Consider the following 57,487-nt stretch of genomic DNA (forward strand, 5'->3'; position numbering starts at 1 on the left):
TCGCCGAGGCCGGCGCGCGGCTGGCCCGCGAGACCGCCGACGAGTTCGCGACGCCGGACCGCCCGCGCTTCGTGCTCGGCTCCGTCGGCCCCGGCACGAAGCTCCCGACGCTCGGCCACGCGCCGTTCACCACCCTGCGGGACGCCTACCGCGAGGAGGTCCGGGGACTGCTGGCCGGCGGCGCCGACGCGGTGATCGTGGAGACCACCCAGGACATCCTGCAGACGAAGGCGTCGATCATCGGCGCGAAGCGGGCGATGGCCGCCGAGGGCCGGCACGTCCCGATCATCGCTTCGATCACCGTCGAAACGACCGGCACGATGCTGCTCGGCACCGAGGTCGGCGCGGCGCTGGCCGCGCTGGAGCCGCTCGGCATCGACGTCATCGGGCTCAACTGCGCCACCGGCCCGGCCGAGATGAGCGAGCACCTGCGGCAGCTGGCCAAGCACGCCCGGGTACCGCTGTCGGTGATGCCGAACGCCGGCCTGCCGGAGCTGGGCCCCGACGGCGCGGTCTACCCGCTCGGCCCGGAAGCGCTGGTCGAGGCGCTGACCGGGTTCGTGCGCGAGTTCGGCGTCGGCCTGGTCGGCGGGTGCTGCGGAACCACCGGCGAGCACATCCGGCAGCTCGCCGCGGCCGTGGCGGACACCGCTCCGGTCCCGCGGCGGCCGCGCCCGGAGCCCGGCGTGTCGTCGCTGTACCAGGCGGTGCCGTTCAGGCAGGACGCCAGCGTGCTGATGATCGGCGAGCGGACCAACGCCAACGGCTCGAAGGCCTTCCGCACCGCGATGCTCGAGGGCCGCTGGGACGACTGCGTCGAGATCGCCCGCGAGCAGACCCGCGACGGCGCCCACCTGCTCGACCTGTGCGTCGACTACGTCGGCCGCGACGGCACCGCCGACATGGCCGAGCTGGCCGGGCGGCTGGCCACGGCGTCGACCCTGCCGATCATGCTCGACTCCACCGAGGTCCCCGTGCTGCGCGCGGGCCTGCAGCGGCTCGGCGGCCGGTGCGCGGTCAACTCCGTCAACTACGAAGACGGTGACGGCCCGGAATCCCGGTTCACCCAGGTCATGGACCTGGTCAGCGAGTACGGTGCCGCGGTCGTCGCGCTGACCATCGACGAGGAAGGCCAGGCGCGCACCGCGCAGAAGAAAGCCGACATCGCGTCCCGGCTGATCGCGGACATCACCGGGAAGTGGGGGGTGCGGACGTCCGACATCATCATCGACGCGCTGACCTTCACCATCGCCACCGGCCAGGAGGAGTCGCGCCGCGACGGCATCGAGACGATCGAGGCCATCCGCGAGATCAAACGCCGCCACCCCGAAGTCCAGACCACGCTCGGCCTGTCCAACATCTCGTTCGGCCTCAACCCGGCCGCGCGGCAGGTGCTGAACTCGGTGTTCCTGCACGAGTGCGTCCAAGCCGGGCTGGACACCGCGATCGTGCACGCGTCGAAGATCCTGCCGATGGCCCGCATCCCCGACGACCGGCGTGCGGTGGCCCTGGACCTCGTGTACGACCGCCGCCGTCCCGGTTACGACCCGCTGCAGGAGCTGATGGGCCTGTTCGAGGGCGTGAGCGCGGCGTCGTCCAAGGCGTCCCGCGCCGAGGAGCTGGCCGCCCTGCCGCTGTTCGAACGGCTGGAGCGCCGGATCGTCGACGGCGAGCGCAACGGGCTGACGGACGACCTCGACGCGGCCCTCGACCAGCGGCCCGCCCTGCAGATCATCAACGACACGCTGCTGTCCGGCATGAAGACCGTCGGCGAGCTGTTCGGGTCGGGCCAGATGCAGCTGCCGTTCGTGCTCCAGTCCGCCGAGGTGATGAAGGCCGCCGTCGCCCACCTCGAACCGCACCTGGAGTCCGACGACGACACCGGCAAGGGCCGCATCGTGCTGGCCACCGTGCGCGGCGACGTCCACGACATCGGCAAGAACCTCGTCGACATCATCCTGTCCAACAACGGCTACGAAGTCGTGAACCTCGGCATCAAGCAGCCGATCACGACCATTCTCGACGCGGCCGAGGAACACGGCGCCGACGCGATCGGGATGTCCGGGCTGCTGGTGAAGTCCACGGTGATCATGAAGGAGAACCTCCAGGAGATGAACTCCCGGGGCGTCTCGGCACGCTGGCCGGTGCTGCTCGGCGGCGCCGCGCTGACCCGGTCCTATGTGGAGAACGACCTGACCGAGCTGTACCTCGGCGACGTCCGCTACGCGCGGGACGCGTTCGAAGGCCTGCGCCTGATGGACGCGATCATGGCGGCCAAGCGCGGGGAGTCGCCGCTGGTGGACGCGGACGCGGAGAAAAAGCGTCGGGAGCGCAAGGAACGCCGTGAACGCTCGCTGCGGATCGCCGAGGCGCGCAAAGCCCGCACGGCCTCGGCGGAAGCGCTCGAAGGGCCGCCACCAGCGCGGTCGGACGTGGCCACCGACGTGCCGCTGCCGGCCCCGCCGTTCTGGGGCTCGCGGGTGGTCAAGGGCGTGCCGCTCGCCGACTACGCCGCGATGCTCGACGAGCGCGCGACCTTCATGGGCCAGTGGGGCCTCAAGGGCGCCCGCGGCGGGGCGGGACCGACCTACGAGGAACTCGTCGAATCGGAAGGCCGGCCGCGGCTGCGGTACTGGCTCGACCGGCTGACCGCCGACGGTGTCCTGGCCCACGCGGCCGTCGTCTACGGCTACTTCCCGTGCGTCGCCGAGGGCGACGACCTGGTCGTGCTCACCGAGCCGTCGCCCGGCGCGCCGGAGCGCGTGCGCTTCACCTTCCCGCGCCAGCGGCGCGACCGGCGCCTCTGCCTGGCCGACTTCTACCGCCCCCGGGAAGCCGGGGAAGCCGACGTCGTGCCGTTCACGATCGTCACCATGGGACAGCCCATCGCCGACTACGCCAACGAGCTGTTCGCGGCCGACGCGTATCGCGACTACCTGGAGGTCCACGGCCTCGGCGTCCAGCTGGCCGAGGCGCTCGCCGAGTACTGGCACTGCCGCATCCGGCAGGAACTGACCTTCCCCGGCGGTGTGGCGGTCGCCTCAGAGGACCCGGACGACGTCGAAGACTTCTTCAAGCTCGGCTACCGTGGGGCTCGGTTCTCCCTGGGCTACGGCGCCTGCCCCGATCTCGAGGACCGGGCGAAGATCGTCGCGCTGCTCGAGCCGGGGCGGATCGGCGTCAAGCTGTCCGAGGAGTACCAGCTGCACCCCGAGCAGTCGACCGACGCGATCGTCTGCCACCACCCGGAAGCCAAGTACTTCAACACCTGAGGAGACTCCACTGTGTCGAATGCCGTCTCCGCGGGAAAGAGTGCGTCGACGGTGGACGGATTGACCGCCGTGCTGTGGGACATGGACGGCACGCTCGTCGATTCCGAGAAGCTGTGGGACATCGCGCTGTACGAGACGGCGGAATGGCTCGGCGGCAAGCTTTCCGAGGAACAGCGGATGACGCTCGTCGGGTCCAACATGGACGACACGTCGGCCTACCTGCTGGAGGTCACCGGCCGTCCCGTGACGCCCGAGGCGATCGCTTCGACCGGCGAGGAGATCCGCCGTCGCACGGCCGGGCTGTTCGACGACGAGCTGCCGTGGCGCCCCGGCGCCCGCGAAGCGCTGACGGCGGTGCGTGAAGCGGGCCTCCGTTCGGCGCTGGTCACCTCCACCGAGCGCGACCTGACCGAGCTCGCGCTGAACACGATCGGCCGGGACTTCTTCGACATCACCGTGTGCGGTGACGAGGTCGAGGGCCTCAACAAGCCGCACCCGCGCCCGTACCTCAAGGCGGCCGAGCTGCTGGGCGTTTCGCCCGAGCGGTGCGTCGCGGTCGAAGACTCGCCGCCGGGCACCGCGTCCGCGGTCGCCGCGGGCTGCACGGTCCTGGTGATCCCCAACGACGTCCCGGTCGACGCGGGGGAGCGGCGCGTGTTCCGCGACTCGCTGGTCGGCATCGACGTGCCGGCGCTGGCGGCCCTGCTCGGCTGAGCACCACCATGTCGCTTTTCCGCTAGCCCCGGGCCGGACCGGTCCGCGATGCTGACGGAGTGCATGAGGACTTCGAACGGTGCGTGCGGGCCGTGCAGGCGAAGGACGCCCGGTTCGACGGGTGGTTCTACACGGCGGTCCTGACGACGAAGATCTACTGCCGGCCCAGCTGCCCGGTGGTGCCGCCCAAGCCACGGAACATGTCGTTCTACCCGAGCGCCGCGGCCGCCCAGCAGGCCGGGTTCCGCGCCTGCAAGCGCTGCCGCCCGGACGCCAGCCCCGGCTCGCCGCTGTGGAACGAGCGCGCCGACCTGGTGGCGCGGGCGATGCGGCTGATCGCCGACGGCGTCGTCGACACCGAAGGCGTCCGCGGTCTGGCCGCCCGGCTCGGCTACAGCGTCCGGCAGGTCGAGCGGCAGGTGTTCGCCGAACTCGGGGCCGGCCCGCTGGCGCTCGCGCGGGCCCAGCGCGCGCAGACCGCGCGCACGCTGATCGAGACGACCGCCCTGCCGATGACCGAGCTGGCCCTGGCCGCCGGCTTCGGCAGCATCCGGACGTTCAACGACACCGTCCGCGAGGTGTTCGCCCTCTCGCCGACCGAACTGCGGCAGCGCGCGAAGGGCACGCCGTCGGCCGCGGCCGGGGCGCTCGTGCTGCGGCTGCCCTACCGGAAACCGCTGTGCCCGGACAACCTCTTCGGGCACCTGGTGGCGACCGGCGTGCCGGGCGTGGAGGAGTGGCGGGACGGCGCCTACCGCCGGACGCTGCGGCTGCCGCACGGCCACGGCGTCGTCGCGCTGCGGCCGGAAGACGGCCACATCGCCTGCCGCCTCACCCTGGCCGACCTCCGCGACCTGCCCGCCGCCACCAGCCGGTGCCGCCGCCTGCTCGACCTCGACGCCGACCCGGTCGCCGTCGACGACCAGCTCGCCACCGACCCCCTGCTCGCGCCGCTGGTCACGGCCGCACCCGGCCGCCGGGTCCCGCGCACGGTCGACGGCGCCGAGTTCGCCGTGCGGGCCGTGCTGGGCCAGCAGGTCTCGACCGCGGCGGCGCGGACCCACGCCGCCCGGCTCGTCGTCGCACACGGCGAACCGGTCGACGACCCCGGCGGCGGCCTGACCCACCTGTTCCCCTCGCCCGAGGCGCTGGCTTCCCTCGATCCCGAGACCCTGGCCATGCCGCGCAGCCGCCGCCGCACCCTGCTCGGGCTGGTGTCGGCGTTGGCGGACGGCTTGGACCTCGGCGCGGGCAGTGACTGGGACGCGACCCGCGCCGCCTTGACCGCGTTGCCCGGCTTCGGGCCGTGGACGGTCGAGAGCATCGCGATGCGCGCGCTCGGCGACCCGGACGCGTTCCTCCCCACCGATCTCGGCATCAAGTACGCGGCGACGGAAGTTCTGGGCCTCGGCGGTCAGGCCGCCATCGTCGCCCGGTCCGCCGCGTGGCGCCCCTGGCGCGCCTACGCCACCCAGCACCTGTGGGCCACCGGAGACCACGCGATCAACCGGATGCCCGCGGCGTGAACCCGACAGGAGAACCCATGCGCACCCACGCCGTCGTCGACAGCCCGTGCGGCCCGTTGACCCTGGTCGCCGAGGGCGACGCGCTCTGCGGCCTCTACATGGTCGACCAGCGCCACCGCCCGGCCGAGCCGACCTTCGGCCCGCCCCACCCCGGCGCGGACATCTTCGTCCGCGCCGAGACCGAGCTGAAGGAGTACTTCGCCGGCCATCGTGAACGGTTCGAGCTGCCCCTGGCGTTCGTGGGGACGCCGTTCCAGCAGCTGGTCTGGGCCGAACTGCGCAAGATCCCCTACGGCACGACGATCTCGTACGGGCAGCTGGCCGACCGGCTCGGCAAACCCGCGGCGTCGCGGGCGGTGGGCCTGGCCAACGGCAAGAACCCGATCGGCATCATCGTGCCGTGCCACCGGGTGGTCGGCGCGAACGGTTCGCTGACCGGCTACGGCGGCGGCCTCGAGCGCAAGCGCTACCTGCTCGACTTCGAGCAGGGCGCGCTCTTCTGATCCCAGCCCGTGGGAGCCGGCGTCCACGGCAGTGTGAGATGGGCAGCACCCGCGGCGGGGCGGGGCGGCGCCGCGGGGGCCGGGATGGAAGGATTCCGGACCGTGAAGACCTTCGATGAGCTGTTCGCGGAGCTTGCCGAGCGCGCGCGTACCCGTCCGGACGGGTCCGGCACCGTCGTCGCCCTCGACGCCGGGGTACACGCCCAGGGCAAGAAGGTGCTGGAGGAAGCCGGCGAGGTGTGGATCGCCGCCGAGCACGAGTCCGACGAGCGCCTCGCCGAGGAGATCTCCCAGCTGCTGTACCGGGTGCAGGTGCTGATGCTCGGCCGCGGCCTGTCGACCGAGGACGTCTACCGCTACCTGTGACGGGGTCACGCGACGAACACTGCCCGCCGATCGAGGAGAAGAGCGAAATGCTGCGTGTTGCCGTGCCGAACAAGGGAGCCCTCGCCGCCGCGGCGACGGAGATGCTCGGCGAGGCGGGCTACCGCAAGCGGCATGAGCAGCGCGACCTGACGGTGCTCGACCCGGTGAACGAGGTCGAGTTCTTCTTCCTGCGGCCCAAGGACATCGCCATCTACGTCGGCTCCGGCGAGCTCGACCTCGGCATCACCGGCCGCGACCTCGCGCTCGACTCCGGCGCTCAGGTCGAGGAGGTCCAGGCGCTCGGCTTCGGCGGCTCGACGTTCCGCTACGCCGCCCCGGCGGGCCGCGACTGGAAGCCGGCGGACCTGCACGGCAAGCGGCTCGCCACGTCGTACCCGCGGCTGGTCCGCGACGACCTCGCCCGCCACGGCGTCGAGGCCGAGGTGATCCGCCTCGACGGCGCGGTGGAGATCTCGATCCAGCTCGGCGTCGCGGACGCGATCGCCGACGTCGTCGAGTCCGGCCGGTCGCTGCGCCAGCACAACTTGGTGGCGTTCGGCGACCCCATCTGCGTTTCGGAAGCGGTGCTGCTGCAGCGGCGCGGTACGCCGGAAAGCAAAGCGAAGTCGCAGCTGGCCGCGCGCCTGCGCGGGGTCGTGTTCGCGCAGCAGTACATGATGCTGGACTACGACTGCCCGCGGACGCTGCTCGAGCGCGCAATGGCCATCACGCCGGGCCTGGAGTCGCCGACGGTGGCGCCGCTCGCCCACGAAGACTGGGTCGCGGTGCGCGCCATGGTGCCGCGCAAGGAAGTCAACCGCATCATGGACGAGCTGGCCGAGGTCGGCACCAAGGCGATCCTGGCGTCGGACATCCGCTCCTGCCGGCTCTGACCGCCCGCCCCCGTCGTGAGTGGTAATTCGGGTTAGAACCCGAATTACCACTCACGACCGCGCGAGCGGCAACCGCACGGTGAAGACCGTCCGCCCCGGCTCCGAAGACACCGACACCGTGCCGTCGTGCGCCGTGACCAGCGAGTGGACCACCGAGAGCCCGAGCCCGGTGCCGCCGTGGCCGCGGGTGCGGGAGTCGTCGACGCGGAAGAACCGGTCGAAGATCCGCTCCTGAACGGACGGCGCGATGCCGGGACCGGTGTCGCTGATCCGGACGACGGCTTCGGCGCCCTCGACCGTCACGGCGACGTGCACCGCGGTCCCCGGCGGGGTGTGCACGGCGGCGTTGGCCAGCAGGTTGTCGAGCACCTGCCGCAGCCGGACCGGGTCGGCGTCCACCGGCGCCGGCACCGACGAAGTGGTCAGCGGGTGGCCGGGCCGCCCGACGGAGAACGCGTCCGCCGCGTCCTCCGCCAGCTCGGCCAGGTCGACGCGCTCGGGCCGCAACGGCGTTTCGGCGGCCCGCGCGTCGAGCCGGGCCAGCAGCAGGAGATCGTCGACGAGCACGGTCATCCGGGCCGTCTCCTCGCGGATCTTCGCCAGGTGCGCCTCGCGCTCCGCCGGCTCGTTCGCCGCGGCGTAGCGGAAGAGGTCGGCGTACCCGCGGATCGACGTCAGCGGCGTCCGCAGCTCGTGCGAGGCGTCCGCGACGAACCGGCGCAGCCGCTCGTTGGCCTCGGTCTTCGCGGCGAGGGAAGTGTCGATGTGCGCCAGCATCACGTTGAACGCCGTCCGCAGCTCGTCGACTTCGGCGCCGCCACCGGTGCCCGCCGCACGCGCCGGCAGGGCGGGGTTCGCGGCGAGGTCGTGCGACGCGATGTCGTGCGCGGTACCCGCCATGTCGGCCAGCGGGCGCAGGCCGCGGCGCAGCACGAACCTGCCCACGACCACCAGCACGGCCAGCGCCAGCGTGAACGCGCCGACCTCGACCCAGATCAGCTGCTGGACCGTGCCGTCGAGGTCCTTCTGCGGCGCCGCGCTCACCAGCACCGAATCGGTGTCGACCGGGCAGGCACGCACCCGGTAGGGCTCGCCGCCGCGCAGGTACACGGTGCGGGTGAGGTCGCCGTGCAGCCCTTCCGCGGCGATCTTCGCCAGCTGCTGGGCGTCCTGGGGCGGCTTGCCACCGGAGTCGGGGGTGGCGACGCCGTCCCGCACGGTGTACAGCACCGAGTACCAGGAGTAGACCGACTCCGGCGAGCCGTGCGTCTCGCGCAGCAGCGGCACCTGCGTGTCCTGGCTCTTGGACAGCTGCTCGTCGAGCCGCCGGTCGAGGTAGCCGTGCATGATCCCGACCGTCGTGACGCCGACGGCGGCGAACACCACCAGCGCGAGCGCGCCGAGGCCGAGGGTGATCCGGGTGCCCAGCCTGGTGCGCTGCCAGGCCCCGTACCACCGGCGGAGGGTGCCCGTCACCGGTGGACCTGCCGCACGACGTAACCGACACCGCGCACGGTGTGGATCAGCGGCTCGCCGTCCCCCGTGTCGACCTTGCGGCGCAGGTGCGAAATGACCAGTTCGACCACATTGGACCGGCCGCCGAAGTCGTATTCCCAGACGTGGTCGAGGATCTGCGCCTTGGTCAGCACCGACGGCGACCGGCGCATGAGGTAGCGCAGCAGCTCGTACTCGGTCGGCGTCAGCTCGGCCGGCTGGTCGCCGCGGCGGACCTCGCGGGTGTCCTCGTCCAGGGTCAGGTCGCCGACGCGCAGCACCGCCCCGCGCGCCTCGGGCTGGTGCGCGACACCGGTGCTGCGCCGCAGCACCGCCCGCAGCCGCGCCATCAGCTCCTCGACCGAAAACGGCTTCACGAGGTAGTCGTCGCCCCCGCGGGTGAGCCCGGCGATCCGGTCGGCCGTCGCGTCCTTGGCCGTGAGGAACACCACGGGCACCGCGGTGCCGTTCTCGCGCAGGCGGTCGAGCACGGTGAAGCCGTCCAGATCCGGCAGCATCAAGTCGAGCACCACGATGTCCGGCCCGAACTCCGCGGCGCGGCTCAGCGCGGCCTGACCGGTCCCGGCCGTGACCGCCTGCCAGCCCTCGTACCGGGCAACGGTGGCGACGAGGTCGGCGATGTGCGGCTCGTCGTCGACGACGAGCAGGCGCACGGGAGCGGGAGTCTGCACCGCCTCATCTTCTCCCCGGCCGGGGCACCGGGGCGAGGCGACGGGCAGGCCGACAGGGATCCGACAGCGATCCGACAGCCGGCACCTTGACTCTCCACAGGTTGCGCGGCGAGGCTGGCCTTCGTGAACCGAACCGAGGGGGAATCCGTGTGACCAGCATGACGCAGACCGCCGAGGCCGCGCGCCCGGCGATCCGCCCCCGGATCGCCGCGAAATCCGGCCTCTTCCTCTTCCTCGGCGCCAACGTGGCCGCCGTCACCGTCCTGTTCGTGCAGGCCGGATTGTCGCAGAACGTGCTGATCACCATCGGCAGGCTCGCCGGGCTGTACGGCGCGCTGGCGATGGCGTTCCAGCTGCTGCTGGTGGCCCGGCTGCCCTGGCTGGACCGCCGGCTCGGGATGGACCGGCTGACCACGTGGCACCGCTGGACCGGCTTCACGATCCTGTGGACCCTGCTGGCGCACCTCGTGTTCATCACCATGGGCTACGCGGAGGTCTCCAGCAAGGGGGTCGTCGACGAACTGGTCGACATGGCGAACACCCTCGAAGGGATCCTGCGGTCGCTGGTGGCCTTCGCCGTGATCCTCGTCGTCGGCGCCGCTTCGGCGAAGTTCGCCCGCAAGCGGCTCGCCTACGAGACGTGGCACTTCATCCACCTCTACACCTACGCCGCGATCGTGCTGGCGTTCACCCACCAGATCGCGCTTGGTCAGTCGTTCGCCGGCTCGGAGCAGGCGAAGGCGTACTGGTGGACGCTCTGGCTCGGCGCCGGTGCCGCCGTGCTCGCCGGGCGCGTCGTGCTGCCGCTGTGGCGGAACCTGCGCCACCAGTTGCGCGTCACGGCCGTGGTTTCCGAATCCCCGGACGTCGTTTCGGTGTACATGAGCGGCAAGCACCTGGACAAGATGCCGGCCAAGGCGGGGCAGTTCTTCCTGTGGCGGTTCCTCACCAAGGACCGCTGGTGGCAGGCCAACCCCTTCTCGCTGTCGGCCGCGCCCGACGGCCGCTCCCTGCGGCTGACCGCGAAGGCCCTCGGCGATTCCAGCGCCGGGCTGCGCAATCTGCGCGTCGGGACACGCGTGTTCGCCGAAGGCCCGTACGGCGCCTTCACGACCATCCACCAGCAGCGGCCCAACGCGCTGCTCGTGGCGGGCGGCGTCGGGATCACGCCGATCCGCGCGCTGCTGGAGGACATCGACGGCCACGTCGTCGTGCTGTACCGGGTCCGCAACCAGGCCGACGCGGTGCTGCTGCCGGAACTGAACGAGCTGGCCAAGGCCCGCGGCGCCGTCGTGAGTCTCCTCACCGGGCCGGATCAGGCGGTCGGGCCGCGTGGCGTGATGCTCGGGCCGGCGAACCTGCACATGATGGTGCCGGACGTGCACGAGCGGGACGTGTTCGTCTGCGGGCCGCCGGGGATGACCTCGGCCGTGCTGCGCACCCTGCGCGAACTGCGCGTCCCGAACGCCCAGGTCCACGCCGAACGCTTCAGCCTCGCGGCCTAAGGGGACCTTGTGAAGAAGACCATCTTCGTCGTCGCGCTGTCGATCGCCGGGTTCATCGCGGTCTGGCGGTTCGAGCCGGGGCCGGTGCAGAACACCGCCGCCATCGCCCAGCCGCCGCCGAGTGTCACCGCACCGTCCACATCGGCCTCCTCGGGCGCACCGCAGGCGCCGGAATCGTCCACACCGCCCCCCTCGTCCAGCGCGTCCGCTTCGGACGCGGTGGTGACCACGCAGGGCAGCGCGGAGTCCAGCCGGTACGGCGTCGTGCAGGTGCAGGTGACCTTCACCGGCAACCGGTTCACCGCCATCACGTTGCTGCAGGCCCCGAACGTGGGGCGTGCGCTCACCGCGTTGCCGCGGCTGCAGGACGAGGCGATGCAAGCGCAGAGCGCCGACATCGACACGGTGACCGGCGCGACCGAGACGAGCGAGTCGTACAAGACGTCGCTGCAGGCCGCGATCGACGCGAAGGGCAAGCGGTGACCACCCGCGTCGAACAGGTGATGGGCCTGCCGATCTCCCTCGACCTGCGTGACGAAGGCGACTTCGCCGAGGTCGTCGACGACGTCTTCACGTGGTTCCGCGACGTCGACGCCCGGTTCAGCCCGTTCAAGGAAGACAGCGAGGTCAGCCGGTACGACCGCGGCGAGCTGACGGCCGCCGAACTGAGCGAAGACCTGCTGGAGGTGCTGGAGCTCTGCGCGTACTACGAGCAGCTCTCCGGCGGCGCGTTCCGCGCGCGGCTGCCCGGCCGCGGCCTCGACCCGTGCGCGGTCGTCAAGGGCTGGGCGGTGCAGCGCGCCGCCGACATGCTGAAGGCCGAGGGCGCGGCCACGTTCTGCCTCAACGCCGGCGGCGACGTCGTCACCGCCGGCGAGCCGGAGCCGGGGCGCCCGTGGCGGGTCGGGGTGCGCCACCCCGAGCAGCCCCTAGCCGTGTGCGCGGTGCTGGAGTCGCGCAACGGCGCGATCGCGACGTCGGCGGCGTACGAGCGGGGCTCGCACATCCTCGACGGCCGCTCCGGCACCCCGGCGACCGGGCTGCTGAGCGTCACCGTCGTGGCCGGGGACCTGGTGACCGCCGACGCGCTGGCCACCGCGGCGTTCGCGATGGGCACGGAAGGCATCACCTGGGCGGCCGACCGGCCGGACTGCGAGATCCTCATCGTCGACGACAGCCGTCGCGTGCACCGGACGGCGGGGCTGGCGCTGGCTTCCTGAAATCGGTTCGCTCCGTAGCCGGGGCTCGGCCAGACTCGGCAGCACCCGACTTCGAGGAGTGCCATGCCGTCGTCCGTGCTGAACGTTTCCGTCGACTGCGCCGACCCGTACACGCTCTGCCGGTTCTGGAGCCAGGTCACCGGGAAGCCGATCCCCGAAGAGGACCAGCCGGGGAACGACGAGTGCGGCATCGAACTCGAAGGCGGGATCGACATGCTGTTCCTGCGCGTTCCCGAACCGAAGACGGTGAAGAACCGCCTCCACGTCTGCCTGCAGCCGGATGGCCCGCGCGACGACGAGGTCGAACGGATCCTGCGCCTGGGCGCGACCCTCGTCGACGATCGCCGCAACCCCGACGGCACCGGCTGGGCCGTGCTGGGCGACCCCGAGGGCAACGAATTCTGTGTGCTGCGCAGCGCGGCCGAGCGCGCGGCGACGTCGTGACGGACTCCTTCGCCGTCAACAAGGCCAACTGGGACGAGCGCGCAGTCCTGCACGCGGCGTCGCCGGACTACGAGTTCGCGGCCTACGCGTCGGACCCCGCCCATCTGAGCGGCGTCGTGCGCTTCGACCGGCCACGCCTGGGCGACCTCGCCGGGCTGCGCGCGGTCCACCTGCAGTGCCACCTCGGGACGGACACGGTCTCGCTGTCCCGCCTGGGCGCTTCCGTGACGGGCTTGGACTTCTCGGGCCCGGCGCTGGCGCACGCGCGGCGGCTCGCGGCCACGGCGGGCGCCGACATCGACTTCCACGAAGCGAACGTCCACGACGCCGTCGAGGTGCTGGGCGCCGGGCAGTTCGACCTGGTCTACACCGGGATCGGGGCGTTGTGCTGGCTGCCGTCCGCCGCGCGCTGGGCCTCGGTGGTCGCCGGCCTGCTGCGCCCGGGTGGACGGCTGTTCGTCCGCGAAGGGCATCCGATGCTGGGGACACTGGACGAGAACGATCCGGCGTCCCCGAGGTACCCGTACTTCGAGCACGCCGAGCCGCTGGTCTTCGATGAGCCCGCGACGTACGTCGAAGTCGAGCGGCCGCTGGAGAACAGCGTCAGCCACTCGTGGAACCACTCGCTGGGCGAGATCATCACGGCCCTGCTGGACCACGGCCTGACCCTGACCGGCTTCACCGAGCACGACAGTGTCCCGTGGAACGCGCTGCCCGGGCAGATGGTGGGCGACGAGGCGACGGGCGAGTGGCGGTTGCGGGACACGCCGTCGCGGCTCGCGGCGAGCTACACGCTCCAGGCGGTCAAGCACGGCTGCGGTGCCGTTCATTAATTAGGGTGCAGCCATGCCCTTGATCGCGGTCGCCACGCTCGGCGGGACCATTTCGATGGCGCCGGCGTCCGGCGAAGGCGGTGCCGTCCCCCGGTTCGGCGCGGCCGAACTGCTCGGTGGCCTCGGCGACCTGCCGATGGACGTCCTGGCGGAGACACTGGCCGGGATCGGCAGCGCGTCGCTGGACTTCGCGACGCTCCTGCAGTGCCGCGAATGGGGCCTGCGGCAGGACGCCGACGGTTTCGTCGTCGTGCAGGGCACGGACACCCTCGAGGAGACGGCGTACTTCCTGGACCTGTGCTGGCCGTCGGACGTCCCGGTGGTGCTCACCGGGGCGATGCGCAACGCCGGCCTGTTCAGCCCGGACGGTCCGGCGAACCTGCGGAACGCGCTGACCGTCGCGGCCGATCCGCGCAGCCGCGGCCGCGGCGTGCTGGTCACGCTCAACGACGACGTCCACGCGGCGCGCTGGGTGCGGAAGGCGCATTCGAGCCACCTGGAGGCGTTCTCGTCGGCGCCGGCGGGGCCGCTGGGCATGGTCGTCGAGCACGCGGTGCACTACTTCCACCCGTCGCCGCCGCGGCTGCCGGTGCTCACGGGCGAGCACTTCGGCGACCTGGTCCCGGTGGTGGAAGCCGGTCTCGACGACTCGGGCACGGTGCTCTCGTCCGTGGCCGCGCAGCCGGACGTGCGCGGTGTGGTGATCGCGGCCGCGGGTGTGGGGCACGTTTCGTCCGGCACGGCGGACGTGATCGCGCGGCTGGTGCCGTCGTTGCCGGTGGTCGTCGCTTCGCGGACGGGGGCGGGCCCGACGCTGCGGTCGACGTACGGCTTCCACGGCTCGGAGTCCAGCCTGATCGCGATGGGGGCGACGATGGCGGGCTGGTTGGACCCGCGCAAGTCCCGGATCCTGCTGCACACGCTGCTGGCGAGCGGCGCGGACCGCGCTGAGATCGAGCGCCAGTTCCGCCTGCGCGGCGACCTCGACTGAAGTCCGTGAATGGGCCTTCACGGACTTGCGCTGGTCAGTCCAGGACCGGGCCGCCCAGCGGGTCGAGGTGGTACGGGCGCATCGCGCGGCCGGCGTCGCGGTAGACGTGCACCGAGATCGCCGGGTCCGGCCCGTCGTTGCGGACCTCGTGCACGTACCCCGGCCCGAACACCCGCGACTGCCCCGCCGCCAGTGCGTGCAGCTCGGTGACCGCACGGCCGCCCGGCGCCCGGCGCGCCACGGCCTCCGTCAGGTGGCCGCCGACCACGGTGAACGCGCCGCTGGCGAACGCGTGGTCGTGCAGGTCGGTGCGCTGGCCGGGCAGCCAGCCCATCAGCCACACCTCCTGCTGCTCGTCCTTCGACACCAGCGCCGCGAAGCGCTCGTCGGGGTCGTACCGCAGCAGGTGGCGCCAGCGGTCGCGGTCGGCGGCGACCTCGAGCGCGACGCGCACCGGGTGGCGCAGCGCGGGGTTTTCGGGACGCAGCAGAGTGTTGTCCGGGACGGCGAACATGAGGGTCCTCACGGGAAGAAAAGGGTGTCGAGCTGGGCCGGGGCTGGGTTCACCGACAACAGCGACACGCGCGCACGGCGGAGCGGAGGCCCGGAAGGCCCCACGACTCGGACATGGCGTGCGCGAACATGGCGACCAGAGTTCCAGCCGCTCCCCGCCCGGTCAAGCCGCTCCCACCATCCGGGCGGTCGGTCAGGACCATTCGTGTTTCTGCGACCGCCCCAGCAGCTCGGCCCCGGCCTGCCGGGGGTCGACGCCCTCGTGGCAGACGCGGTGCATGGCGTCGGTGATCGGCATGTCGACACCGACGCTCTGGGCCAGCGCCCGGATCGACGAACACGACATGACGCCCTCGGCGACCTGCCCGCCGGCCGCGGCCTGCGCCTGTTCGAGGGTCTCGCCGCGGCCGAGGCGCTCCCCGAAGGTGCGGTTGCGCGAAAGCGGCGACGAGCACGTCGCGACCAGGTCGCCGACGCCGGCGAGCCCGGCGAACGTGAGCGGGTCGGCACCCAGCTTCGCGCCGAGCCGGGCCATCTCGGCCAGCCCGCGGGTGATGAGCGTCGCCATCGTGTTGGTGCCGAGGCCGAGGCCCGCGGCCATCCCGGTGCTGAGCGCGATCACGTTCTTGCACGCGCCGCCGAGCTCGCAGCCGACGACGTCGGTGTTCGTGTACGGCCGGAAGTAGGAGTTGGCGCAGGCGCGCTGGATCGCGACCGCGCGCTCGTGGTCGGCGCAGGCCAGCACGGAGGCGGACGGCTGGCCGGCGGCGATCTCCTTGGCCAGGTTCGGCCCGGTGACCACGACGACGTCGGTGGCGGCGATCCCGACGATCTCGGCGACCACCTCGCTCATCCGCTTGAGCGTGCCGAGCTCGACACCCTTGGCCAGGCTGACCAGGATCGCTTCGGGCGGCAGCAGGGCGCGCCACGACGTCAGGTTGGCCCGCAGGCTCTGGCTGGGCACGGCCAGCACCACGGCTTCGGCGCCGGCCAGGGCCCGCGCCGGGTCGCTGGTGGCGGTGATGTTCTCCGGCAGGTCCACGCCGGGCAGGTAGGCGTGGTTGGTGTGCCGTTCCCGGATGTCCTCGGCTACCTGCTCGCGGCGCGCCCACAGCGTGACATCCCGGCCGGCGTCGCCGAGCACCTTGGCGAAGGCGGTGCCCCACGAACCGGCCCCGAGCACGGTGACCCGCTGCACGTCGGCGCGCATCAGGCGGGATCCTCCGGCTTGGCCGCCGGCGGTTCCTCGTGCCGGATTTCGGCGAGGAGCCGGGTCACGTCGTCCATCATGATCTTGGTGACCTCGCGCAGCTTCGACGCGCTGCGGGTGTTGCCGTCGCGGTAGGCGGACAGGTCGAGCGGATCGCCGACGGAATGGGTCACGGTCTTGCGCGGCAACGGCGTGAACTTCTTCGTGTAGCCGTTGAAGATCTGGCTGGTGCCCCAGCGCGCGATCGGGATGACGGGGACGTCGTTCTGCAGCGCGAGCCGGGCAGCGCCGGTGAAGGACTCCTTCGGCCAGCCGGCCGGGTCCTTGGTGATCGTGCCTTCGGGGTAGATGACGACGACCTTCCCCTGGGCGAGGGCATCGTGCGCGGCCTTGAGACTGTCCCCCGCGGCGACCGAGCCGCGCGAGACGGGGATCTGCCCGGCCCCGACGAAGATCTTCCCGAAGAACGGCGTCCGGGTCAGGCTCTCCTTGCCGAGAAAGCGGGGAACGCGCTTCTGCCGGTGCACGAACACGGCGTCCACGACGGGATCGAGGTGCGAGATGTGGTTCATGACGAGCAGCGCGGGCCCCTGCCGGGGAACTTTCCCGGCCCCGACGTAGACCCGCCGGGCGAGGGCGGTGAGCGGGTAGAACATTACGGCGGCGAGCCCCACCCAGAAGCCGCCCTTCTCACGCCGGGCCACGATCTCCTCCTCCACACTGCACGTCCGGCGTTGATCCTGCCGCGCCGGGCTCGGTGCAGTCCAGGGAGGGTCGGTTCGGCCTGGCCAGGGGGCATTTCGGGACGGCGGTGAGGCCTCGCCGGGCAGGTGGCCCACCGGCCCGCTCGTCCACGCCGGGCCGCGGTGGTGGTCGTCAGGGCGGAGTCGAGCATCGCGAATAAGTCCTCGGGGACGTCGGAGGCCTCGAACGAGTCATTCGCCACCTCCGGATTCCCTTGCCGCCGCCAGCCTGTTCCGAAGCGCGTGGCGGCGGCCGGCAGCGCCCTCGCACTTCGCCGGAACCCAGCGCGATCCGGCGGGAGCTCGCTGCCCCCGCCCCACACAGCCCGCCCTCCCAGGGGGACCACCATCCCACCGGAACCGACGGTATCGACCCCACCCGGCAAAACCCCGCCCCGAACCCCCACCGCCCCGGCTTGTCCACAACACCCGTCGCCTGTGGACAACCCACCCGTCCCACCGACGGCCGCCCCGGCTTTCGGGTAAAGATGGACACGTGGACGTGGATCTGGTCGTGCCGATGAAACACCCCCGCGACGGCAAGTCGCGGCTGCGTGGTGCCGTCGAGGCGGATCGCCACCCCGGGCTGGTCCTGGCGCTCGCCGCCGACACGCTCGCCGCCGTCGTGTCGGCCGGGCGGGTGCGGCGGGTGCTGCTCGTCGCCGCCGATCCCGCGGCCGTTGCCGAACTGGGTCAGCTCGGTATCGAGATCGTCGCCGAACCCGCCGAAAGGAACCTCAACGCCGCCTTCCGCCATGGCGAGGCCCTGCTGAAGGCCGACGATCCGGCCGCCGTCGTGGGCGCGCTCCAAGCCGACCTCCCTGCCCTCCGCGCCGGCGATCTCACGGCCGCGCTCACCGAGGCCGCCGGGAGGAGGGCCTTCGTCGCCGATCGGCAAGGCACCGGAACCACCCTGCTGCTGGCCGCCGCCGGCGAGCCCCTCGACCCCCGGTTCGGTCCCGGCTCGGCCCGGAACCACGCCGGTTCCGGGGCGATCCCCCTGCACCAGGCCCTGGTTTCGCTGCGCAGTGACGTCGACACCCCGGACGATCTTGCCCACGTGCGCGCCATGGGTGTCGGGAAACACACCGCCGCCCACCTCGGCGAACCGTGCGCGGTACCGCGCTGAGGTGTTCATCCGACCTTCACCGAGGCCTGCGCAATTCCGCGGGACGTAGTGAAGAATGGGGGCTGTGAGCACAGACGACGGCGGCACACCCGCACCGCGGAGGCGACGGAACCCGGCGAACGAATCCTCGGAGTCGGCGAAGAAGACGACCTCCCGGGCGAGCGCGGCGAAACCGGCCGCGGCCAAGCCGGCCACCGGCAAGAAGGTCCCGTCGAAGTCCACCGCGCGCGACACCGCGGCCCGTGCCACCGCCGGCAAGGCGAGAGTTCGCAAGACCACCGCCGCCGCGGCCACCCCGGCGACGACGCGGCGCCGCAGCTCCGCGCAGGGCAACCCGCGCGGCGCCGAAGAGTTCCGCTCCGTCCCGTCGGCGCCCCCTGCGGTCACCGCCGCGCCGACGGCCGTCGAGACGCTGCCGGACGACCGGTACTTCAACCGCGAGCTGTCGTGGCAGGACTTCAACGCCCGCGTGCTCGCGCTGGCCGAGGACGAGTCGCAGCCGCTGCTGGAGCGGGCGAAGTTCCTCGCGATCTTCGCGTCCAACCTGGACGAGTTCTACATGGTCCGCGTCGCCGGCCTGAAGCGCCGCGACGAGACCGGCCTGCTGGTGCGCAGCGCGGACGGGCTCACCCCGCGCGAGCAGCTGGACTACATCTCCAAGCGCAACCAGGACCTGGTCGAGCAGCAGACCGGCGCGTTCGAGAAGCACTTGCGCCCGCAGCTGGCCGAGCACGACATCCTGATCGTCGGCTGGGACGACCTGTCCGGCGCCGACCAGCTCCGGCTGTCCAGCTACTTCTCCGAACAGATCTTCCCGGTGCTGACGCCGCTGGCGGTCGACCCGGCGCACCCGTTCCCCTACATCTCCGGCCTTTCGCTCAACCTGGCCGTCACGGTCCGCGACCCGGAGGGCGGCACCGAGCGCTTCGCCCGGGTGAAGGTGCCGAGCAACGTGCCGCGGCTGATGCGCGTCGAGACCGAGCGCACGAGCCGGACGGCGACGTTCCTGCCGCTCGAAGAGCTCATCTCGGCTCACCTCGGCGAGCTGTTCACCGGGATGGACGTCACCGAGCACCACGTCTTCCGCGTCACCCGCAACGCCGACTTCGAGGTCGACGAGGACCGCGACGAGGACCTGCTGCAGGCCCTCGAGCGCGAACTGGCGCAGCGCCGGTTCGGCCCGCCGGTGCGCCTCGAGGTCGCGCAGGACATGAGCGAGCACATGCTCGAGCTGCTGCTGCGGGAGCTGGACGTCGACCCGGCCGATGTCGTCGAGGTGCCCGGCCTGCTCGACCTGACCTGCCTGCACCAGCTGTCCGGTGTGGACCGCAAGGAGCTCAAGGACCGGCCGTTCGTCCCGGCGACGCACCCGGCGTTCGGCGAGCGCGAGACGCCGAAGAGCGTCTTCGCGACGCTGCGCGAGGGTGACGTGCTGGTGCACCACCCGTACGACTCGTTCTCGACCAGCGTGCAGCGGTTCATCGAGCAGGCGGCAGCCGACTCGAAGGTCCTCGCGATCAAGCAGACGCTGTACCGGACCTCGGGCGACTCCCCGATCGTCGACGCGCTGATCGACGCCGCGGAGGCGGGCAAGCAGGTCGTCGCGCTGGTGGAGATCAAGGCGCGGTTCGACGAGCAGGCCAACATCACCTGGGCGCGGACGCTGGAGCGCGCGGGCGTGCACGTCGTGTACGGGCTGGTCGGGCTGAAGACGCACTGCAAGGTGTCGATGATCGTGCGCCAGGAGGGCTCGACGATCCGGCGCTACTGCCACATCGGCACGGGGAACTACAACCCGAAGACCGCGCGGCTCTACGAGGACATCGGCCTGTTCACCGCCGACCCGAGCATCGGCGCGGACGTCACGGACCTGTTCAACGTGCTGACCGGCTACTCGCGCCAGGACACCTACCGGACGATCCTGACGTCGCCGCACGGGATCCGGCGCGGCATCGTGCGCGCGATCGGCGAGGAGATCGAGCTGGCCCGGGCCGGGCAGCAGGCCGGGATCCGGATCAAGTGCAACTCGCTGGTCGACGAGCAGATCATCGACGCGCTCTACCACGCGTCGCAGGCCGGGGTGCCGGTCGAGATCGTCGTGCGCGGCATCTGCACGCTGAAGCCGGGTGTCGAGGGGTTGTCGGAAAACATCCACGTCCGGTCGATCCTGGGCCGGTTCCTGGAGCACTCGCGCGTCTTCCACTTCCGCGCCGGCGGCACGCACTGGATCGGCAGCGCGGACATGATGCACCGGAACCTGGACCGGCGGATCGAGGCGCTGGTGCGGGTGAAGGACCCGAAGCTGACCGCGCAGCTCGACAACATCTTCGACTCCGCGCTCGACCCGGCGACGCGGTGCTGGGTGCTGACCGAGAGCGGCGAGTGGACGCCGTTCCCGGCGGACGGCTCGCGGGTGCGTGACCACCAGCTCGAGCTGGCGAAGCTGCACGGGGCCGCCGGATGACCCAGGAGGTACGGGCGGCCGGCGCGGTGCTCTGGCGCCTCGCCGGGCGGGTGACGGAAGTCGCCCTGGTGCATCGCCCGCGGTACGGCGACTGGTCGTTGCCGAAGGGGAAGCTCGATCCGGGCGAGACGATCGCCGAGGCCGCGGTGCGGGAGGTGCGCGAGGAAACCGGGTTCACCGCGATCCTGGGCCGCTACCTGGCGCGGACGGCGTACCCGGTGCCGTCGCGGACCGGCTCCGGGACGGTGCCGAAGACGGTCGACTACTTCGCCGCGGAAGCGGTGTCCGGCGAGTTCGCGGCGAACGACGAGGTCGACGAGCTGCGCTGGCTGGAACCGGCGGCGGCGGAGAAGGTGCTGACGCGGCCGGAGGACGTGCGAGTGCTGCGCGCGTTCTGCGAGCTGCCGGTCGGCCTGACGACGGTGTTGCTGGTGCGGCACGCGAAAGCGGGCAAGCGCGACGACTGGTCCGGCGACGACGACCTCCGTCCGTTGTCGGAGGCGGGACAACGCCAGGCGGCGGCGCTGCGGCGGGTGCTGGCGTTGTTCGGGCCGGACCGGGTGCTGGCGGCGCCGCGCCTGCGGTGCGTGCAGACGGTGCACGGGGTCGCGGAGGACTTCGCGGCCGAGGTCCGGCACGAGCCGTTGTTCTCGGAAGAGGGCTACTGGCCGGACCCGGTGCTGGGCGTGGCCCGGCTGCTGGCCGTGGCCGGCGACGGCGGAACCCCGGTGGTGTGCAGCCAGGGCGGGGTGATCCCGGACCTGGTGAGCGCACTGGCGGACCGCGACGGCGTGGAGCTCCCGGCCGCGCGCGGCCGGGCGGTGCCGAGCAAGAAAGGCTCGTTCTGGGTGCTGTCGTTCCGGCCGCCGACGGCCGAGGAAGCCCCGCTGCTCCTGGCGGCCGACTACCACCCGAGCGCGCTCCCGGCCCCCTCGCCCAGCCGCTCCTGACCGCGCGGCCGAACGTCACCGGCACAAGACAGCGGCGTGACAGTCGATCTTGGTGTACTTGGTTCGGGTCCCGCTGGGCTGCGCCGGGCTAGGGGTACGGCGCATCCCGGGCCGGGTGCCTGTCCGACGGCACCGTGGCCAGCAGGGCTTGGATCTCCGCGACGCGGGGATCGCCGAGGCGCTGGCTGACGGTCAGCGCCTCGGCCCAGTGGCCGCGCGCCTCGTGCGCCCGGCCGGTGCGGTGCTTGAGGCGGCCGAGCGTGATCCGGACGTCGATGGTGCCGTAGTCGGCGTTCAATTCCTTCAGTTCGGCGAGGGCGTCGAGGCCGGCTTTCTCCGCTTCGCCGTGCCGGCCGGCTCCTTCGAGGGCCTCGGCGACGTTTCCGAGCGCCAGTGCCGCGTGGTAGCGGTCGCCGAGTTCGGCGAAGGCTTCGTGAGCCGCTTGGGCGGCTTCGGCGGCGTGGTCGTAGTCGCGCAGCCCGATGCGGCTGGCGCTGACGTTGAGGAGCGCGTGCGGCACGAACGTGCGCTGGCCGTGGTCGCGGGCGAGGTGGACGGCTTGGAGGGCGTGGCGTTCGGCTTCGGCGTATTCGGCCCGGACGTAGTAGGCGCCCGCGAGGTTCGACAGGATCGCCACGGTCAGCGCGGTTCCCTCGCCGCTCTCGGACGCGGCGCGCGCTTCCTCCAGTGCTTCGAGCGCTTTGTCGGGCTGGAGGGTGCGCAGGTACGCCGAGCCGAGGTTGTTGGCGCTGTACTGGAGCCCGGTGCTGTCGCCGGCGTCGCGGGTGGCGGCGACGGCCGTGCGCGCGGTGGTGATCCAGTCGTCGCGGTCGTGGCGTTCGGCGAAGAACCCGCGCAGCAGCCACGCGAGTTTCCAGGCGTGCGCGGTCCAGCCGTGGCCGGCGGCGATGCCGACGAGCGCGGTGAGGGCCTGGCGTTCGGTGTTGTACCAGGCGATCGTCTGCTCGTGCTGTGCGAAGCGGACGGCGGGCAGCGGTGCGGGATCGAGCGTGATGTCCTCGGTGAGCAGGTCGGGACGGACGAGTTTGTTCGCTTCGGCGACGCTGGCGAGGTACCAGTCGAGGAGCCGGCGCAGCGCGGCCGCACGCTCGGCCGCCGTCGTTTCGGTCTCGACGAGTTCGCCGGCGTAGACGCGCAGGAGGTCGTGGAACTGGTAGCGGTCGGTGCCGGGCTGGTTGAGCAGGTGGGCGGCGGCGAGCTGGTCGGCGAGTTCACGGGCCTCGCGCAGGTCGGCGCCGGCGAGCGCGGCGGCCGAGGCCAGGCTGAAACCGTGGCCGGGGTGCAGGCCGAGCAGCCGGAAGAAGCGGGCCGCGGCCGGGCGCAGTGCCTTGTACGACCAGGAGAAAGCGGCGCGGAGGTCGGTGCCGGCGTCCTCGGGATCGCGGAGGGTGTCGAGCCGCAGCCGCTGGTCGCGCAGTTCTTCGACGATTCCGGCGAGCGAAACGCCGGAGAACCGGGAAGCGCGTTCCCCGGCCAGCGCCAGCGCCAGCGGCAAGCGGCCGCAGAGCTGGACGAGTTCGGCGACGGCGCCGGGCTCGGCGGCGACGCGCTGTGACCCGACACTGCCGGCGAGCAGCGCGGTCGCGTCGCGGTCGTCGAAGGAGCGCAAGGCGATGCGGCGCGCGCCGTCGCGGGCGACCAGGCCGCGCAGCTGGTTGCGGCTGGTCACCACGACCAGGTTGCCGGGCCCGGGCAGGAGCGGCCGGACCTGGTCGGCGTCGCGGGCGTTGTCGAGCAGCATGAGGGTGCGGCTGCCGGCCAGCCTGCTGCGCAGCAGCGCCGACCGTTCCTCCACTGTGGAAGGAAGGGTCTCGGGCGGGACGCCGAGGGCGCGGAGGAAGCCGGCCAGCGCGGCGCCGGGCGTGACCGGGGTGTCCGCGGAGTGGCCGCGCAGGTCGAGGAACAGCTGGCCACCGGGGAAGCGGTCGCGGACGCGGTGGGACCAGTGCACGGCCAGCGACGTCTTCCCGACCCCGGCGGTGCCTTCGATGACGACGATGCCGGAAGCGCCGCCGGGCGGCAGCCGGTCGAGTTCGGCCAGTTCGGGACCGCGGCCGGTGAAGCCGGCGACGTCGAAGGGCAGCTGCCGGGGAACGGTGTGCGCGGCCGGTTCGGCGTCGGCGGCGAGCAGTTCGGCGTGCAGGCGGCGCAGGTCCTCGCCCGGTTCGACGCCCAGTTCGTCGGCCAGCAACGCCCGCAGCCCGGCGTAGCGGGCCAGCGCCTCGGCGCGGCGCCCGGCGCGGGCGAGGGCGCGCACCAGCCGTTCCCACAACGACTCCCGCAGCGGGTGCTGGGTGACGAGGTCGGTCAGTTCGGCGACGAGCCGCGCGTCGGGGACGAGCCCGGCGTCGAGGTCGATGCGTTGTTCCACGGCGAAGAGGTAGCGCTCGGTCAGCAGCGGTCCCCATTCGGCGGCCAGCGCGGGAGATCCGACGCCTTCGAGGGGCACCCCGCCCCAGCCGGCGATCGCGGTGGTGAGCAGTTCCCGGCGCTGCGCGGGTTCCGTCGCGGCGGCGGCCTGGTCGAGGGTCTGGAGGAAGCGCAGGGCGTCCACCCGGGACGGGTCGACGACCAGCCGGTACCCGTCCGGTTCCGTGACGACGGTTTCTTCGCCGCAGAGCCGGCGCAGGCGCATGACGTAGGTTTGCAGGCTGCCCCGGATGTGCGCGGGCGGAGTTTCTCCCCAGACGCCCCGCGCGAGGGCATCGATCGACACCAGACGGCCGGCGGACAGCGCGAGCGTGGCGAGCAGCGCCCGCTGCCGGGAACTGGTCAGCACGACCGGCGAACCGTCGACGAGCACCTGGAACGGGCCGAGCAGCCGGATGTCGATGGTGGTCGCCCCCAGGTTCGCCTCGCGCACCGCCGGCCCCGCCGGACGCGGGCCCCGAGGAACGCAGCGTGGCACCACTCGGCCGGGCGCTCAAGCAACTTTGCGAAATTGGACGGAACCGGTCCCGGGGGCAGGGTTGGGCCGAGCGGGTGACGCGCGGTGTCCGTTCGGGGAACCGCTGCTGGCAGCGGGTGATCTTTGGCCGCGCCGCTTCCGTGCCGCTTCCGTGCCGGGCGAGTCGGTTGGCGTGCCTGGAGAGTCGTTCACGTGCCCGGAGGGTCGGCTCGCGTACGTGATCACTGGCCCGGGCGGTCGGTTCGCTTGACCTGAGACGAGGTTTGCTCGCGAGGCAGTCGTGCGCGCGGGCACCCACCCCGCTCGATCCGCGTTCGGCGCCCGGGGGCTACACGAGCCGGCTCCCGCGATTCGCCGGCCGACCGGGTGGGCGAGCCGGCCGCCCTGGCGCGTGGATCGCTTCCGTCGCGCCGGCACGGACATGCGGCAGGGCCCCGCGCCCGTCGCGCGGAGCCCTGCCGGAAAAGCCGCTCGCCCAACAGGGGGTCACCCCCTGGGGGTCCCCCGGATTTCACGTTACCGCAGGGGTCCGACAGTTTTGGGCGGTCGGTGGTGGGTCAGCGGCGGGTCAGTCCTTCTTCGCCGCGGCCGGGGTGCGCCGGGCCGGTGCCTTGGCGGCGGTGGTCTTCCGCGCCGTGGCCGGCTTCGCCGCCGTGGTCGCCTTCGCCGCCGTAGCCGGCTTCGCAGCCGGAGTCTTCGCGGCCGTGGTCGTCTTCGCAGCAGTGGTCGTCTTCGCAGCAGTGGTCGTCTTCGCGGCCGTCGCCTTGGCCGCCGTCGTCCTTGCCGTGGTCGTCTTCGCCGCCGTTGCCCTGGGGGCGGCCTTCGCCCGCGTGGTCGCCGGCTTCGCCGCCGCCGCCTTCGGGGCCGCCTTGGCCGCCGTCGTCCTCGTGGTCGCGGGCTTCGCCGCCGCGGGCTTCGCCGCCGCCGGCTTCGCCGCGGTGGCGCGGGTCCGCGTGGTCGTGGCGGGCTTGGCCGCGGGCGTGCGGGACGTCGTGGCTCGCGCCGTCGTGGCCGCCGCGGTGCGGGTGCTCGTGGTCGCGCGCTTGACCGGGGTGGCCTTCGGGAGCTTCTTCGCGCCCGAAATGACCTCCTTGAAGGTGGTTCCGGCGCGGAACGCGGGGACGTTGGTCTTCTTGACCTTCACGGCCTCACCGGTGCGCGGGTTCCGGGCCGTCCGGGCGGCGCGGGCGCGCTTCTCGAACACGCCGAAGCCGGTGATGTTGACCTTTTCGCCCTTGTTGACCGTCCGGATGATGATGTCGACCAGACCGTCGACCGCCTCGGCAGCGGCCTTCTTGTCGCCCAGGCGCTCCGTCAGCGCCTCGATCAGCTGGGCCTTGTTGGCCATGTCCAGTCCTCCAAGAAGGAACTATTCGTCCACGGCCGCGTCGGCCGACTAGCGACACGGTATTACCAAGGCAGCACAAATTCCAAACGGCACGCGGAACTTTCCCTTGTCCGGGGAGGGGTTCCGCCTCGCGAAGAGCCCGGTGAACGGGGCCTGCGGAGAGCCGTTCGATGTCGGGTCGAAGCCGGCCGGGGAGGGGCGAGGTCCCTTGCCGCACAAGGGATCCCGCCCCCCCGACCGGGCTAGCCGGCGGCCACCGGCGTCGTCGTGGGCTTCCAGGAGGGGCGGCTCGTCTCGAAGCTGTCGATCTCACCGGCATGGCGCAACGTGAGAGCGATGTCGTCGAGACCTTCCAGCAGCCGCCAGCGGACGTAGTCGTCGATCTGGAAGGGTGCGGTGAAGTCCTTGGCCCGCACGGTCTTGGTCTCGAGGTCCACCGTGACCTCGGTGCCGGGCTCGTTCTCGAGCAGCTTCCAGAGCAGTTCGACGTCGTGCTGCTCGCACTGCGCGGCCACCAGGCCGCCCTTGCCGGAGTTGCCGCGGAAGATGTCGGCGAACCGGGCGGAGATGACGGCCTTGAAGCCGTAGTCCATCAGCGCCCAGACGGCGTGCTCGCGGGAGGAACCGGTTCCGAAGTCCGGCCCCGCGACGAGCACGCTGCCGCGGGAGAACGGCTCCTGGTTGAGGATGAAGTCCTCGTTGCCGCGCCAGGCGGCGAACAGGCCGTCTTCGAACCCCGTCCGGGTCACCCGCTTGAGGTAGACCGCCGGGATGATCTGGTCGGTGTCCACGTTGGACCGGCGCAGCGGGACGCCGACGCCGGTGTGCTGGGTGAACGGTTCCATGGCTGTAGCTCCTCGGGTGGTCAGCGGGCGGCGGTCAGCAGGTCTTCCGGCGACGACAGCGTGCCCCGGACGGCCGTGGCGGCGGCCACGAGCGGCGAGACCAGGTGCGTCCGGCCGCCCTTGCCCTGCCGGCCCTCGAAGTTGCGGTTCGACGTCGACGCGCTGCGCTCGCCCGGCTTCAGCTGGTCCGGGTTCATGCCGAGGCACATCGAGCAGCCGGCCTGGCGCCACTCGGCGCCGGCCGCGGTGAAGACCTCGTCGAGCCCCTCCTCCTCGGCGGCCTTGCGGACCCGCATGGAGCCGGGAACCACCAGCATCCGGACGGAGTCCGCCACTTTCCGACCACGCAGCACGTCGGCCGCGGCCCGCAGGTCCTCGATCCGGCCGTTGGTGCAGGAGCCGAGGAAGACGGTGTCGACGGCGATCTCCCGCAGCGGCGTGCCGGGCTTCAGGTCCATATAGGACAGGGCCTTTTCAGCGGCGATGCGGTCGTTCTCGTCCGGGATCTGCTCCGGGTCGGGCACCTCGGCGCCCAGCGGGAGGCCCTGGCCGGGGTTGGTGCCCCAGGTGACGAACGGCGTCAGCTCGCTCGCGTCCAGGTGCACCTCGGCGTCGAACTCGGCGCCGTCGTCGGTGCGCAGCTGCCGCCAGTTCTCGACCGCCGCGTCCCAGTCGGCGCCCTGCGGGGCGTGCGGCCGTCCCTTCAGGTACTCGAACGTCGTCTCGTCCGGGCCGATCATCCCGGCTCGGGCGCCGGCCTCGATCGACATGTTGCAGACGGTCATCCGGGCCTCCATCGAGAGGGCCTCGATGGCCTTGCCGCGGTACTCCAGGATGTAACCCTGGCCGCCGCCGGTGCCGATCTTGGCGATCACGGCGAGGATGACGTCCTTCGCCGTGACGCCGGGGCGCAGCTCGCCGTCGACCGTGATCGCCATCGTCTTGAAGGGACGAAGCGGCAGCGTCTGGGTGGCCATGACGTGCTCGACTTCGGACGTGCCGATGCCGAAGGCGATGGCGCCGAACGCGCCGTGCGTCGAGGTGTGGCTGTCGCCGCAGACCACGGTCATGCCGGGCTGGGTCAGGCCGAGCTGGGGGCCGATGACGTGCACGATGCCCTGCTCGGCGTCACCCATCGGGTGCAGCCGGACACCGAACTCCTTGCAGTTGCGGCGAAGGGTGTCGACCTGGGTGCGCGAGACCGGATCGGCGATGGGGAGCTCGATGTCGACGGTCGGGACGTTGTGGTCCTCGGTCGCGATGGTCAGATCGGGGCGGCGGAGCGGCCGCCCGGCCAGGCGGAGGCCGTCGAAGGCCTGGGGGCTGGTCACTTCGTGCAGCAGGTGGAGGTCGATGTAGAGCAGGTCCGGTTCGGCGCCTTCGCCTCGGCGCACGAGGTGGCTTTCCCACACCTTCTCCGCCAGCGTGCGGGCCTTGCCGGTCGGGCTGGTCATCTCCGGCTCCTTCCACGGTTCGTCGTCGAACTCGGGCGCGCACCTGCGGAACCGGGGTGCGAGCCGCGAAGGAGGGCGCAGCTCGAGTTCAGGGTTTTCCCAGATGCTGGACTTCCCAAAGTGCGGGACGCTAGTATCGGGTCGTGGGACAGCATAGCGGTATCGGAGTACTGGACAAAGCAGTGGCCGTCCTGCAGGCGGTCGCGGACGACCCCTGCGGCCTCGCGGAACTGTGCACGCGGACCGGCCTGCCCCGGGCCACCGCGCACCGGCTCGCGGTCGGCCTGGAAGTGCACCGGCTGCTGCGCCGCGGCCCGGACGGCCGCTGGCGCCCCGGTACGGCCCTGGCCGAGCTGGCGGGCGGTTCGACGGACCCGCTGCTCGACGCGGCGGGCGTCGTGCTGCCGAAACTGCGGGACGTCACGGGCGAAAGCGTCCAGCTGTACCGGCGCGACGGCGTCCAGCGCGTGTGCGTCTCGACGGCCGAGCCGCCCAGCGGGCTGCGCGACACGGTCCCGATCGGTTCGCGGCTGCCGATGACGGCCGGTTCGGGCGCGAAGGTGCTCGCGGCCTGGGCGGATCCGCACACGCAGCGCACGATCCTGGCGGACGCGGTCTTCGGCGAGCGGACGCTCCTGGAGGTCCGGCGACGAGGCTGGGCGCAGAGCGTGGCGGAGCGCGAGCCGGGGGTGGCGAGCATTTCGGCGCCGGTGCGGGACTCGGCAGGCACGGTCGTGGCCGCGGTTTCGGTGTCGGGCCCCATCGAGCGGATCGGCCGCAAACCGGGAGCCCGGTGGGCGGCGGACCTCCTCGCGGCGGCGGATGCGCTGCAGGAACGGCTCTGAGGCCCGGCTGCGCTTTCCCCCACGCGCCGCTTCGAACGCTCCGCGGCCGGCGCCGCGCATAGACCTTTCGGGTGACCGGGTCCGAAGTCGCGTATCGGTGACGGCGGTCACGTCTCTTCATAGTCGGAACGACTTGAGGGGGAGACATGATCACCGAACTGAACCGCCGGGCGATGGCGATGTTGCGGGCCGTCGGCGCCGGGCGCGCCGAGCTCACCTGCAGCTGTGAACCGGACCTGCGGGTCGACGGCCTGCCCTGCTGCGACCAGTCCACCGCGCACCAGCTGGCGCGGGCCGGCTTGATCCGGCCGGCACGGGTCGTGGCCGTCGGGCAGTGGGCGCGGGCGGAACTCACCGCCGACGGGCAGCGGGCGCTCGGCGGTACCCTCGCCGCGGCCTGACGCAACCTTCCGGGCCCCTCGCGCGTGTAGGCGGGGGAAACACCGCGAGGGGGAACCCATGAAGATCGTTCCGGCACTGCTCGGCGCCTGCCTGCTGCTGACCGCGTGCTCGGGCACGACGGCCGGGGCCCCGCCGTCGGGCCGGCCGAGCCCGGCCGAGAGCATCCCGCGCTCGCCCACCGCCGATCCGGCGGCGGTGAGCTGGATGGACGGCTTCTGCGCCGCCGTCCACGGCTACCGGGAGCGCACCAACCGGGAGGCCGATCCCACCAGCCCGACGCCCAGCACGGTCGCCGAGGCCCAGAGGGACCTCAGCGCCGCGCTGGGCGGGATCGCGGCCCGCACCGGCGAAGCCGTCGACAAGCTGACCGCGCTGCCGGCCGCGCCGGTGCCGCTCGCCGAGACCGCGCGCAAGGCGTTCGTCACGAAGTACACCAAGGCGCGTGACCGCGCGGCGGAGGCGAAGACCGCGCTCGACCGGGCGAAACCGGGCGACGAGGCCTCCCAGCGCCCGGCGGTCCGGGCCCTGGACGACGCGCAGCAGGGCCTCGACGGCACCTACGACCCGGTCGGCGCCGTTTCGGCGTCCCCGGAGCTGATGCTCGCCGCCGCGAACGCGCCCGGCTGCAAGGCCTGAGCCGTCACCGCCGCACGAGCGGTGCCTGCAGCGGCAGGGAGCGCGACGAGTCGCCGACGGACACGGTGAACGCGCCCCGCGCCGGCTGCCACGCGTGGCTCGCCGTGTCCCAGACGGAGAAGTCGCGCGCGTCCAGCCGGATCGTCACCCGCCGGGCCTGGCCGGGCGCCAGCTCCACCCGCTCGAACCCCTTGAGCTGGCGCGGCGGCTCGCCCGCGGCCGCCGGGAAGCTCAGGTAGAGCTGGGCGACCTCGGCCCCCGCCCGGTGGCCGGTGTTCCGCACCGTGAACGTCGCCGTGGCGCCGTCGCCGGTGTTCTTCACCGACAGGCCCGAGAAGGCGAACGTCGTGTACGACAGGCCGTAGCCGAACGGGAACAACGGCGTGCGCCCCTGCGCGTCGAACCACCGGTAGCCGATCTGCAGGCCCTCCGAGTACGTGGCGACGCCGCCGACGCCGGGGTACTGCGCCGGGGTGTTGGCCGGGGTGTCCGTCTCCGCCGCCGGGAACGTGATCGGCAGCTTCGCCGACGGGTTGGCGTCGCCGAAGAGCACGCCCGCCACCGCCGCACCGTCCTGCTGGCCCGGGTACCACGCCTGGAGGATCGCCGGCACGCTCGACGCCCACGGCATGAGCACCGGGCCGCCGCTCTTGACCACGACGACGGTGTGCGGGTTGGCCGCGGCGACGGCCGTCACCAGCGCGTCCTGGTTGCCGTCCAGTGCCAGGCTGGGCCGGTCCTTGCCCTCGACCTCGTTGTCACCGACCATCACGACGCTGACCTCGGCGGTGCGCGCCAGCGCGGCCGCCCGCGCCGGGTCACTGCCGTCGTCCAGGGTCACCACGGCGCCCGGGACGCGCTGCTGCAGGCCCGGCAGTGGGTCCACTGTGGACGTCGGAATGACGGCGGAGCTGCCCCCGCCGCCGGTCTTGGCCTTGGTGGCGAACGGCCCGATGAGGGCGATCGACTTCACGGAAGGGTCGAGCGGGAGCTGGGCGCGCTCGTTGCGCAGCAGCACCATGCCGCGTTCGGCGAACTCCTTCGCGGCGGCGTCGTGCCGGGCGGTCGGCAGCGGGGTGAGCACCGGCGGGTGGTCGAACTGCCCGAAGGCGAACATCGTGCGGAACCGCGGCAGCAGCAGCTCGTCGACGCGCTGCTCGGTCACCTCCCCGGCGAGCACGGCCTCCTTCATCTTGTCGCCGTACCAGGTGCCGTCGATCATTTCGAGGTTCATGCCCGCGTTCGCCGACCCGACGGTGCTGTGCGCGGCACCCCAGTCCGACTGGACGAACCCCTTGAACCCCCAGTCGTCGCGCAGCTTGTCCTGCAGCAGCGCGGGGTTCTCGCACGTGAACACGCCGTTGATCTTCGGGTAGGCGCACATCACCGAACCGGCGTGGCCTTCGGTCACCGACTGCTCGAAGTGCGGCAGGTAGATCTCGTTGAGCGTCCGCTCGTCGATGTGCTCGTCGATGTTGTGCCGCTGGGTCTCCTGGTTGTTCGCCGCGTAGTGCTTGACCTCGGCGATGGTGCCGTTCTCCTGGATGCCGCGGATGTCGGCGGCGGCCAGTGCCCCGGCGAGCACCGGGTCCTCCCCCATGCCCTCGAACGTCCGGCCGTTGCGCGGGACGCGGGCCATGTTGATGTCGGGCGCCTCGGACACGTTGTGCGCGAGCGCGCGGGTTTCACTGCCGATGAGCCTGCCGTACCGGCGGGCGGCGTCGGTGTCGAAGGTCGACGCCAGCGCCATGGTCGCCGGCAGCGCCGTCGCCGGCTTCTGCGGTTTGTCGTCGGCCGGGCCCATGCCCGCCGGGCCGTTGGCGATGCGGAACCCCGGCACGCCCAGCCGCGGGATGGGCGGCACGAACCGCTGGTGCTCGGCGTCGGGCTGCAGGTGCAGCTGGGAGATCTTCTCGTCGAGGGTCATCGCGGCGATGAGTTCCGCGGCTCGGCGATCGGGTGACTGGCGGGCGTTGCGCCAGGGTTGGGCTTCCGCGGCCGCGGGTGTCGCCAACGACAACCCCACGACCACGACGAAAACGAGCGGGCTCTTGCGCATCGACTCTCCTCGCCACCGGACGGGTCCAACGGCCGACAAGCTAACCCATACGTGACAGCGAATCATAGATGCGACTTGTGTTCATGTACTTGAATGAAGAAGGGACTCAACCATTTCCCCGGCTCAGACGTGGAGGGACCACCAACGGGAGGGGACGAACAATGTTCAAGAAAACCCTGATCGGCCTAACGGCCGCGAGCGCGATGACGCTCGCGCTGCCGGTCCCGGCCGGCGCGGCAGGCGAAGTCTGGTGGTCGCTGACCGAGCAGGTCGACCCGGGCGGCCGGATCGACGCGGAAGTGCTCTCCGGGGTGGGCAACGGGTGCTCGCCCGAAGGCCCGGTCACCTCCGCGGGCTTCGCCGCACCGCTGGCCTGGACCGAAGGCGGCAATTTCGGCAAGTACCGCGGCCACACGACGGCGATCAAGCGGCCCGGCAAGTACACCGCGTCGTTCCCCTGCTCGGACGGCCGGAAGGCGACCGCCGCGTTCACGATCACGGGCACCCCGCCGCCGACCACGCCGACCACGCCGACCACGCCGACCACCAAGCCCAAGCCGCCCACGACGTCGAAGCCCCAGCCGAAGCCGACGACGTCGCCGAAGGCACCGAAGCCCGGAAAACCGCAGGTCGGGGTCAAACCGGCGGGAGCGCCGCAGACCGGGGACGGCTCGCTGAGCTGATCCTCCACAAAGGACACCCCGGGGCGGTGGTTCCCCAGGCCGCCGCCCCGGGGCCCAGCTGCCGGGCCGGGTCAGCGGACCGGTCCTGCGCCGGTCAGCGGAACGCGCCGGCGCGCGGGGTCAGCGGGCCGCGGCCAGGCGCAGCGCCCGGTAGACGAACTGCTGGTCGCCGAGCCGGTGGCGCAGGTCGCGTTCGAGCCCCGCGATCGGGTACAGGTTCTGCGGGGCCCGCGAGTCCTTGTACGGCACCGACGCGAAGCGGCCCAGCACCGACTGCGTGACGTTCGCCAGGTCCGTCACCTCTTCGCGCGCGAGGTGCGGCGCCGCCTCGACCCGCACCACTCCCGACCACGGCGGGCCGCCCGCGGACGGCAGGCGCAGGTACCACGAGTGCCGGACCCACGTCGTGCCCATCAGGAACACCGGTGTGCGCTGGTGCGGGCCGAGGCGGCCGACCATCGCGTTGAGGTCGCCGGGCAGGTACGTCGTCTGGTGGCTCTTGATGAACCCGACGGCCCGGGGCAGGTGCGTGCGGCCGCTGAGCGGACCGTCGACCACGAGCAGGTCGTGGCCGACGTGGCCGTCGATCGCCCGGCGGGCCGCCGTGGCCGTGTCCAGCTCGGTTTCGGCCAGCTGCTCCTGCAGCGCCGACGACAGCACCACCGCCAGCGGCTTGTCGTCCTTGGCGGTTGCGTGGAACGCCTCGTACCGCCCCGCCGAGGTGGCGATCCCGGAGGCTTCGGCGGCGACGGTGAACAGCCCGCGCCGGACGTCGGTGCCGATCACGTGCGCCCGGCCTTCGCAGCAGCACACCACCCCGGCCGCGTAGGACGCGCAAATCCCGATGGACGCGGAGTTCGCGCCGGCCGGGTCGTCGATCCAGACGCGCGCGTCGATGCGCCGGACGCCGTCGACGAACAGCACCGCGTCCGGCGGCGACGGCACCGGTGACGGGTCGATCGGCGCCCATTCGGTCGCCGGGACCTCGACGTCGAGCTCGACCTCGGCCTGCGACTTGGCGAGTTCCTCGGCCTCCATCGAGCTGCCGTAGCCCGGGTCCCACGCGTCGATGTTGAAGGTCATCCCGGCCACCGCGGTCATGCGCCCTCCCTGGCGATGTGCGAGCCGGTGCCGTCCCGGGTGACCAGGAACCGCACCGGGACGCGCTCGGCGAGCGCCGGCACGTGGGTGATCACCCCGACCATCCGGGAACCGGACGCGGCGAGGTTCTCCAAAGTGGACGCCACGACGTCCAGGGTGGCTTCGTCCAGTGTCCCGAAGCCTTCGTCGAGGAAGATCGATTCCAGCCGGGTCGCGCCCTCGGCGGCCATCGCGCCCAGCTGCGACGACAGCGCGAGGGCCAGCGCGAGCGACGCCTGGAACGTCTCGCCGCCGGACAGCGTCTTCACCGGGCGCCGGGCGTCGGCCTCGTTGTGGTCCACCACCAGGAAGTCGCCCTTGTCGTGGGTCAGCTCGAACTGGCCGCCGGACAGTTCGAGCAGCGACGCCGAGGCCTCGGCGACCAGCGTGTCGAGCGCGCCGGCGATCAGCCAGCGCGGGAACTTGTCGGAGCGCAGCAAGTCCGCGAGGAGCCGCGCGACCTGGGCTTCGGACTCCGCGGCCGCGATGTCTTCGTGCAGCCCCGCCACCCGGGCCACGCGCCGCTTCAGCTCGGCGTGGTCGGCCTCCGCGCGGGCCCGCGCGGTGGCCAGCGCGACCGGCACGCGGTCACGCACCGGCCCCTCCGGCAGGGCGATCCCGAAGGCGGTGACGTCGTCGGCGACGGCGCGTTCGGCGGCCCGCAACGCTTCGGCGGCTTCTCCTTCGGCGGTCTGCTCGACGGCCAGGCGGTCGCGGTGGGACTTCGCCTGCCCCGCCGCCCAATCCGTGAGCGCGGTCCAGGCCTCGAGGAGGCTCTCGCCGCCGATCGGCGGGGCGCCGAGGCCGACCAGCGGGTCGCGCGCGCGGGACAGCCGCTGCCGTTCCGCGTCGACCTGGGCGCCGATGCCCGCCTGGGCTTCGGTGGCGCGTTTCCCGTCCGCCCGCGCGGTCCGCAGGGCCGCGTCCGCTTTCTTCGCGGCTTCTTCGAGAGAAGCGACCTTCGCGAGCTGCTCGGCCACGACGGCGGCGGACGGCGCTTCGGCCAGCGTCGCGACGAGTTCGCCGTGCCGGCGCCGGGCGGTGGCGAGTTCGGCGCCCGCCGCCTGCTCGGCCAGGCCGGCGTTGACTGCCCGCTTCCGCAGCTCCTCGGCGTTCCGCTCGGCGGCGGCGAGATCGTCCGCCGCGACGACGGCTTCCTTGCCCACGGCTTCGGCGGCCGCTTCGCGTGCGGCCAGCGCGGTCCGCCGTTCCTCGAGCGCGGACGCGGCCCAAGCGGTGAGCCGCTGCCAGCCCGCCGGGACGTCGTCGGCGTCGATCGCCGGCGCACCCAGCTCCACCAGGGGGTCGCGCGCCGCCCGCAGTGCTTCCCTGGCCGCCGCGAAGGACTTCTCGACGGCGTCGGCTTCGTGCTGCGCCGCCGCGCGTTCGGCGCGCGCCGCGGCGAGTTCCGCGTCCGCGGCGCGCGCGGCTTCGGCGACGCGGGTGCGGCCGTCGATCGTCGCGGACAGCCACTCGCCCAGCTCCCGCACGGCGGCGACGAGGTCCGCGAAGTCCTGCTCGGCGAAGGACGCCTCGACCGGGCGCCGCAGCGCCGCCGACTCCGGCGGGCCGGCCGCACCGGCTTTTCGGGGGTCCGAGTGGCGGAGCCCCCGGCCGGGGGCGGAGTCCCCGTTGTCACCCTCGGCTTTTCGGGAGTCCGGGTCGCCGAGCCCGCCGCCCGCGGCGAAGTCCCCGTTGTCACCCTCGGCCTTCCAGGAGTCCGGGTCGCCGAGCCCGCCGCCCGCGGCGAAGTCCCGGAGGTCGCCGCCGGCCAGCGCCGCGCGTAGTTCCTCCGCCTGGGCGGCCGCCGAGGCGCTCGCGTCGGCGTCGCGGTCCACGGCCCGTTCCAGCTTGCGCACGGCGGCTTCGGCCGTGGCGCGATCCCGTTCGGCGCGGTCGAGGCGTTCGCGGGCCTCGGCCAGGTGGGCGTGGCCGCCGGAGTCGGGCAGCGCCGTGACTTCCTGCTCGCAGACCGGGCACGGGTGCCCGACGGCGAGGCCGGCCCGCAGGCTCAGTGCCTGCCCGGCCCGTTCGGCTTCGGCCACCGCGGTCTTCGCCGCGGTCACTTCGCCGTCAGCGCGGGCGAAGGTGCTTCGCGCCGCTTCGAGTTCGGTCCGGCGCGCGGCCTGCTCGGGCGCGGCCTTCCGTTGCGCTTCGGCCACCGCGTAGAGCGTGCGGGCGTCGGAGCGGGCCGCGGCGAGCGGCGCGACGTCCGGCTGCGCGGCCAGTGCGACCCGCGCTTCGGCGTCGGCGGCCTCGGCCGCGCTCAGACGGGCGGTCGCGGTCGCCGTGCGCTTCGCCACGCGCGCCGAATCCGCCGACAGGTCCCCGAGGTCCGCCGGCGGCCGCAGCCCGGCCAGCCGGTCGCGGTCCTGGCGCACCCGCCCGGCCTCGGCGGCGGCGTCCTCCGCGGCGCGGGCCGTCGAGTCCCGGTTCTGCCGGGCCGCCTCGACGACGGCCACCGCTTCGGTGACCGCGACGGCGGCAGCGTCTTTCGCCTGCGCCGCCGTCTTCGCCGCTCCTTCGAGCCGTGGGAGCGCCTTCTCGGTCTCCGCCAGCTCGGTGCGGTCGGCGCGGATCCGTTCCAGCTCACTCCGGCCGGGGGCCGCGGCGAGCGCGGCCCGGGCGGCTTCGTCCGCCGTTTCCGCCGTCTCCAGTCCGGCCCGGGCGGCCGTGGCCGCGTCCGCCGCCGCGCGGCGGCGGGTTTCGAGGTCTTCGACGCCGTCCGGGCGTTCCACGGCGTCGAGGACGCTCAGTTCCTCAGTCAGCGTGGCGACGCGTTGCCGGGCTTCGTCGTGCGCGCGGGTGGCGTCGTTCAACGCCGGCAGGGCCGCGTTCACCCGCGCGTCCAGCTCCGCGAGCGCCGTCATCCGGGCAGCGAGCTCGTCGACGGCTTCCGGGGTGGCGTCGGCGTAGCTGCCGAGCTGTTCGGTGAGGACGGCAGCGCGTTGCTTCTGCTGCTCCGCCGTCACGCCGGCCCGGCGGCCGATCCGCTCGTAGACCTCCAGGCCCAGCAGCTTGATCAGGATCTTCTGCCGGTCGGCCGCCTTGGCGTGCAGGAACTCCGCGAAGTCGCCCTGGGGAAGCGCCACGCAGGTGCAGAAGTGCTTGAAGGTCAACCCGAGCAGGCGTTCGACCGCCGGGGTGACCTCGGAGTCCGCCGCGACGGCGTCGGCGTCGTCCTCCGGACCGCCGAGCGCGGTCGGGTCGGCGAGCCGTTCCAGGCGGACGTTCTTGACGCTGACCGTGGGTTTCTTCCCGCCGCTGCGGCGGACTTCCCGCACGACGTGGTAGCGCGCGCCGCCGGCGTCGAAGACCAGCCGCACGGTGGCGCGGTTCGCCGTCGGGGCGAGCGCCGGCGCGACGAGGCCTTCGTGGTCCCACCGCGCGACAGACCCGTACAGCGCGAAGGTGAGCGCGTCGATCACCGTGCTCTTGCCCGCGCCCGTCGGCCCGACGAGCGCGAAGTAGTCCGTGTCGTCGAAGCTGACTTCGGTCTTCTCGCGGAAGGACGCGAAGCCGGTCATCTCCAGCAGCACTGGCCGCATGTCACACCCCGCTCGTCTCTTCGTCGTGCAGCCGCGCGAAGAGCGCCTGCACGCGCTTGTCCTCGACCGTCCGTTCCGCGCAATAGGCCCCGAACAGCTCCCCCGGCGAACGGTCCGCGACCGCGCGGTCGCCGCCCGACGTCGTCACCGGCGCAGCGAACTCCGGGTCGATGCGGATTTCCAGGGCGTTCGGCAGGGCCGTCTGGATCTCTTCGCGCAGCCCGGCCCTGGTCGCTTCGCGGACGTAGACGCGGAGGTAGTCGTCGCCGAACTCCCCGGCGCGGCCGGTGAGTTCCGCCACCGTGCCGTGGACCGTCCGCAGCTTCCGCCCCGCGGTCAGCGGGATGTCGGTGATCTTCGCCGGCGTGGTGGGACTCACCTCCACCGACAGCACGACGCTGGTGTTGTCCTGCTCGCCGAAGTCGACGGCGAACGGCGAACCGCTGTAGTGCACCGGGCACGGGGCGGGCAGCGACTGGCGCCGGTGCAGGTGGCCGAGGGCGACGTAGTGCGGATCGGCACCGAACGCCGTCGCCGGCACGTGGTACTCGAAGATGGACTGCGCCGCGCGCTCCCCGCCGCCCATCGTCCCGCCGGTCACCGTCAAGTGCGCCATGACGAGGTTCACCGCGCCGGCGGTGAACCCGGACTTGAGGTGGTCCAGGATGTCGCGCACGCGCTGGTCGTACTGTCCGGCGTTGTCCGCCGGGATGCCGGCAAGCAGCTCCGCGGCACGCACCGCGTAACGCTGCGAAAGGAACGGCAGCACCGCGACGTTGACGCGCTCGCCCGTCGAACGGGCGTCGAACGAGAAGACGCCGCCGTCGTGCACCGGGCGCGGGTCGCCGGTGAGCTGGATGCCCGCCGCCTTGAGCAGCGGCCGGTACGCCTCGAACGTCGCGGCGTGGTCGTGGTTCCCGGCGATGGCGAGGACCTCGGCACCGGTTTCGCGCAGCGCCATCAGCGCCCGGACCACGAGTTCCTGGGCCGCCGCCGACGGCGCCGACGTCTCGTAGAGGTCACCCGCGACGAGGATCGCGTCGAAGGCCTCGTCCCGCGCGATCCGGACGATCTCGCCGAGCACGGCCTGCTGCTCGTCGAGGCGGTTGCGGCCCTTGAGCGTCTTGCCGATGTGCCAGTCGGAGGTGTGCAGGAACTTCACACTTCGTCCTTCCGTTCGGTTAGCGGGCGGCAGGCTCAGAACGGCGGCGGGTCGTCGCCGAACGGGTCGCTGCCGCGCGACGGCAGGCCGGCGAAGGGATCGGACCTCGGCGTCGCCGTCCTGGTCGGCACCTGCCCGGCCTCGGAAAGCCGCGTGGCCCAGGCCGGGAAGGGGAAGCCGACGGCGATCGGCACCGGGATCTCCGGCTGGCTCACGAACATCGTGCCCGGCGTGGCGAGCGTCGCGCGGACCCGCTGGCTGGCCGGGAGGAAGCCGTACTCGGGGCGCGAAGCTTCCGCGGCGTCGAGCCGTCCGACGATGCGGATCGAGCTGTTGCTGACGATACGGCGCTCGACCTCGCTGGCCGTCTGCTGCGCGCCGATGAGGATGACGCCGAGGGAGCGACCGCGTTCGGCGATGTCCAGCAGCACCTCCTTGATCGGGCTGCTGCCTTCCCGCGGCGCGTACTTGTTGAGCTCGTCCAGCATGGTGAACAGCAGCCCGCCGGGGCCGGCCGCCTCCTTGCGCGCGGTCTCCGCGGCGAGCGTCACGCCGACGACGAACCGCTGCGCGCGCTCGACGAGGTTGTGGATGTCCACGACGGTCACCTGCTGGTTCTCCGTGGACAACTGGCGCGCGGGGTGATCGGCCAGATCGCCGCGGATGAGGCCGGACAGGGCGCGCTGGCTGGAACGCAGGCGGCGGATGAAGGCGTTGACCGTGCCCGCGCCGGTGACCGCGCCCGCCCAGCTCGCCCGGGTTTCCTCGTCGGTGACGCGCTCGCAGATGACGTCGACGAGTTCGGCGTAGGTGCGGCACAGGACGCCGTCGATGTCGGCCGCGCCGTCCTTGCCCGCCGGGGTGCTGTCCAGGCGCAGGCGGTTCGCGACCTGGTGGATGACCATCGTGTACTGGTTGCGCTCGTCCTCGGCGTCGGCGAAGACGTAGGGCAGCAGGTCCTTGGCGCAGAACTCCGCGATGGTCCACCAGAACGCGCCGACGCCCGTGGTCCGCCCGGTCACGTAAGGCTTCCCCGTGGTGTCCGACGGCGTCGGCGGCGCGTAGAACCCGACGGACGCGAAGGGCTCGGCGGGCAGGCCGAGCTTGGCGTACTCGGCCTTGAGCTTTTCGTCGAGGTGGACGTTCGGGGTGTCGAGGAACAGCAGGTCCTCGCCCTTGACCGAGAAGACGAGGGCCTTGGCGTTGTGGGCGTTGGGCAGGGCACCGCCGCGGAAGACCGAGTGCAGCAGGAACAACGCGAACGACGTCTTGGTGGCGACGCCGGAGACCCCGCTGATGCTGACGTGCGCGCCGCGGGTGCCGTCGAGGAAGTCCATGTTGAGGTAGACGGGTTCGCCGTCCCGGCCGAGGCCGACCGCCACCTGGCGGGTCATGTTGTCGAAGTACAGCGCCTGGGCGCGATCCTCTCCCACGGCGCGCTGGACGACCGCCCCCGGCCGCGGCGGCACGTAGCACTCGGGCTCGACGCGGGTGGTGGCGATCTCGGCGATCTCCTGCACCTGGGCGGGCAGGACGCCGTCGGAGATCAGGAAGACGTCGCTGCCGAAGCTGGCGCCCTCGTGCCGCGCGCTCACCTGCGTCACGACGCCGTAGGAGGTGACTTCGCCGAGACCGGGGAGTTGCCGCCGGGTCACGACGACGTCGTCGAGCTGCAGATAGGCTTCCTGATCGATGGCCACGTGGAACTGCAGCGGCGTCGAGTCCTCGGTGCCTGCCACCCGTCCGACCACGGTGGTGAGCGTCTCCTGGTCCACGGTTCTCCCTGTCCGCCCGGGGCTTCCTCCCGCGGCAGACTAGCCCGCCCGGCCGCCCGGCCCGCGCCCAACACGGCGTTGCCGCCGCCGGGTGCGGGAGTACGTCGTCGCAGGCCAAGACTGCGCCGAACGAGTGAGGTCACCCTCCGGGAGGATCTTTCGTCCCTGCCAAAGGCATTCCGGCGACACCCGCGGGGGCGTACCGGTTGCGCCGCAACGCCGTGTCCCGGAGGTCGCGCCGGGCGGGCGCGGCGTTACGGGCGCCGCTTCTGCCTGGCTTCACGGCGAAGCGGCGCCTGGCTTCGCCGTGAAGCGGTGCCGGGAGGGCCCCCGGGGCGCCTCCGGGCGGCCCGCGATCCCCGATCGCTGCGCGGGATCGGGCCCGGGGTGGCCTCAGCCACACGCCGCCACGCCCGCTTCGGCGTGTCGCGCAAAAAGTTCTCCGGAAGGGCCTCTGGTCCTATATGGACGACCACTGTGGACGGCACCGGTAGGGGGTTTTGCCTGTTCAGAGGCGTGCCGGGGGTCCGGGCCGCGTTCCGGGCGGCGTCCGGCGGAGGGCCTTCGAGGGGCGGAACCTGCCCCCGTACAAGGAAATATTTCGACCCCCGGTTGGATTTTGTGCGGTATTGGTAATACCGTGTGCAGTGTCGGCCGAGATGGGCCGTGTACTAGTAGTTCCACTATGGAGGACTGGAATGACGAACAAGGCCCAGCTGATCGAGGCGCTGTCGGAGCGTCTGGGCGACAAGAAGGTGGCTTCGCAGGCCGTTGACGGTCTGGTGGACATCATCATCCGGACGGTCAACAAGGGCGAAAAGGTCAACATCACCGGCTTCGGGGTGTTCGAGAAGCGCGCTCGCGCCGCTCGCACCGCCCGCAACCCGCGCACCGGTGAGGCCGTGAAGGTCAAGAAGACCAACGTGCCCGCCTTCCGCGCCGGCACCACCTTCAAGGACGTCATCTCCGGCACCAAGAAGCTGCCCAAGGCGACCCCGGTCAAGCGCGCGAGCGCGGCCACCACCAGCACGCGGGCGACCGCCACCAAGACCGCCGCCACCGCTGCGCCGGCCAAGGCGACGACGACCCGCACCACCCGCGCGGCGGCGGCCAAGCCGGCCACCACGCGCCCGACGACCACGCGGACCCGCGCCACCGCGGCCAAGCCGGCCGCCAAGGCCACCACCGCCACCAAGGCGGCCCCGAAGCCCGCGGCGGCGAAGACCACCGCGGCCAAGGCCACCACGGCGAAGGCGACCACCACGCGGGCCAAGACCGCCGCCGCCAAGCCGGCTGCCGCGACCAAGACCGCCGCGGCGAAGAAGCCGGCCGCCGCCGCCAAGGCCCCGGCCAAGCGCACCTCCGCCGCCAAGAAGAAGTAACACCCCAGGCGACGATCGGAAGGGCCCCGCACCGACCAGGTGCGGGGCCCTTCCGGCGTTCCGGGGCGTTTCGGCCCCCGCTCGGTTCGGCGAACCCGGGCGCGTAGCACGGGCTGACGTCGCCGCTCACGGCTTGCGGCGCGAAGATCGCCTGGACGGACGGCCGATCGCCGCGGGCCACTCTCCGGCCGGTTGAACGCTGTTCCGCAGCCAGTCCCCGCCGCCGAGCGCCGAAGCCCGACGCGCATCCCCCAGCCGGCGCCGCGACCACGCCCGCCGTTTCTCCGCCGCGAGCACCGAGATCGCCCGACGAATCCGGCCCGACCGGCGCCACATCCACGCCTGGCGTCCCCACCGACAAGCACCGACGCCCCGCACAAACTCCCGCCCGAACAGCGCCACCACACCCGGCGTTCCCCGCAAGCAAGCACCGAGACCGCCACGCGAGCCGCCCGACCGGCGCCCCAACCACCATTCCCCGCCGACAAGCACCGAGGCCCCACGCGAATCCCAGCCCGGCCGCACACAAACACACCCGCCATTCCCGTCGGCGAGCGCCGAGATCGCCTCGCAAAACCTGCCCGACCGGCGCCGCCGCCACACCCACCATTCCTCACCGGCCGGTGCCGAGGCTTCGCGAAACCCGCCCGGCCGGCGCCGTGACCCCACCCCCGTTTCCCGGCCCGCCACGCACTTCGGAACCGGTCCCGGCCGGGTCACCCGATCCCGCGGGTGAGCCGCGGAAGAATGCCTGACCGCCACTCGTCGGGGTGAACGCGGTTTCCGGTGTGGCCGGGATCGGCGGCCACGGACGGTTGCGTTCCCGTCTTCGCGGGTAGCCGTCGAAGACGGAAAGCAGTCCGACGACCCTCGGCAAGGAGTGGCGATGACGGGGAACGAAAACCGGCCCGGCGATCCCGAAGCGGACCTCGCCCACAGCAGGCAGCTCATCAAAGAGGCCAAAGAAGCGGCCGAGAAGGCCGACCTGGCCGATCCCGCCGAGGGCGCCGCGGACGAGGCACTGGCCACGGATCCGCCCTACCACCACGGCGAGCAGGGCTCCACGCCGTCGGGAACCTAGATTCCGGGTCGTTCCCGCCGGGAATTTTCGCCGGTATTGCCGGTTCGCCGGGGTCCGGCCGGGCCGCGGCCTTTCACCCGGAACTCCGGCGGCGGCCAGTCCTATCAGGACCACCCGGGCCGCCGCCGTTCCGGGTAAGCGGGAGGAAATTGCCGTACCTCTCCTCGGGTGGATACACTCCACCGAAGAACGCCGACCATTGTGCAACTTGTCACACGTCGCGTTCCCCCGGACGCACATCCAGCTGAGGAGCATTCCCGTGGCCCAGAAAGTCCTCGTCGAGATCCTGGACGACATCGACGGCACCACCGCCGCCCAGACCGTTCAGTTCGGTCTCGACGGCGTCACCTACGAGATCGACCTTTCGGACGAGAACGCCGCCGCCCTGCGCGACGAACTGGCCCGCTACATCGGGGCCGGCCGGCGCATCGGCGGCCGCAAGGTCCGCGTCGCCACCGGGCAGTCGACGACGACCAGCACGACCGACCGCGAGCGCAACCAGCAGATCCGCGCGTGGGCCAACTCGAACGGCTACGAGGTCTCCGAGCGGGGACGCCTGTCCTCCGAGGTGATCGCCGCCTACGAGCAGGCCCAGGTCGAAGAGGTGGAGGCGCCCGTGGCCGCGCCGCGCAAGCGGGCCCCGCGCAAGAAGGTCGCCGCCGCCAAGAAGTAACGCGGTGGCCGGGAGATCACTGGGGAAAGATCACGGCAGCCGGCCCGTCGGCGGCGAGGGCTGAACCCTCGCCGCCGAAGCCGGCCCCGGACATTGCGAACTCGGCGTGTCCGGAATCACACGCTCCGCACTGTCCTGAATTGTCAGCGCAATTCCGCGGAGCCCGGGTTTTGCAGCGCCGGTCCGATCCAGCGGCGGACGAGGGCGCGCAGCTCTTCGTCGGTGAGCGACGGCGTCGAGGGGTACTGCAGGAACGACAGGAACAGCCGCATCAGGATCTCGGCGAGGCCCTGGAGGTCCTCCTCGGTGGTGACGCCGGCGGCCGCCCAGTCGACCGGCACGTTGCGGAGGATCCGCGCGCCGAACGAAAACGCCAGCGGCGAAACGACGCCGACGGTGAAGAACTCGGCTTCGCCCGCCTGCAGGAGCAGGCCCATGTGGGGCTCGCCGGGAACCGTCCGGACGGCGAACACCACGGATTCCACGGCCGCCTCGGCGGCGGTGCCGAACGAGGCCAGGTGCCGTTCCATCCGCCCGGCGAACTCTTCGACACCGGCCAGCGCGACGGCGCGCAGGATGTCCTTCAGGCCCGGGAAGTAGCGGTAGACGGTCTGCCGGGTGACGCCCGCCTCGGCGGCGACGTCGGACAGGCTCGTCTTGGCCAGGCCGGCCCGGTCGAGGCACGCCGTCGCCGCTTCGACGATCCGGCGGCGTGCCGCGTCTTCCGTGCCGGGCGGGTTGCCCTGCCATCCGTGGTGCCCCATGCCGACCATCTTCCCCGAGGGGGACCGCTCAGCCGGGAACAGGTGCGCCGCGGCGGGCGGGGGCCTTCCGGTACAGCGCGAGCAGCACCAGACCGGCGGCGGCGAAGCAGGCGAGCGCGTACGGCCCGCTGCCGATCGGGGTGCCGTCCGTCGTGACGCCGTCGTCCGCGGCGAGGTAGGCCGGGAGGGCTCCGAGCCAGCACACGGCCATCCCGGCCAGGTAGGCGGCGGGGTAGTAGCGCGCGAAGGCCGACAAGGGCTCGCCCGGCTCCCCGGAACGCAGGTGCGACCCGATGATCCAGGCACCGGCCACCCACAGCAGGGCCAGTTCGACGCCGAGGATCCAGCCCCGCGCGGTGGTGTTGTCGCCGGCGAAGCCCGACGGGATGCCGGCGATCGCCATGGTCGGCGGCGTGAGCACGCCGGCCACCAGGGTGCGCAGCGCCGGCGGCCACCCGCGCCGGGGCGGCCGCCCCGTCAACCGCACCACGAGGTAGGTCATGGCGGCCATCGAGACGGAAGCGAACAGCAGCATGCTGTTCAGCGGCACCGACGCCAGCGCCGGGTGGTTGACGACGGTGTTGCCCGGGTTCCAGGCCCACCACTTCAGCTGCGGGCCGAGGTGGTCGAAGACTTCGTAGAACACCTGGCAGACGAAGGCCACGGCCACCGAACCGGTCAGCGCACCCCGCCGGAAGAGGCCGAGCGAACGCACGACTTCGTAGGCGAGCTGGCTGAACGCCGGGTAGAACGCCACGATGTAGAGCGGTAACCGGTCCGCCATGAACTGCACCGTGAACTGGTTGTGGGCGAAGATGAAGCCGTAGAGCCGATCGAGGCCGAACCACTCCGGGAAGTACAGCGGCGGCTCGGTCACGAAGAGGTAGACCAGCGAGGCGCACCACAGCGCCAGGTTCACCGGATCGCCCTCACGGCGACGGCGCAGGGCGTGCACCAGAGCGAACACCGCACCGCCGACGATGAGCACTTCCAGCAGCGGCATCGTCCAGTGGGCCGTCGTCCAGGGGGCGCGGACCGAAACCACCGGCGAGACGTCGTGGCAGTCGAAGCCGAGGCCGCGGGTGACGGCCTCGGCTTCCGGTCCGCACGCGGCGCTCACCGGGCGCCCGCCGCCGTCGTGGCCCCCGCGTCCGGCGAGTAGTCCGTGGCCGGTGGTTCGGCCTGGGGATCGAACCCGAAGGGCACCCGGTGCCGGCCCAGCGCCGCGCGGACGCGGTAGCGCACCAGTCCCGCGAGCACCCGCGGGGAGCGCAGCATCTCCCCCAGCGACTCGTCGAGGTTGAACACCTTGGCGAAGTGCTCGTCGACGACCGCGTCCTCCCGGGCGGCGCCGACGACGAGGCTGAACGCCGGTGCCGAAACGGCCGCGACGAGGCGTCGCCGCCACTCCGGCAGCTTTTCGGTGCCCACCGCGCAGGCGTAGCCCTGGTCCCTGGCCATCGCCAGGGACCAGGGCACCCGCAGGAGGGTGCGCTGTGCGGCCAGGAAGCGCGCCGAGAAGCCCGCGTCGAGCCGCTCGGCGCCGGCCAGGTGTTCGCGCAGCAGCAGGGCCGAACCGGACGCGGAACTGATGCCCTGGGCGTAGAAGGGGTTGAAGGCGCAGATCGAGTCGCCGACGAACGCCAGCCGCCGCGGCGGGGTGCGCAGGCGGTCGTACCGCCGCCACTTGTTGCCGGTCGACCGGGTGAGGTGGACCGGCGACGCGGGGGTGCACCGATCCATCGCGGCGGCGAACAACGGCGTCCGCACCCGGCGCGCCGTGTCGACGAACGCGTCGGTGGTGCTGGGCATGTCCAGTCCCCACGACCCCATGCAGGCGATGACGCGGTTGCCTTCGACGGGGAAGAAGTTGACCAGGAACTCGTGCTCGGGCGGGTGCTCGCCCTTGTCGGGCGTCGGCATGATCACCAGGTGCCGCCACCACCAGGACGCGGGGCGCTCGGCCGGCAGGTCGTACCAGCGGGAGGTGTAGGTGACCTTGGCGTCGAGGGTCTGCACTGCGGGCTCGGGCCAGCCGGCCGCCGCCAGCCAGCCGGCGACCGGGGAGCCGCGGCCCATCGCGTCGACCACGAAATCGGCGTCGACGTGCTCGTCGCCGCCGGACGCGGTGAAGGCGACTCCGGTGATCTCCCCGTTCCCGGTGGTCAGGCCGCGCACGGCCGCACCTTCGCGGACGACGACGTTGGCCAGTTCGCGCACCTTGTCGCGCAGCACCCGCTCGATGAGGATCCGCGAGCCGTAGACCATCGTCATGGCGCTGCGCTTGCGGGCCGACCAGCCCGGCCCGTCGAGGTAGGCGGCGTCCATGGACGGCATCAGCAGCAGCCCGCCGGCGGCGATGAGGTCGTCCTCGAAACCGGGGAACAGGGCCCCGATCGCGCGCCGCCCCGAGTTCAGCAGGAAGTGCGGGTGCTTGCTCTGCGGCACGCCGCGGCGGTGCCCGGCCCCGGCGGGCAGCTCGTCGCGTTCCAGCACCAGCACGCGATCGAAGTGCGGGGCGAGCGCGCCGGCGGCGCACAGACCGGCGGCGCTGCCACCGAGGACGACGGCGGTCTTGCCGAGCCGCATGCGGATCAACTCCCGTCATTCATACAAAGAGACACTGAATGTATGAATGACTCCCGGCAGGTGTCAAGCCCCCGTCCGCATCCACAATGGACACCGCTGTCCGGTTCGCCCGTGGATTTCCGAAAATCCCCGGCCGCGGTCATCGGCGGGCGATTGATCGATTCGACGACGTTGTTGCCAAATGCCACACCCGGCGTCTAGGCTCTCTCCAGCACAAATGTTAGCGCTAACACCTTGCAGCGCCGCAGGGAGGTTTTCACGATGCCCGTCGTCGCCGGTTCGCCATGAGAACCCGCTGAACTCCTGTTCAAGCGCCCGCCGGCCGCCCGAAGCGAGCCGGCCCGGGTCTGCTCCCCCCGTGATCTTTACCCCGAATTCCAGCCGCCACGGCAATTCCTGCCCGGCACCACTGGAATGGGTTCGGCACGCGCTTTTCAAGGCCTCCTCCCTCGAAACGGAGAGCTTTTCATGTTCGCTCGGAAAAAAGCATCACTCGTTCTCGGCGCCGCGGTGGTCCTCACCACCGCCCTGCTGAACGCCGGTCAAACCGCCGAGGCGGCCACCTCGCTGCCGTGTGACATCTACGGCGCCGCGGGGACGGCGTGCGTCGCCGCGCACAGCACCACCCGCGCGTTGTACGCGTCCTACAACGGCCCGCTGTACCAGGTGAAGCGGGCCTCCGACGGCGCCGTCACCACCGTCGGGCTGCTGGCCGCGGGCGGGTACGCCAACGCGGGCACGCAGGACTCCTTCTGCTCCGCCACGACGTGCGTCATCACCGTCATCTACGACCAGTCGCCGCGGCACAACGACCTCTTCATCGAACCCGCCGGTGCGGCGGGGCCCGCGAACGCCGGGGTGCCCGCGGACGCGCTGCCCGTCACCGCGGGCGGCCACGCGGTGTACGGGGCGTCGTTCTCCGGCCGCATGGGCTACCGGCACACCTCGGCCGCGGGCGTCGCGGTCAACGGGCAGGCCGAAGGCATGTACATGGTGACGTCCGGGACCCACGTCAACGACCGGTGCTGCTTCGACTACGGCAACGCCGAAGTGTCGATCGCCGACACCGGCAACGGCCACATGGACGCGATCAACTTCGGCACCGAGTGCTGGTTCTCGCCGTGCCCCGGCCAGGGCCCGTGGGTCCAGGCCGACCTGGAGAACGGCCTGTTCCAGTCCGACGCCGGGCCGAGCAAGAACAGCGCCTACACCGGCAACAACGCGTCCTTCGTGACCGCGCTGCTGAAGAACAACGGGCAGAACTTCTTCGCCACCAAGGACGGCAACGCCCAGTCCGGCGGCCTCGCCACGCGCTACTCGGGACCGGAACCCACCCAGCCGGGGTACTCGCCGATGCAGCAGGAGGGGTCGATCGTCCTCGGCACCGGCGGCGACAACAGCAACGGCTCGATCGGGTCGTTCTTCGAAGGCGTGATGACCAGCGGGCTCCCGACCGACGCGGCCGACAACGCCGTGCAGGCCAACGTCGTCTCGGTCGGCTACGGCGGCCCCAGCCCGGTGGCCGGCGGCACGCTCACCGCCGGCTCGACGATCTCGCTGCGCGCCACGACCGCGTGCTGCACCACGCGGTACATCCGCCACCAGCAGAACAACGCGGTCACGTCGGTGGTGAGCTCGGGCAGCTCCGCTTTGGACAAGAGCGACGCGTCCTGGATCGTGCGCCGCGGCCTGGCGAACCCGTCGTGCGTTTCGTTCGAGTCGCGCAACTACCCGGGTGACTTCCTGCGGCACTACAACTACCAGCTGCTGCGCCAGCCGATGGACGGCAGCTCGGCGTTCCGCGCCGACGCGACGTTCTGCCCGCAGGCGGGCAAGAACGGCCAGGGCACGTCCTTCGCGTCGTACAACTATCCCGACCGCTTCATCCGCCACTACAACAACACGGTGTACATCGCCAGCAACGGCGGCCCCGACTCCTTCGACGCCCCGGCCTCCTGGGCCGACGACGTCAGCTGGGCCGTCAACGCTCCCTGGACGCCGTAGTCCCGCCCCGGGCTCCCGCGGAACCGTTCCCCCGTGCGGTTCCGCGGGTCCGGCGTTTCCCGCCCCGCCCGCACGGGTAGTCACCCGCTGCGACAGGGAGGGCGAGGCCATGACCGGCGCCGAAGCGAACGAACCGTCCACAGCCACGCGGATGTGGGCCGTGGCGGCGGAACTCGGGCTGCAGCCCGAGGACACGCGCTCGCACACCGGCGACTTCGCCGGCGGGCAGATCCGCTTCGCCGGCCGGGCCGGAGAGCGCGAACCGAGTGACTACCTGCTGCGCTGGACCCCCGGCGAAGGCTGGGAACTCGCCGCCGACGCCGGCCCGTCCGGGGCGATGCGGGTCGCCGCCGCGCTGCCGGACGCGGGTGGGCAGCCGCCGGAAGCGGTCGCCGATTTCGTCCTCACCGCCCTGACCGAGCGCGGGGAGCGCCTGGTGCGCCGATCGGACGAGCCGGGACCGGAAACCCTCCCGCGCGAGGAGAAGAACCAGCCGGCTGTGTAGCGGCCGCCCGCCGGCACGTCGCCGCGCTATTCCGGTGCGGGCCGCCCCGAGCGGGTCAGCTCCGCCAGCTCCCGGTCGAAGTCGAACGCCCGGCCCTCCTGCCCCCGTGGCAGCACCTGGCAGGTGCGGTAGAGGAAGTCGACGATCTCGGCGGTGTCCGCTTCGAGCGCGACGAAGCCGCTCGGCGACCACAGCTCGACCACGGTCACGGCGGGATCGGCGGCCGGGCCGACCCGGACGTCACCGAGCCCGGACGGTTCCCGGAGGCCGTCGATGAGCAGGTCCCGCGCGGTCAGCCATTCGACGGGCCCGCGTCCGGTGTGGAGGGTCAAGCCGACCGCGTAGGGTTCCCGGCTGTCGTAACCGAGGTCGGCCCGGAGGGCGGCGGCTCCCCCGGCCGCGGAGCGCACTTCGAGCACGAGAATCGCCTTGATCACCGTGTATTCGGAACCCAACGGACGAACCCTCCACCCCGGCCCGGCGGCCGGCCGGACTCGTCACCGGCGGCCGGAAGCGGGCAGCGGCGCCCGCGCCGCGGCCAGTCTCGGCCGATCGGGCGTCCGATGGCAACCGGACACGGGGTTTTCCGGACCGCACGGAACTTCCCCACGCGATCCGCGCGCAGGAGCTGTCCACGCGAAGCGGTGGCCGGCCGGCTCCGCTACTGCCTCGCGAGCGCCCAGGGCATGAGCTTCTCGGCCAGCGCGCGGCTGAACGGCCGCACGAGGGTCTGCAGTTCGGTGCAGGCGGACTCGCCGATGTGGGCGTAGGGCGTGACGCTGTTCTCGTCGGTCGCCTTCTCGATTTCCGCGCGGCGGGCCGCGCCGGCGGGCGTGAACGTCGGAGCGGCGTCGCCGGTGAGCCAGTCGCGCTCGCGAAGACCGGCGACAGCCCGGTTCCAGTCGTCCTCGGACCACGCCCGGGACGTGCGCAGGGTCTCGGCGGGGACGGCACCGGAAGCGGCGTGGGTGACGAGAGCTTCGATGCCGCCCAGCCCAGCCGTCAGCAGGGCGGCCACGTGGGCGTCGCCGCGGTACTCCCGCAGCAGGGTCTGCGCGTGCCACAGGACGAGATGGGGTTCGGTGGGCCACGGCAGGGCCGCGTGGGCGGCGAAGAGGGGACGTCCGACGACATCGCCGGCGACCGTCTCGGCGGCCTCCCGGAGAAGCGCGGCGGCTCGGCGCATCTCGGGTGAGCCGATCGCGTCGCCCAGGATGCCGCGCAAGGCCTCGTCGGCCGCGGCGTAGCGCGCGGCGAGGACGGCGGCGGGGTCGGTGGTGGACCAGGCGGCGGTGATCGACTCCCCGACGAGGACCGGGTTGAAGTTGTAGAAGGTCGCGACCACGACCGGCGCCGGAGCCGCGCCGAGCGCGGCCGACCTCGAGGCGAAATAGCCGGCGCGGCCGGTGAGACCGAGTTTCCCGTAGGCGGCCGCCGCCTCCGGGGCGAAGTAGATCATTCCGTGGTAGGGCTCGAGGAACCGCCAGGTCTGCCGCGCCGCTTCGATCACGCGGCCAACATACCATCCGGTCGGTACGCCCGGGCGGTGTCGCCGGGAGGATGCGGCGAGTTCACCGGGCGGCGCCGCCCGTAGCGCTTCCGCGGCGCGGTGCGCGGTACTTCGGTGCTGTCGAACACGGTTCGGCTCCATGGCGGTCGCGGTGAGCGGGAGATCGGGTGACTGCCCCGCGGTTGCGTTGAGGTAACCGGCTACCGGATGACACGCTGGGGACGGCCGGCGCGCACCCTCGGAGGAACACCTTTGAACGACGTCAGGAACTCCGGCACCGGGAAGCGCGTCGAGCCGGTCTCGATCGAAGTGCGCGGTGCCCGGGTCCACAACCTCCGCGACCTCGACGTGTCCGTTCCCTTGCGGCAACTGGTCGCGATCGTGGGCGTGTCGGGTTCGGGGAAGTCGTCCCTCGCGCTCGGGGTCCTGTACGCCGGGGGATCGCGGCGGTACCTCGAGGCGCTCTCGACCTACACGCGGCGGCGGGCTTTCCCAGGCGGCGCGTGCGTCGGTCGACAGCGTGGAACACGTCCCCGCCGCGCTGGTCCTGCGCCAGCGGCCGGGCGTTCCCGGGGTCCGCTCGACGTTCGGCACCTCGACCGAACTGCTGAACGTCCTGCGCCTGATGTTCTCCCGGCTGGGATCGCACCTCTGCCCGAACGGTCACCGGCAGGCACCGACGATCGACGTCGCACTCGGCCTGAACCTGACCTGCCCGGAGTGCGGGGCGGAGTTCACTCCGCCGGGCGCGGAGTCGATGGCGTTCAACTCCGACGGGGCTGCCCGCGCTGCACCGGCACGGGCGCGGTGCGCGAGGTCGACGAGGCCAGCCCGTCCCCGACCCGGCCCGCTCGATCGGCGAAGGCGTCGTGGCCCCGTGGTCGATGTTCGGGCTCACGGTGATGCCGCAGGTGGTAGCTCACCGACCGTGAGCGCGACATCGTCCTGCGCGGACCCGCCGAGAAGCGGCACATCACCGTGCCGTCGAAGAGCGGGAAGCTGTTCGAGCTGAACTTCACCTACCGCAACGCCCGCCAAGCCGTGCAAGAGGCGCTGGACAACGCCACGACGGCGTGAACCTCGCCGAAGCCACCGCGAAAACCCTGGACGACCTCATCGCCTGGGCACCCGCCGTGCTCCCCGCCCTGCCCGCCCCGATGACCCGGACGGCCGAGAACATCGTCGCCGAACTGATCGAGAACGCGCGACGGCTGGTCGAGCTGGGGCTCGGCTACCTGAGCCTCGACCGGGCGAGCGGTCGGTTCGCGCCCCAGAAGGCGTCTTCGGACTCCGGGCCGGAGGAGAACAGCCACACCTCGGCGACCCGGTCCCCCTCGATCAGCAGCAGGTCGACGCCGTCCCGGGAAAGCGCGGCACCGTCACGCTTCCCGCCGAAACGGACGGGAACCGCGACGAGCGCACCATTGACCATCGGCGCGCCGATCGCGCGAGTTCGAAAGTGCCGTCGCTGACGGCCATCATTCCGCCGATCATGTCGCCGACCACCAGGCTGCCGCGGTGCGTGCCGGAGAACCGGTTGCCGCCGGGCCGATGCCAGACGATGACGCCGGCGAACAGGCCGGCGACCGTGGCGAAGTCCTTGGCGCTCAAGGCTTCGAAGTACTTGGACACCACGTCGAGCGGGGTGGGCGATCCGGCCATCGGGCAATTCCTTTCCGGGTTTCTTGCTGCACCCAGGCTGACCGATCGCGGCCGGTTACCTCAACGCAACCAATATGCGCATGTGATCCACATCACTGCATTTCCCCGTGGCTGCATTGTCGAATTTCTTTTGTTCGGGCACCGGCCACTGTGGAGTACCGAAGGACGCCCCAGGGCACCCACGCACCAAAAAGCCCGCCTGACCAGGGTCAGACGGGCTTGGTAACTACTGTACCCCCGATGGGATTCGAACCCACGCTACCGGCGTGAGAGGCCGGCGTCCTAGGCCGCTAGACGACGGGGGCTTAGGATCTTTCCCTGGTCTCCCAGGGGCTCTTCTGTTTTTCTTGCTGGAGAGAACTTACCAGAGGCGGTTTCCCGCTCCCCAGGGGGGTCACTCTCCGCAGCTGGGGTACCAGGACTCGAACCTAGACTAACTGGACCAGAACCAGTCGTGCTGCCAATTACACCATACCCCAGTGAGGTACCGCTCCGGCTGGCCGGTTCAGCACCGCACGAGGAGAAATACTAGAGCACGCCGTTCCGGACGGTGAAGGCGGGGGTACCACTGCCGCGCGGAGCCGGGACCCCGATCGTGGCGTACTCCGAAACCAGCAGCTCAGGCAGCTCGGCCAGGCCGGCCACCGTGTGGACGCCCTCGGGGGCACGGTCGCCGATCGCGTCGCGGTCGAGCCAGATCGCGCCGAGGCCGGCGTCGCGGGCACCGATCGCGTCGGTGTCCAGTTTGTCGCCGACGTGGACCGCCTGGGCGGGCGCGCAGCCCAGGCCGAGGCACACCGTGTGGAACATCACCGGGTCGGGCTTCGCGACGCCCAGCTCGCCGGCGATCGCGACGTGGTCGAAGTACGGCGCCAGGCCCAGGTCGGCGATTTTCTTCCGCTGGTGGACACCGGAGGCGTTCGTCACGGCGGCCAGCATCAGGCCGGCGGCGCGGAGCCATTCCAGGCAGTCGAGGACGTCGTCGAACAGCTGCCACGAGTGGTCCAGCAATTCTCTTCGGCGCCGCTCGAAGGAGCTCACCTGCTCGGCGTCGGCGAAGATGCCGATTTCGGCGAGGAAGCAGTCGGTGCGCCGCTGGTGCATGGTCGCGTAGTCGAGTTCGCCCGCGACGACGAGGGCCACGTGCTCCTCGGTGATCAGGTCCCACAACGGCCACAGGTCACCCCGGCCGGTGAGGATGTGGAGGCTGCGGCGGATCGCGGCGGTGCAGTCGATCAGGGTGTCGTCGATGTCCAGGCACACCAGCCGGAGCTCGGGCGGCACCCAGGGCTCGGAGGCCACCGCGGCGAGCGGGGCGGTTCGCGAAGGGGGCCGGGGTGCCAAGGCGAAATCCACCCAGTGAGGCTAGGGCAACCACCGCGTTCGCGACGCTGCCAAAGAGGTGATTGCCGCTCCCCTGTTCCGGCGCACCGGCTCTACTCCCAGTTGGCGAACCGCCCCCAATCGGTTACCTGGCAGCGCGCGCCGGACACGCTACTCCTCCGGTGCGGAACACCTCCGGCACGCAAAACCCTTGCGCCACCGGGGAATCGACTCCGTCCACAAGGGCACATCGGCACGTGGGCGCCGAAGCCACGCGAATTCGGGACGCAGCCGAGGAACTGTCGCTTTTGGACAGTTTCGGGTCACCGGAGCGCGGCCGGCCACCGTAGCCCGATCAGCGTATCTCCGCTCACACCCCTTGACGCCGGTGCCGGACAGGTGCATCCTCAGATTATTCAACAAGCGATGAATAAGGGAGATGGTCGAGATGGCCGAGCGCACGACCTGCGTCGTCATCGGTGGCGGGCCGGCCGGGATGGTCACGGGGCTCTTGCTGGCCCGGGCCGGCGTCGAGGTGACGGTGCTGGAGAAGCACGCCGATTTCCTGCGCGACTTCCGCGGGGACACGGTGCACCCGTCGACGTTGACGCTGCTCGACGAGCTGGGCCTCGGCGAGAAGTTCCACGCGCTGCCGCACAGCGAGCTGAGGTCGGCGGGGTTCCCCCGGGAGAACGGCGAGCTGATGAAGCTGGCCGACTTCACCCGGCTGAAGGTGGCGCACCCCTACATCGCGATGGTGCCGCAGTGGGACTTCCTCGACCTGCTCGCGGAAAGCGCGCGCAAGGAGCCGACGTTCGTCCAGCGGATGGAGACCGAGTGCACCGGCCTCGTCCGGGAGCACGGCCGGGTCGCCGGCATCACCTACCGCACCAGCGCCGGGCAGACCGGCGAGATTCGCGCCGACCTGGTGATCGCCGCCGACGGCCGCTGGTCGCTGGCCCGGCGGGAGGCCGGCTTGGTGCCGCGGGAGTACGACTGCCCGTTCGACGTCTGGTGGTTCCGGCTCTCGCGGGGTGACGACGAGGCGGGCACCATGCTGCTGCCGAAGATGCGGGACCGCCGCTTCGCGGTGCCGCTCCCCCGGCCGGACTTCTACCAGGTCGCCTACCTCGCGCCGAAGGGCGAGGACCTGCGGAAGCAGGGCATCGAGGCGTTCCGCGACAACGTCGCGCAGGTCTGCCCCGAGTTCACCGACCGGGTGCACGAACTGGCGACGATGGACGACGTGAAGTTCCTCGACGTGCGGCTCAACCTGCTGCGCAAGTGGCACGTCGACGGGCTGCTGTGCCTCGGCGACGCTGCGCACGCGATGTCGCCGATCGGCGGGGTGGGCATCAACCTGGCGGTGCAGGACGCGGTCGCGGCGGCGACGCTGCTGGCCGAGCCGCTGCGCCGGGGTCGTCCGACGGAGGCCGAGCTGGCGAAGGTGCGCTCGCGGCGGCTCGCGCCGACGCTGATGGTGCAGGGACTCCAGCGCCTGATGCACCGGACCGTCGTGCGCGGGGTGATGAACGGCAAGCGCAACGGGCCGCCGGAGCCGATGATCAAGGCGTTCGCCCGGTTCCCGCGGCTGTCGTACTTCCCGGCGCGGCTGCTGGGCCTGGGCCTGCGCCCCGAGCACGCTCCGGCCTTCGCGCGGCGGCCGATGGAGCCGGCGCAGCGCTGAGCCGGAAGCTCCGGCCGTCGCCGGAGCTCCGCCACCCGGACGGCTTAGACGTCCTCGACCGGGTTGGTCAGGGTGCCGATGCCTTCGATGGTGATCGAGACGCTCTGGCCGCTCTCGATCGGGCCGACGCCCTCCGGGGTGCCGGTGAGGATGATGTCACCGGGCAGGAGCGTCATGACGCCGGAGACGAACTCGACCAGCTCGGGGATCTTGTGGACGAGGTCGGACGTGCGGCCGTCCTGCTTGAGCTCGCCGTCGACCTCGGCGGTCAGCGCGAGATCGGACGCGTCGATCGCGGTCTCGATCCACGGGCCGATCGGGCAGAAGGTGTCGAAGCCCTTGGCGCGGCCCCACTGGCCGTCGGACTTCTGCAGGTCGCGGGCGCTGACGTCGTTGGCGACCGTGTAGCCGAGGATGACGCTCGCGGCGCGGGCGGCGGGCACGTTCTTCACCGGCTGCCCGATGACGATGGCCAGCTCGCCCTCGAAGTCGACGCGGCCGACGCCCGACGGGCGGCGGATGGTCGCGTGGGGCCCGATGACCGTCGTCGACGGCTTGAGGAACAGCATGGGGGCGCTGGGCACCTCGTTGCCGAACTCGGCCGCGTGCTTGGCGTAGTTGCGGCCGACGGCGATCACCTTGGACGGCAGGATCGGCGCGAGCAGCCGGACATCGGCCAGCGGCCACCGCTTGCCGGTGAAGTTCGGCTGGCCGAAAGGGTGCTCGGCGATTTCGAGGACCTGGGCGTCGTCACCGTCGCCTTCGATCGAGGCGAACGCGACACCACCGGGATGAGCAATACGGGCTAGGCGCACGCCACCAGTCTACGTGCGCCCACCCGACCGCCTTCGGGGGTTCCGGGTGGCGGAGCCCCCGGCCCGGGCCGGGGCCCGGATGTCACTGCTTCAGGAGACGGTCGTGCTCTTGTGGACGAGCGCGTCGCACAGCGCCAGCCAGCTGGCCTCGACGATGTTGCCGTGCACGCCCACGGTGGTCCACTCGCGCTCGCCGTCGGTGCTCTCGACCAGCACGCGCGTCACCGCGTCGGTGCCGGGGTGGCCCTGGAGGATGCGCACCTTGTAATCGGCGAGCTCCACGGTGTCCAACCAGGACAGGTGCGGGGACAGCGCCTTCCGCAGGGCGGCGTCGAGCGCGTGCACCGGCCCGATGCCCTCGGCGGTGGCGATGACGCGCCGGCCGCGGACGTGCACCTTGACCGTCGCCTCGGCCATGACCTCGCCGTCTGGGCGGTGGTCCAGGACGACGCGGTAGGACTCGAGCTCGAACGGCGCGACGGCGGGGACGTCGGCCTCCTGGCGCAGCAGGAGCTCCAGGGAGGCATCGGCGGCCTCGAAGGACCAGCCTTCCGCTTCGAGCCGCTTGACCTTCGTGATGGCGCTCGTCAGCGCTTCGGGCCGGCCGGCAAGGTCGACCCCGAGCTCACGTCCCTTGAGCTCGAGGCTGGCCCTGCCGGCCATCTCGGTGACCAGTACCCGCATGTCGTTGCCGACGGAAGCTGGATCGATGTGGTTGTACAACAACGGATCCACCTTGATCGCGCTCGCGTGCAGTCCCGCCTTGTGGGCGAAAGCCGACGCCCCTACGTACGCCTGGTGGGTGTAGGGGGCGATGTTCGCGATTTCGGCAAGGGCATGGGAGACCCGGGTGAGCTCGGCGGCGCCTCCGGTCGGGAGGACGTTCATGCCGAGCTTGGTCACCAGGTTTCCCGTCACGGCGAACAGGTCGGCGTTGCCGGCCCGTTCCCCGTAACCGTTGGCGGTGCACTGGACGTGCGTCACGCCGGCCTGCACCGCGGCGACGGAGTTCGCCACGGCGCAGGAAGTGTCGTCCTGACAGTGGATCCCGAGCCGGAACCCGGTTTTTTCCTTGATCTCACGGACGGTCGCCGCGAGATCGAGCGGCAGCTGGCCGCCGTTGGTGTCGCAGAGCACCACGACGTCGGCCCCCGCGTGGGCGGCGGCGTCGAGGATCCTGAGCGACGTCTCGGGGGAATACGCG

At 72.0% G+C, this 57,487-nt stretch carries 48 protein-coding genes and 2 tRNA genes (2 of these 50 running past the window's edge); 25 read left to right on the forward strand and 25 right to left on the reverse strand.

Going from position 1 to position 57,487, the window contains the following annotated elements; translation table 11 throughout:
• The 6 genes from metH to hisG all read left to right on the forward strand — a co-directional run.
• A protein-coding gene (gene metH / locus AB0F15_RS07920; protein ID WP_360266883.1) for a methionine synthase crosses the window boundary here: on the forward strand, window positions 1-3,272 show its 3' portion. The gene continues 283 nt to the left of window position 1, outside the view; 3,272 of the gene's 3,555 nt are visible here — the last part of the coding sequence; its start codon lies off the left edge, out of view; it ends in the stop codon at window positions 3,270-3,272.
• A gap of 51 nt (window positions 3,273-3,323) precedes the next feature.
• Window positions 3,324-3,986 carry an HAD family phosphatase gene (locus AB0F15_RS07925; RefSeq protein ID WP_360266886.1) on the forward strand — a complete coding sequence of 221 codons (663 nt, stop codon included), beginning with the start codon at window positions 3,324-3,326 and terminating at the stop codon, window positions 3,984-3,986.
• Between the two features lie 59 nt (window positions 3,987-4,045).
• Window positions 4,046-5,512 carry an AlkA N-terminal domain-containing protein gene (locus AB0F15_RS07930; RefSeq protein WP_360266889.1) on the forward strand — a complete coding sequence of 489 codons (1,467 nt, stop codon included), beginning with the start codon at window positions 4,046-4,048 and terminating at the stop codon, window positions 5,510-5,512.
• 17 nt (window positions 5,513-5,529) lie between these two features.
• A complete protein-coding gene (locus tag AB0F15_RS07935) occupies window positions 5,530-6,015 on the forward strand; it encodes a methylated-DNA--[protein]-cysteine S-methyltransferase (RefSeq protein WP_360266892.1) in 486 nt (161 codons plus the stop codon).
• Between the two features lie 102 nt (window positions 6,016-6,117).
• Window positions 6,118-6,381: a phosphoribosyl-ATP diphosphatase gene (locus AB0F15_RS07940; RefSeq protein ID WP_013226745.1), complete on the forward strand. Its 264-nt coding sequence runs from the start codon at window positions 6,118-6,120 to the stop codon at window positions 6,379-6,381.
• 47 nt (window positions 6,382-6,428) lie between these two features.
• A complete protein-coding gene (gene hisG / locus AB0F15_RS07945) occupies window positions 6,429-7,274 on the forward strand; it encodes an ATP phosphoribosyltransferase (RefSeq protein ID WP_360266896.1) in 846 nt (281 codons plus the stop codon).
• Window positions 7,275-7,325: 51 nt separating this feature from the next.
• Here the strand turns inward: hisG and AB0F15_RS07950 are convergent, their stop codons facing one another.
• The gene (locus tag AB0F15_RS07950; protein ID WP_360266899.1) at window positions 7,326-8,750 is read right to left on the reverse strand and encodes a HAMP domain-containing sensor histidine kinase; all 1,425 of its coding nucleotides are present in this window, start codon (window positions 8,748-8,750) and stop codon (window positions 7,326-7,328) included.
• A complete protein-coding gene (locus AB0F15_RS07955; RefSeq protein WP_360266902.1) occupies window positions 8,747-9,460 on the reverse strand; it encodes a response regulator transcription factor in 714 nt (237 codons plus the stop codon). Before AB0F15_RS07955 ends, AB0F15_RS07950 begins: the two co-directional genes overlap by 4 nt.
• Window positions 9,461-9,618: 158 nt before the next feature.
• On the opposite strand from AB0F15_RS07955, the gene AB0F15_RS07960 reads away from it, so the two are divergent.
• From AB0F15_RS07960 to AB0F15_RS07985, 6 genes are all read left to right on the forward strand, one after another.
• A complete protein-coding gene (locus AB0F15_RS07960) occupies window positions 9,619-10,965 on the forward strand; it encodes a ferredoxin reductase family protein (protein ID WP_360267155.1) in 1,347 nt (448 codons plus the stop codon).
• Between the two features lie 9 nt (window positions 10,966-10,974).
• On the forward strand, window positions 10,975-11,448 hold the full coding sequence (locus tag AB0F15_RS07965) for an FMN-binding protein (protein WP_360266905.1): 474 nt from the start codon (window positions 10,975-10,977) through the stop codon (window positions 11,446-11,448).
• Window positions 11,445-12,185: an FAD:protein FMN transferase gene (locus tag AB0F15_RS07970; protein ID WP_360266908.1), complete on the forward strand. Its 741-nt coding sequence runs from the start codon at window positions 11,445-11,447 to the stop codon at window positions 12,183-12,185. The genes AB0F15_RS07965 and AB0F15_RS07970 overlap by 4 nt, the downstream gene beginning before the upstream one ends.
• Window positions 12,186-12,248: 63 nt before the next feature.
• Window positions 12,249-12,629 (forward strand): VOC family protein, encoded by a 381-nt coding sequence (locus AB0F15_RS07975; RefSeq protein ID WP_360266910.1) that lies wholly within the window; start codon window positions 12,249-12,251, stop codon window positions 12,627-12,629.
• A complete protein-coding gene (locus AB0F15_RS07980; protein WP_360266913.1) occupies window positions 12,626-13,462 on the forward strand; it encodes a class I SAM-dependent methyltransferase in 837 nt (278 codons plus the stop codon). The genes AB0F15_RS07975 and AB0F15_RS07980 overlap by 4 nt, the downstream gene beginning before the upstream one ends.
• A gap of 13 nt (window positions 13,463-13,475) precedes the next feature.
• On the forward strand, window positions 13,476-14,453 hold the full coding sequence (locus AB0F15_RS07985) for an asparaginase (RefSeq protein WP_360266916.1): 978 nt from the start codon (window positions 13,476-13,478) through the stop codon (window positions 14,451-14,453).
• Window positions 14,454-14,487: 34 nt separating this feature from the next.
• On the opposite strand, the gene AB0F15_RS07990 is transcribed toward AB0F15_RS07985, so the two are convergent.
• From AB0F15_RS07990 to AB0F15_RS08000, 3 genes are all read right to left on the reverse strand, one after another.
• Entirely contained in the window at window positions 14,488-14,967 is a 480-nt protein-coding gene (locus tag AB0F15_RS07990) for a cysteine dioxygenase family protein (RefSeq protein ID WP_360267157.1), read from the reverse strand.
• 192 nt (window positions 14,968-15,159) lie between these two features.
• Window positions 15,160-16,176 carry an NAD(P)H-dependent glycerol-3-phosphate dehydrogenase gene (locus AB0F15_RS07995; RefSeq protein ID WP_360266919.1) on the reverse strand — a complete coding sequence of 339 codons (1,017 nt, stop codon included), beginning with the start codon at window positions 16,174-16,176 and terminating at the stop codon, window positions 15,160-15,162.
• On the reverse strand, window positions 16,176-16,895 hold the full coding sequence (locus AB0F15_RS08000; RefSeq protein WP_360266922.1) for a lysophospholipid acyltransferase family protein: 720 nt from the start codon (window positions 16,893-16,895) through the stop codon (window positions 16,176-16,178). The genes AB0F15_RS07995 and AB0F15_RS08000 overlap by 1 nt, the downstream gene beginning before the upstream one ends.
• 520 nt (window positions 16,896-17,415) lie before the next feature.
• Here AB0F15_RS08000 and cofC point away from each other — a divergent pair.
• From cofC to AB0F15_RS08015, 3 genes are read left to right on the forward strand one after another with little or no spacing between them, the layout of a single operon-like run.
• On the forward strand, window positions 17,416-18,048 hold the full coding sequence (gene cofC / locus AB0F15_RS08005) for a 2-phospho-L-lactate guanylyltransferase (protein ID WP_360266925.1): 633 nt from the start codon (window positions 17,416-17,418) through the stop codon (window positions 18,046-18,048).
• 55 nt (window positions 18,049-18,103) lie between these two features.
• Window positions 18,104-20,512 (forward strand): RNA degradosome polyphosphate kinase, encoded by a 2,409-nt coding sequence (locus AB0F15_RS08010; RefSeq protein ID WP_360266928.1) that lies wholly within the window; start codon window positions 18,104-18,106, stop codon window positions 20,510-20,512.
• Window positions 20,509-21,462 carry an NUDIX hydrolase gene (locus AB0F15_RS08015; protein WP_360266931.1) on the forward strand — a complete coding sequence of 318 codons (954 nt, stop codon included), beginning with the start codon at window positions 20,509-20,511 and terminating at the stop codon, window positions 21,460-21,462. Before AB0F15_RS08010 ends, AB0F15_RS08015 begins: the two co-directional genes overlap by 4 nt.
• 88 nt (window positions 21,463-21,550) lie before the next feature.
• On the opposite strand, the gene AB0F15_RS08020 is transcribed toward AB0F15_RS08015, so the two are convergent.
• The 4 genes from AB0F15_RS08020 to leuC form a co-directional block, all read right to left on the reverse strand.
• Window positions 21,551-24,346, reverse strand: coding sequence for a BTAD domain-containing putative transcriptional regulator (locus AB0F15_RS08020; RefSeq protein WP_360266934.1), 2,796 nt, complete (start codon window positions 24,344-24,346; stop codon window positions 21,551-21,553).
• Window positions 24,347-24,959: 613 nt separating this feature from the next.
• On the reverse strand, window positions 24,960-25,739 hold the full coding sequence (locus tag AB0F15_RS08025; RefSeq protein WP_360266937.1) for an HU family DNA-binding protein: 780 nt from the start codon (window positions 25,737-25,739) through the stop codon (window positions 24,960-24,962).
• Window positions 25,740-25,981: 242 nt separating this feature from the next.
• Entirely contained in the window at window positions 25,982-26,584 is a 603-nt protein-coding gene (leuD, locus tag AB0F15_RS08030) for a 3-isopropylmalate dehydratase small subunit (RefSeq protein ID WP_360266940.1), read from the reverse strand.
• A gap of 20 nt (window positions 26,585-26,604) precedes the next feature.
• Window positions 26,605-28,038 carry a 3-isopropylmalate dehydratase large subunit gene (gene leuC / locus AB0F15_RS08035; protein WP_360266943.1) on the reverse strand — a complete coding sequence of 478 codons (1,434 nt, stop codon included), beginning with the start codon at window positions 28,036-28,038 and terminating at the stop codon, window positions 26,605-26,607.
• Window positions 28,039-28,181: 143 nt separating this feature from the next.
• Between leuC and AB0F15_RS08040 the strand changes: the two genes are divergently transcribed.
• The 3 genes from AB0F15_RS08040 (at window position 28,182) to AB0F15_RS08050 (ending at window position 29,921) form a co-directional block, all read left to right on the forward strand.
• A complete protein-coding gene (locus AB0F15_RS08040; RefSeq protein WP_360266946.1) occupies window positions 28,182-28,883 on the forward strand; it encodes an IclR family transcriptional regulator in 702 nt (233 codons plus the stop codon).
• Between the two features lie 146 nt (window positions 28,884-29,029).
• The gene (locus AB0F15_RS08045; protein ID WP_360266949.1) at window positions 29,030-29,284 is read left to right on the forward strand and encodes a hypothetical protein; all 255 of its coding nucleotides are present in this window, start codon (window positions 29,030-29,032) and stop codon (window positions 29,282-29,284) included.
• Window positions 29,285-29,342: 58 nt separating this feature from the next.
• Window positions 29,343-29,921, forward strand: a complete 579-nt coding sequence (locus tag AB0F15_RS08050) for a hypothetical protein (RefSeq protein ID WP_360266952.1) — start codon at window positions 29,343-29,345, stop codon at window positions 29,919-29,921.
• Between the two features lie 4 nt (window positions 29,922-29,925).
• Here AB0F15_RS08050 and AB0F15_RS08055 read toward each other — a convergent pair whose 3' ends face one another.
• Window positions 29,926-31,980 carry a glycoside hydrolase family 3 C-terminal domain-containing protein gene (locus AB0F15_RS08055; protein ID WP_360266955.1) on the reverse strand — a complete coding sequence of 685 codons (2,055 nt, stop codon included), beginning with the start codon at window positions 31,978-31,980 and terminating at the stop codon, window positions 29,926-29,928.
• A gap of 161 nt (window positions 31,981-32,141) precedes the next feature.
• On the opposite strand from AB0F15_RS08055, the gene AB0F15_RS08060 reads away from it, so the two are divergent.
• The gene (locus tag AB0F15_RS08060; RefSeq protein WP_360266958.1) at window positions 32,142-32,663 is read left to right on the forward strand and encodes a hypothetical protein; all 522 of its coding nucleotides are present in this window, start codon (window positions 32,142-32,144) and stop codon (window positions 32,661-32,663) included.
• Window positions 32,664-32,783: 120 nt separating this feature from the next.
• Here AB0F15_RS08060 and AB0F15_RS08065 read toward each other — a convergent pair whose 3' ends face one another.
• The 4 genes from AB0F15_RS08065 to AB0F15_RS08080 are packed head-to-tail and all read right to left on the reverse strand — an operon-like array spanning window position 32,784 to window position 40,288.
• Window positions 32,784-33,764, reverse strand: coding sequence for a hypothetical protein (locus tag AB0F15_RS08065; RefSeq protein WP_360266961.1), 981 nt, complete (start codon window positions 33,762-33,764; stop codon window positions 32,784-32,786).
• Entirely contained in the window at window positions 33,761-37,351 is a 3,591-nt protein-coding gene (locus AB0F15_RS08070; protein ID WP_360266964.1) for an AAA family ATPase, read from the reverse strand. Before AB0F15_RS08070 ends, AB0F15_RS08065 begins: the two co-directional genes overlap by 4 nt.
• A gap of 1 nt (window position 37,352) precedes the next feature.
• A complete protein-coding gene (locus AB0F15_RS08075; protein ID WP_360266967.1) occupies window positions 37,353-38,513 on the reverse strand; it encodes an exonuclease SbcCD subunit D in 1,161 nt (386 codons plus the stop codon).
• Between the two features lie 35 nt (window positions 38,514-38,548).
• On the reverse strand, window positions 38,549-40,288 hold the full coding sequence (locus tag AB0F15_RS08080) for an ATP-binding protein (RefSeq protein WP_360266970.1): 1,740 nt from the start codon (window positions 40,286-40,288) through the stop codon (window positions 38,549-38,551).
• Window positions 40,289-40,986: 698 nt separating this feature from the next.
• On the opposite strand from AB0F15_RS08080, the gene AB0F15_RS08085 reads away from it, so the two are divergent.
• From AB0F15_RS08085 to AB0F15_RS08095, 3 genes are all read left to right on the forward strand, one after another.
• On the forward strand, window positions 40,987-41,670 hold the full coding sequence (locus tag AB0F15_RS08085) for an HU family DNA-binding protein (RefSeq protein ID WP_360266973.1): 684 nt from the start codon (window positions 40,987-40,989) through the stop codon (window positions 41,668-41,670).
• 886 nt (window positions 41,671-42,556) lie between these two features.
• Window positions 42,557-42,751 (forward strand): hypothetical protein, encoded by a 195-nt coding sequence (locus AB0F15_RS08090; RefSeq protein ID WP_360266976.1) that lies wholly within the window; start codon window positions 42,557-42,559, stop codon window positions 42,749-42,751.
• A 259-nt stretch (window positions 42,752-43,010) separates the two neighbouring features.
• The gene (locus AB0F15_RS08095) at window positions 43,011-43,424 is read left to right on the forward strand and encodes an Lsr2 family protein (RefSeq protein ID WP_360266979.1); all 414 of its coding nucleotides are present in this window, start codon (window positions 43,011-43,013) and stop codon (window positions 43,422-43,424) included.
• Between the two features lie 143 nt (window positions 43,425-43,567).
• Here the strand turns inward: AB0F15_RS08095 and AB0F15_RS08100 are convergent, their stop codons facing one another.
• Genes AB0F15_RS08100 through AB0F15_RS08110 form a run of 3 tightly spaced genes read right to left on the reverse strand, consistent with a single transcriptional unit; the run spans window position 43,568 to window position 46,777 of the window.
• Window positions 43,568-44,188: a TetR/AcrR family transcriptional regulator gene (locus AB0F15_RS08100; protein WP_360266982.1), complete on the reverse strand. Its 621-nt coding sequence runs from the start codon at window positions 44,186-44,188 to the stop codon at window positions 43,568-43,570.
• 28 nt (window positions 44,189-44,216) lie between these two features.
• A complete protein-coding gene (locus tag AB0F15_RS08105) occupies window positions 44,217-45,308 on the reverse strand; it encodes a hypothetical protein (protein ID WP_360266985.1) in 1,092 nt (363 codons plus the stop codon).
• Window positions 45,305-46,777 carry an FAD-dependent monooxygenase gene (locus AB0F15_RS08110; RefSeq protein WP_360267160.1) on the reverse strand — a complete coding sequence of 491 codons (1,473 nt, stop codon included), beginning with the start codon at window positions 46,775-46,777 and terminating at the stop codon, window positions 45,305-45,307. Before AB0F15_RS08110 ends, AB0F15_RS08105 begins: the two co-directional genes overlap by 4 nt.
• 468 nt (window positions 46,778-47,245) lie before the next feature.
• On the opposite strand from AB0F15_RS08110, the gene AB0F15_RS08115 reads away from it, so the two are divergent.
• Together AB0F15_RS08115 and AB0F15_RS08120 are read left to right on the forward strand one after the other, a co-directional pair.
• On the forward strand, window positions 47,246-48,781 hold the full coding sequence (locus AB0F15_RS08115; RefSeq protein ID WP_360266988.1) for an alpha-L-arabinofuranosidase B: 1,536 nt from the start codon (window positions 47,246-47,248) through the stop codon (window positions 48,779-48,781).
• Window positions 48,782-48,890: 109 nt separating this feature from the next.
• The gene (locus tag AB0F15_RS08120) at window positions 48,891-49,286 is read left to right on the forward strand and encodes a DUF6292 family protein (protein WP_360266991.1); all 396 of its coding nucleotides are present in this window, start codon (window positions 48,891-48,893) and stop codon (window positions 49,284-49,286) included.
• 26 nt (window positions 49,287-49,312) lie between these two features.
• Here AB0F15_RS08120 and AB0F15_RS08125 read toward each other — a convergent pair whose 3' ends face one another.
• The 6 genes from AB0F15_RS08125 to AB0F15_RS08150 form a co-directional block, all read right to left on the reverse strand.
• The gene (locus AB0F15_RS08125; RefSeq protein WP_360266994.1) at window positions 49,313-49,741 is read right to left on the reverse strand and encodes an SsgA family sporulation/cell division regulator; all 429 of its coding nucleotides are present in this window, start codon (window positions 49,739-49,741) and stop codon (window positions 49,313-49,315) included.
• A gap of 206 nt (window positions 49,742-49,947) precedes the next feature.
• Window positions 49,948-50,796, reverse strand: a complete 849-nt coding sequence (locus tag AB0F15_RS08130; RefSeq protein ID WP_360266997.1) for a hypothetical protein — start codon at window positions 50,794-50,796, stop codon at window positions 49,948-49,950.
• 1,338 nt (window positions 50,797-52,134) lie between these two features.
• Complete coding sequence (locus AB0F15_RS08135) at window positions 52,135-52,458, reverse strand: nuclear transport factor 2 family protein (RefSeq protein WP_360267000.1); 324 nt, start codon at window positions 52,456-52,458, stop codon at window positions 52,135-52,137.
• 232 nt (window positions 52,459-52,690) lie between these two features.
• Window positions 52,691-52,763 (reverse strand) — tRNA-Glu (locus AB0F15_RS08140).
• 102 nt (window positions 52,764-52,865) lie between these two features.
• Window positions 52,866-52,937: transfer RNA gene (locus AB0F15_RS08145), tRNA-Gln, on the reverse strand.
• A gap of 49 nt (window positions 52,938-52,986) precedes the next feature.
• The gene (locus AB0F15_RS08150) at window positions 52,987-53,721 is read right to left on the reverse strand and encodes an HAD family hydrolase (RefSeq protein ID WP_360267163.1); all 735 of its coding nucleotides are present in this window, start codon (window positions 53,719-53,721) and stop codon (window positions 52,987-52,989) included.
• A gap of 499 nt (window positions 53,722-54,220) precedes the next feature.
• Here AB0F15_RS08150 and AB0F15_RS08155 point away from each other — a divergent pair, with 499 nt between their 5' ends.
• Entirely contained in the window at window positions 54,221-55,468 is a 1,248-nt protein-coding gene (locus tag AB0F15_RS08155; RefSeq protein ID WP_360267003.1) for an FAD-dependent oxidoreductase, read from the forward strand.
• 44 nt (window positions 55,469-55,512) lie between these two features.
• Here the strand turns inward: AB0F15_RS08155 and AB0F15_RS08160 are convergent, their stop codons facing one another.
• Both AB0F15_RS08160 and cimA read right to left on the reverse strand, forming a co-directional pair.
• The gene (locus tag AB0F15_RS08160) at window positions 55,513-56,283 is read right to left on the reverse strand and encodes a fumarylacetoacetate hydrolase family protein (protein WP_360267006.1); all 771 of its coding nucleotides are present in this window, start codon (window positions 56,281-56,283) and stop codon (window positions 55,513-55,515) included.
• Window positions 56,284-56,373: 90 nt separating this feature from the next.
• Window positions 56,374-57,487, reverse strand: partial view of a citramalate synthase gene (gene cimA, locus AB0F15_RS08165; RefSeq protein ID WP_360267009.1) — the 3' portion only. It continues 491 nt past the right edge of the window; only the last 1,114 of its 1,605 coding nucleotides appear in the window; its start codon lies off the right edge, out of view — the gene reads right to left on this strand; it ends in the stop codon at window positions 56,374-56,376.

This window comes from Amycolatopsis sp. NPDC026612, from assembly GCF_040638285.1.
Taxonomy (GTDB): domain Bacteria; phylum Actinomycetota; class Actinomycetes; order Mycobacteriales; family Pseudonocardiaceae; genus Amycolatopsis.

Excerpts from the sequence above, each read along its gene's own strand:
- AB0F15_RS07935 (WP_360266892.1), top strand. The coding sequence starts at position 5,530 with ATGCGCACCCACGCCGTCGTCGACAGCCCGTGCGGCCCGTTGACCCTG.
- hisG (WP_360266896.1), top strand. The coding sequence starts at position 6,429 with ATGCTGCGTGTTGCCGTGCCGAACAAGGGAGCCCTCGCCGCCGCGGCG.
- AB0F15_RS07960 (WP_360267155.1), top strand. The coding sequence starts at position 9,619 with ATGACGCAGACCGCCGAGGCCGCGCGCCCGGCGATCCGCCCCCGGATC.
- AB0F15_RS07975 (WP_360266910.1), top strand. The coding sequence starts at position 12,249 with ATGCCGTCGTCCGTGCTGAACGTTTCCGTCGACTGCGCCGACCCGTAC.
- AB0F15_RS07985 (WP_360266916.1), top strand. The coding sequence starts at position 13,476 with ATGCCCTTGATCGCGGTCGCCACGCTCGGCGGGACCATTTCGATGGCG.
- AB0F15_RS07990 (WP_360267157.1), bottom strand. The coding sequence starts at position 14,967 with ATGTTCGCCGTCCCGGACAACACTCTGCTGCGTCCCGAAAACCCCGCG.
- AB0F15_RS07995 (WP_360266919.1), bottom strand. The coding sequence starts at position 16,176 with ATGCGCGCCGACGTGCAGCGGGTCACCGTGCTCGGGGCCGGTTCGTGG.
- AB0F15_RS08010 (WP_360266928.1), top strand. The coding sequence starts at position 18,104 with ATGGGGGCTGTGAGCACAGACGACGGCGGCACACCCGCACCGCGGAGG.
- AB0F15_RS08015 (WP_360266931.1), top strand. The coding sequence starts at position 20,509 with ATGACCCAGGAGGTACGGGCGGCCGGCGCGGTGCTCTGGCGCCTCGCC.
- AB0F15_RS08025 (WP_360266937.1), bottom strand. The coding sequence starts at position 25,739 with ATGGCCAACAAGGCCCAGCTGATCGAGGCGCTGACGGAGCGCCTGGGC.
- leuD (WP_360266940.1), bottom strand. The coding sequence starts at position 26,584 with ATGGAACCGTTCACCCAGCACACCGGCGTCGGCGTCCCGCTGCGCCGG.
- leuC (WP_360266943.1), bottom strand. The coding sequence starts at position 28,038 with ATGACCAGCCCGACCGGCAAGGCCCGCACGCTGGCGGAGAAGGTGTGG.
- AB0F15_RS08045 (WP_360266949.1), top strand. The coding sequence starts at position 29,030 with ATGATCACCGAACTGAACCGCCGGGCGATGGCGATGTTGCGGGCCGTC.
- AB0F15_RS08050 (WP_360266952.1), top strand. The coding sequence starts at position 29,343 with ATGAAGATCGTTCCGGCACTGCTCGGCGCCTGCCTGCTGCTGACCGCG.
- AB0F15_RS08055 (WP_360266955.1), bottom strand. The coding sequence starts at position 31,980 with ATGCGCAAGAGCCCGCTCGTTTTCGTCGTGGTCGTGGGGTTGTCGTTG.
- AB0F15_RS08060 (WP_360266958.1), top strand. The coding sequence starts at position 32,142 with ATGTTCAAGAAAACCCTGATCGGCCTAACGGCCGCGAGCGCGATGACG.
- AB0F15_RS08065 (WP_360266961.1), bottom strand. The coding sequence starts at position 33,764 with ATGACCGCGGTGGCCGGGATGACCTTCAACATCGACGCGTGGGACCCG.
- AB0F15_RS08070 (WP_360266964.1), bottom strand. The coding sequence starts at position 37,351 with ATGCGGCCAGTGCTGCTGGAGATGACCGGCTTCGCGTCCTTCCGCGAG.
- AB0F15_RS08085 (WP_360266973.1), top strand. The coding sequence starts at position 40,987 with ATGACGAACAAGGCCCAGCTGATCGAGGCGCTGTCGGAGCGTCTGGGC.
- AB0F15_RS08090 (WP_360266976.1), top strand. The coding sequence starts at position 42,557 with ATGACGGGGAACGAAAACCGGCCCGGCGATCCCGAAGCGGACCTCGCC.
- AB0F15_RS08100 (WP_360266982.1), bottom strand. The coding sequence starts at position 44,188 with ATGGGGCACCACGGATGGCAGGGCAACCCGCCCGGCACGGAAGACGCG.
- AB0F15_RS08110 (WP_360267160.1), bottom strand. The coding sequence starts at position 46,777 with ATGCGGCTCGGCAAGACCGCCGTCGTCCTCGGTGGCAGCGCCGCCGGT.
- AB0F15_RS08115 (WP_360266988.1), top strand. The coding sequence starts at position 47,246 with ATGTTCGCTCGGAAAAAAGCATCACTCGTTCTCGGCGCCGCGGTGGTC.
- AB0F15_RS08120 (WP_360266991.1), top strand. The coding sequence starts at position 48,891 with ATGACCGGCGCCGAAGCGAACGAACCGTCCACAGCCACGCGGATGTGG.
- AB0F15_RS08135 (WP_360267000.1), bottom strand. The coding sequence starts at position 52,458 with ATGGCCGGATCGCCCACCCCGCTCGACGTGGTGTCCAAGTACTTCGAA.
- AB0F15_RS08155 (WP_360267003.1), top strand. The coding sequence starts at position 54,221 with ATGGTCGAGATGGCCGAGCGCACGACCTGCGTCGTCATCGGTGGCGGG.